General features: G+C 67.6%; 53 protein-coding genes and 1 tRNA gene (2 of these 54 cut by a window edge). 30 read left to right on the forward strand and 24 right to left on the reverse strand.

Features of this window, described 5'->3' with window-relative positions:
- From IEY58_RS02185 to IEY58_RS02215, 7 genes are all read left to right on the forward strand, one after another.
- A protein-coding gene (locus IEY58_RS02185; RefSeq protein WP_189041960.1) for an ABC transporter ATP-binding protein crosses the window boundary here: on the forward strand, positions 1–1,161 show its 3' portion. 678 nt of this gene lie to the left of the window's left edge; 1,161 of the gene's 1,839 nt are visible here — the last part of the coding sequence; its start codon lies beyond the left edge, outside the window; the stop codon is at positions 1,159–1,161.
- Between the two features lie 13 nt (positions 1,162–1,174).
- Positions 1,175–2,401 carry a glycosyltransferase family 2 protein gene (locus IEY58_RS02190; RefSeq protein ID WP_189041962.1) on the forward strand — a complete coding sequence of 409 codons (1,227 nt, stop codon included), beginning with the start codon at positions 1,175–1,177 and terminating at the stop codon, positions 2,399–2,401.
- A gap of 56 nt (positions 2,402–2,457) precedes the next feature.
- The gene (locus IEY58_RS02195) at positions 2,458–3,741 is read left to right on the forward strand and encodes a glycosyltransferase family 2 protein (protein ID WP_189041964.1); all 1,284 of its coding nucleotides are present in this window, start codon (positions 2,458–2,460) and stop codon (positions 3,739–3,741) included.
- Positions 3,734–4,492, forward strand: a complete 759-nt coding sequence (locus IEY58_RS02200; protein WP_229743430.1) for a class I SAM-dependent methyltransferase — start codon at positions 3,734–3,736, stop codon at positions 4,490–4,492. Before IEY58_RS02195 ends, IEY58_RS02200 begins: the two co-directional genes overlap by 8 nt.
- Positions 4,493–4,496: 4 nt before the next feature.
- Positions 4,497–5,891: a glycosyltransferase family 4 protein gene (locus tag IEY58_RS02205; RefSeq protein WP_189041966.1), complete on the forward strand. Its 1,395-nt coding sequence runs from the start codon at positions 4,497–4,499 to the stop codon at positions 5,889–5,891.
- A gap of 179 nt (positions 5,892–6,070) precedes the next feature.
- Positions 6,071–7,276: an acyltransferase family protein gene (locus tag IEY58_RS02210; protein WP_229743431.1), complete on the forward strand. Its 1,206-nt coding sequence runs from the start codon at positions 6,071–6,073 to the stop codon at positions 7,274–7,276.
- A 115-nt stretch (positions 7,277–7,391) separates the two neighbouring features.
- Entirely contained in the window at positions 7,392–8,936 is a 1,545-nt protein-coding gene (locus IEY58_RS02215; RefSeq protein ID WP_189041968.1) for an acetolactate synthase large subunit, read from the forward strand.
- Here IEY58_RS02215 and IEY58_RS02220 read toward each other — a convergent pair.
- Complete coding sequence (locus tag IEY58_RS02220; RefSeq protein ID WP_189041969.1) at positions 8,933–9,460, reverse strand: GNAT family N-acetyltransferase; 528 nt, start codon at positions 9,458–9,460, stop codon at positions 8,933–8,935. The two genes, IEY58_RS02215 and IEY58_RS02220, sit on opposite strands and share 4 nt — an antisense overlap.
- Before the next feature lie 171 nt (positions 9,461–9,631).
- On the opposite strand from IEY58_RS02220, the gene IEY58_RS02225 reads away from it, so the two are divergent.
- Positions 9,632–10,072: a nuclear transport factor 2 family protein gene (locus IEY58_RS02225; RefSeq protein ID WP_189041971.1), complete on the forward strand. Its 441-nt coding sequence runs from the start codon at positions 9,632–9,634 to the stop codon at positions 10,070–10,072.
- Between the two features lie 7 nt (positions 10,073–10,079).
- Here IEY58_RS02225 and IEY58_RS02230 read toward each other — a convergent pair whose 3' ends face one another.
- On the reverse strand, positions 10,080–10,970 hold the full coding sequence (locus tag IEY58_RS02230; RefSeq protein ID WP_189041973.1) for a hypothetical protein: 891 nt from the start codon (positions 10,968–10,970) through the stop codon (positions 10,080–10,082).
- A gap of 211 nt (positions 10,971–11,181) precedes the next feature.
- Here IEY58_RS02230 and IEY58_RS02235 point away from each other — a divergent pair, with 211 nt between their 5' ends.
- Entirely contained in the window at positions 11,182–12,354 is a 1,173-nt protein-coding gene (locus tag IEY58_RS02235) for a M20 aminoacylase family protein (RefSeq protein WP_189041975.1), read from the forward strand.
- A gap of 75 nt (positions 12,355–12,429) precedes the next feature.
- Positions 12,430–12,660, forward strand: a complete 231-nt coding sequence (locus IEY58_RS02240) for a hypothetical protein (RefSeq protein ID WP_189042551.1) — start codon at positions 12,430–12,432, stop codon at positions 12,658–12,660.
- On the opposite strand, the gene IEY58_RS02245 is transcribed toward IEY58_RS02240, so the two are convergent.
- From IEY58_RS02245 to IEY58_RS02255, 3 genes are all read right to left on the reverse strand, one after another.
- Positions 12,657–14,384, reverse strand: coding sequence for an ATP-binding protein (locus IEY58_RS02245; RefSeq protein WP_189041977.1), 1,728 nt, complete (start codon positions 14,382–14,384; stop codon positions 12,657–12,659). The genes IEY58_RS02240 and IEY58_RS02245 overlap by 4 nt on opposite strands.
- A complete protein-coding gene (locus IEY58_RS02250) occupies positions 14,377–14,631 on the reverse strand; it encodes a hypothetical protein (protein WP_189041979.1) in 255 nt (84 codons plus the stop codon). The genes IEY58_RS02245 and IEY58_RS02250 overlap by 8 nt, the downstream gene beginning before the upstream one ends.
- 121 nt (positions 14,632–14,752) lie before the next feature.
- Positions 14,753–16,045 (reverse strand): MFS transporter, encoded by a 1,293-nt coding sequence (locus IEY58_RS02255; protein WP_229743432.1) that lies wholly within the window; start codon positions 16,043–16,045, stop codon positions 14,753–14,755.
- Positions 16,046–16,199: 154 nt separating this feature from the next.
- Here IEY58_RS02255 and IEY58_RS02260 point away from each other — a divergent pair, with 154 nt between their 5' ends.
- Complete coding sequence (locus IEY58_RS02260; RefSeq protein ID WP_189041981.1) at positions 16,200–17,789, forward strand: peptide ABC transporter substrate-binding protein; 1,590 nt, start codon at positions 16,200–16,202, stop codon at positions 17,787–17,789.
- A gap of 873 nt (positions 17,790–18,662) precedes the next feature.
- The gene (locus IEY58_RS02265; RefSeq protein ID WP_189041983.1) at positions 18,663–20,168 is read left to right on the forward strand and encodes a Kelch repeat-containing protein; all 1,506 of its coding nucleotides are present in this window, start codon (positions 18,663–18,665) and stop codon (positions 20,166–20,168) included.
- A 270-nt stretch (positions 20,169–20,438) separates the two neighbouring features.
- Here IEY58_RS02265 and IEY58_RS02270 read toward each other — a convergent pair.
- A tRNA-Val gene (locus IEY58_RS02270) sits at positions 20,439–20,513 on the reverse strand.
- 213 nt (positions 20,514–20,726) lie between these two features.
- Here IEY58_RS02270 and IEY58_RS02275 point away from each other — a divergent pair.
- The 6 genes from IEY58_RS02275 to IEY58_RS02300 all read left to right on the forward strand — a co-directional run bounded on the left by IEY58_RS02275 (position 20,727) and on the right by IEY58_RS02300 (position 26,165).
- Positions 20,727–21,632 (forward strand): N-formylglutamate amidohydrolase, encoded by a 906-nt coding sequence (locus IEY58_RS02275; RefSeq protein ID WP_189041985.1) that lies wholly within the window; start codon positions 20,727–20,729, stop codon positions 21,630–21,632.
- Between the two features lie 81 nt (positions 21,633–21,713).
- Positions 21,714–22,556 (forward strand): phenylalanine 4-monooxygenase, encoded by an 843-nt coding sequence (gene phhA, locus IEY58_RS02280; RefSeq protein ID WP_189041987.1) that lies wholly within the window; start codon positions 21,714–21,716, stop codon positions 22,554–22,556.
- Between the two features lie 375 nt (positions 22,557–22,931).
- Entirely contained in the window at positions 22,932–24,182 is a 1,251-nt protein-coding gene (locus IEY58_RS02285) for an MFS transporter (protein WP_189041989.1), read from the forward strand.
- 1 nt (position 24,183) lies between these two features.
- Entirely contained in the window at positions 24,184–24,636 is a 453-nt protein-coding gene (locus IEY58_RS02290) for a YaiI/YqxD family protein (protein ID WP_189041990.1), read from the forward strand.
- A gap of 33 nt (positions 24,637–24,669) precedes the next feature.
- The gene (locus IEY58_RS02295) at positions 24,670–25,185 is read left to right on the forward strand and encodes a gluconokinase (RefSeq protein WP_189041992.1); all 516 of its coding nucleotides are present in this window, start codon (positions 24,670–24,672) and stop codon (positions 25,183–25,185) included.
- A gap of 86 nt (positions 25,186–25,271) precedes the next feature.
- Positions 25,272–26,165, forward strand: a complete 894-nt coding sequence (locus tag IEY58_RS02300) for a pepsin/retropepsin-like aspartic protease family protein (RefSeq protein WP_189041994.1) — start codon at positions 25,272–25,274, stop codon at positions 26,163–26,165.
- A gap of 126 nt (positions 26,166–26,291) precedes the next feature.
- Here IEY58_RS02300 and rpiA read toward each other — a convergent pair whose 3' ends face one another.
- The 4 genes from rpiA to IEY58_RS02320 form a co-directional block, all read right to left on the reverse strand.
- Positions 26,292–26,987 carry a ribose-5-phosphate isomerase RpiA gene (gene rpiA, locus IEY58_RS02305; RefSeq protein ID WP_189041996.1) on the reverse strand — a complete coding sequence of 232 codons (696 nt, stop codon included), beginning with the start codon at positions 26,985–26,987 and terminating at the stop codon, positions 26,292–26,294.
- Between the two features lie 26 nt (positions 26,988–27,013).
- Positions 27,014–27,709: a ribulose-phosphate 3-epimerase gene (rpe, locus tag IEY58_RS02310; protein WP_189041998.1), complete on the reverse strand. Its 696-nt coding sequence runs from the start codon at positions 27,707–27,709 to the stop codon at positions 27,014–27,016.
- A gap of 75 nt (positions 27,710–27,784) precedes the next feature.
- The gene (gene gnd, locus IEY58_RS02315) at positions 27,785–28,765 is read right to left on the reverse strand and encodes a phosphogluconate dehydrogenase (NAD(+)-dependent, decarboxylating) (RefSeq protein ID WP_189042000.1); all 981 of its coding nucleotides are present in this window, start codon (positions 28,763–28,765) and stop codon (positions 27,785–27,787) included.
- Positions 28,766–28,810: 45 nt separating this feature from the next.
- The gene (locus IEY58_RS02320) at positions 28,811–30,556 is read right to left on the reverse strand and encodes a bifunctional transaldolase/phosoglucose isomerase (RefSeq protein ID WP_189042001.1); all 1,746 of its coding nucleotides are present in this window, start codon (positions 30,554–30,556) and stop codon (positions 28,811–28,813) included.
- Between the two features lie 199 nt (positions 30,557–30,755).
- Here IEY58_RS02320 and IEY58_RS02325 point away from each other — a divergent pair, with 199 nt between their 5' ends.
- Positions 30,756–31,928, forward strand: coding sequence for a M20 aminoacylase family protein (locus IEY58_RS02325; protein WP_189042003.1), 1,173 nt, complete (start codon positions 30,756–30,758; stop codon positions 31,926–31,928).
- Between the two features lie 81 nt (positions 31,929–32,009).
- On the opposite strand, the gene IEY58_RS02330 is transcribed toward IEY58_RS02325, so the two are convergent.
- A complete protein-coding gene (locus IEY58_RS02330) occupies positions 32,010–33,224 on the reverse strand; it encodes a CaiB/BaiF CoA transferase family protein (protein ID WP_189042005.1) in 1,215 nt (404 codons plus the stop codon).
- A 196-nt stretch (positions 33,225–33,420) separates the two neighbouring features.
- Here IEY58_RS02330 and IEY58_RS02335 point away from each other — a divergent pair, with 196 nt between their 5' ends.
- A complete protein-coding gene (locus IEY58_RS02335; protein WP_189042007.1) occupies positions 33,421–34,305 on the forward strand; it encodes an outer membrane lipoprotein in 885 nt (294 codons plus the stop codon).
- A 56-nt stretch (positions 34,306–34,361) separates the two neighbouring features.
- Here IEY58_RS02335 and pepN read toward each other — a convergent pair whose 3' ends face one another.
- Positions 34,362–37,019 carry an aminopeptidase N gene (gene pepN / locus IEY58_RS02340; RefSeq protein ID WP_189042009.1) on the reverse strand — a complete coding sequence of 886 codons (2,658 nt, stop codon included), beginning with the start codon at positions 37,017–37,019 and terminating at the stop codon, positions 34,362–34,364.
- Positions 37,020–37,357: 338 nt separating this feature from the next.
- On the opposite strand from pepN, the gene IEY58_RS02345 reads away from it, so the two are divergent.
- From IEY58_RS02345 to IEY58_RS02365, 5 genes are all read left to right on the forward strand, one after another.
- The gene (locus IEY58_RS02345; protein WP_189042011.1) at positions 37,358–37,699 is read left to right on the forward strand and encodes a DUF190 domain-containing protein; all 342 of its coding nucleotides are present in this window, start codon (positions 37,358–37,360) and stop codon (positions 37,697–37,699) included.
- Between the two features lie 161 nt (positions 37,700–37,860).
- The gene (locus tag IEY58_RS02350) at positions 37,861–38,334 is read left to right on the forward strand and encodes a MarR family winged helix-turn-helix transcriptional regulator (protein WP_229743433.1); all 474 of its coding nucleotides are present in this window, start codon (positions 37,861–37,863) and stop codon (positions 38,332–38,334) included.
- Entirely contained in the window at positions 38,334–39,032 is a 699-nt protein-coding gene (locus IEY58_RS02355; protein ID WP_189042013.1) for a GNAT family N-acetyltransferase, read from the forward strand. The genes IEY58_RS02350 and IEY58_RS02355 overlap by 1 nt, the downstream gene beginning before the upstream one ends.
- Before the next feature lie 115 nt (positions 39,033–39,147).
- Entirely contained in the window at positions 39,148–39,531 is a 384-nt protein-coding gene (locus tag IEY58_RS02360; protein WP_189042015.1) for a VOC family protein, read from the forward strand.
- A gap of 257 nt (positions 39,532–39,788) precedes the next feature.
- On the forward strand, positions 39,789–40,223 hold the full coding sequence (locus IEY58_RS02365) for a DUF190 domain-containing protein (protein WP_189042017.1): 435 nt from the start codon (positions 39,789–39,791) through the stop codon (positions 40,221–40,223).
- On the opposite strand, the gene IEY58_RS02370 is transcribed toward IEY58_RS02365, so the two are convergent.
- From IEY58_RS02370 to IEY58_RS02395, 6 genes are all read right to left on the reverse strand, one after another.
- Positions 40,224–40,643: a phage holin family protein gene (locus tag IEY58_RS02370; protein ID WP_189042019.1), complete on the reverse strand. Its 420-nt coding sequence runs from the start codon at positions 40,641–40,643 to the stop codon at positions 40,224–40,226.
- Positions 40,643–40,957, reverse strand: coding sequence for a DUF883 family protein (locus tag IEY58_RS02375; RefSeq protein ID WP_189042021.1), 315 nt, complete (start codon positions 40,955–40,957; stop codon positions 40,643–40,645). Before IEY58_RS02375 ends, IEY58_RS02370 begins: the two co-directional genes overlap by 1 nt.
- Before the next feature lie 128 nt (positions 40,958–41,085).
- Positions 41,086–41,901, reverse strand: a complete 816-nt coding sequence (locus tag IEY58_RS02380) for a DODA-type extradiol aromatic ring-opening family dioxygenase (protein WP_189042023.1) — start codon at positions 41,899–41,901, stop codon at positions 41,086–41,088.
- 4 nt (positions 41,902–41,905) lie between these two features.
- A complete protein-coding gene (locus tag IEY58_RS02385) occupies positions 41,906–42,481 on the reverse strand; it encodes a YceI family protein (protein ID WP_189042025.1) in 576 nt (191 codons plus the stop codon).
- The gene (locus IEY58_RS02390; RefSeq protein ID WP_189042027.1) at positions 42,478–43,104 is read right to left on the reverse strand and encodes a cytochrome b; all 627 of its coding nucleotides are present in this window, start codon (positions 43,102–43,104) and stop codon (positions 42,478–42,480) included. The genes IEY58_RS02385 and IEY58_RS02390 overlap by 4 nt, the downstream gene beginning before the upstream one ends.
- 28 nt (positions 43,105–43,132) lie before the next feature.
- Complete coding sequence (locus tag IEY58_RS02395) at positions 43,133–43,753, reverse strand: YceI family protein (protein WP_189042029.1); 621 nt, start codon at positions 43,751–43,753, stop codon at positions 43,133–43,135.
- A 132-nt stretch (positions 43,754–43,885) separates the two neighbouring features.
- Here IEY58_RS02395 and IEY58_RS02400 point away from each other — a divergent pair, with 132 nt between their 5' ends.
- Positions 43,886–44,830, forward strand: coding sequence for a LysR family transcriptional regulator (locus IEY58_RS02400; protein WP_189042031.1), 945 nt, complete (start codon positions 43,886–43,888; stop codon positions 44,828–44,830).
- On the opposite strand, the gene IEY58_RS02405 is transcribed toward IEY58_RS02400, so the two are convergent.
- Positions 44,824–45,729, reverse strand: a complete 906-nt coding sequence (locus IEY58_RS02405; protein ID WP_189042032.1) for a LysR family transcriptional regulator — start codon at positions 45,727–45,729, stop codon at positions 44,824–44,826. The two genes, IEY58_RS02400 and IEY58_RS02405, sit on opposite strands and share 7 nt — an antisense overlap.
- A gap of 99 nt (positions 45,730–45,828) precedes the next feature.
- Here IEY58_RS02405 and IEY58_RS02410 point away from each other — a divergent pair, with 99 nt between their 5' ends.
- The 4 genes from IEY58_RS02410 (at position 45,829) to IEY58_RS02425 (ending at position 50,574) form a co-directional block, all read left to right on the forward strand.
- The gene (locus IEY58_RS02410; RefSeq protein WP_189042034.1) at positions 45,829–47,157 is read left to right on the forward strand and encodes a CitMHS family transporter; all 1,329 of its coding nucleotides are present in this window, start codon (positions 45,829–45,831) and stop codon (positions 47,155–47,157) included.
- 11 nt (positions 47,158–47,168) lie between these two features.
- Entirely contained in the window at positions 47,169–48,518 is a 1,350-nt protein-coding gene (locus IEY58_RS02415; protein WP_189042036.1) for an acyclic terpene utilization AtuA family protein, read from the forward strand.
- Positions 48,515–48,820 carry an AtuA-related protein gene (locus IEY58_RS02420; RefSeq protein ID WP_189042038.1) on the forward strand — a complete coding sequence of 102 codons (306 nt, stop codon included), beginning with the start codon at positions 48,515–48,517 and terminating at the stop codon, positions 48,818–48,820. Before IEY58_RS02415 ends, IEY58_RS02420 begins: the two co-directional genes overlap by 4 nt.
- 95 nt (positions 48,821–48,915) lie before the next feature.
- Complete coding sequence (locus tag IEY58_RS02425; RefSeq protein WP_189042040.1) at positions 48,916–50,574, forward strand: tannase/feruloyl esterase family alpha/beta hydrolase; 1,659 nt, start codon at positions 48,916–48,918, stop codon at positions 50,572–50,574.
- Between the two features lie 49 nt (positions 50,575–50,623).
- Here IEY58_RS02425 and msrA read toward each other — a convergent pair whose 3' ends face one another.
- From msrA to IEY58_RS02450, 5 genes are all read right to left on the reverse strand, one after another.
- Positions 50,624–51,133 carry a peptide-methionine (S)-S-oxide reductase MsrA gene (gene msrA / locus IEY58_RS02430; RefSeq protein ID WP_189042042.1) on the reverse strand — a complete coding sequence of 170 codons (510 nt, stop codon included), beginning with the start codon at positions 51,131–51,133 and terminating at the stop codon, positions 50,624–50,626.
- A gap of 111 nt (positions 51,134–51,244) precedes the next feature.
- Positions 51,245–52,525, reverse strand: coding sequence for a cytochrome P450 (locus IEY58_RS02435; RefSeq protein WP_229743434.1), 1,281 nt, complete (start codon positions 52,523–52,525; stop codon positions 51,245–51,247).
- 54 nt (positions 52,526–52,579) lie between these two features.
- Entirely contained in the window at positions 52,580–53,761 is a 1,182-nt protein-coding gene (locus IEY58_RS02440) for an acetyl-CoA C-acyltransferase (protein WP_189042044.1), read from the reverse strand.
- Between the two features lie 135 nt (positions 53,762–53,896).
- Positions 53,897–55,540, reverse strand: coding sequence for an AMP-binding protein (locus IEY58_RS02445; RefSeq protein WP_189042046.1), 1,644 nt, complete (start codon positions 55,538–55,540; stop codon positions 53,897–53,899).
- Between the two features lie 22 nt (positions 55,541–55,562).
- A protein-coding gene (locus IEY58_RS02450) for a 3-hydroxyacyl-CoA dehydrogenase NAD-binding domain-containing protein (protein WP_189042047.1) crosses the window boundary here: on the reverse strand, positions 55,563–55,657 show its end. Its footprint extends 1,999 nt past the window's final position; only the last 95 of its 2,094 coding nucleotides appear in the window; the start codon falls outside the window, past its right edge; it ends in the stop codon at positions 55,563–55,565.

Raw genomic sequence — 55,657 nt, forward strand, 5'->3', positions numbered from 1 at the left:
AACAAGGGACTTGCGACCCGGATGTGGGAGCTGTTCGGCGGCATGAAGGTCATCCGCGCGTTCGGGCGCGAGGCCTATGAGCGGGAGCGTTTCGAGGTGGCCTCGCGCCAGGTGCGCGACACGTTCTTCCGCCTGGATATGCTGTCGGCGATGACGCACCCGGTGCACGAGGTCCTGTCGGTCCTGGTCCTGCTCGGCATCATCCTGCACGCCGTCATGGCCGACCGCTCGTCGCTGCCGCTGCTCATCGCCTTCTCGATGATCCTGTTCCGGCTGCAGCCGCAGGCGCGTTACATCGGCTCCGCCTGGGTGGCGCTCTCGGCCGCGGCCGGCTCCGTGCGCGACGTGATGTGGCTGCTCGATACGGCGGACAAGAGCTACATTCGCTCCGGCCGCACCACGATCCGGCGGCTCGAGCGTGCGATCTCGTTCGAGAACGTGAGCTTCCGCTATCCCGGCAGCGATGCGCGGGCGCTCCACGGCGTCTCGCTCGAGATCGAGGCGGGCCGGACGACCGCGCTCGTCGGGCCGTCGGGTGCCGGCAAGACGACGCTCGTCAACCTGATCTGCCGGTTCTACGACGCGGATGCGGGCGAAATCCGCGTCGACGACCATCGGATCAGCGATCTCGATCTCGACGGCTGGCGCGGCCGGATCGGCATCGTCAGCCAGGACATCTACATGTTCGGCGCGACCGTGGCCGAGAACATCGCCTATGGCAGTCCGGAGGCCGATCGGGCCGCCATCGAGGCGGCGGCGCGGCTCGCCGATGCGGACGCCTTCATTCAGCGCCTGCCGGCCGGCTACGACACAAGGATAGGCGACGGCGGGATCAGCCTCTCGGGTGGCCAGCGACAGCGCCTGGCGCTCGCGCGCGCCATCATCCGCGATCCTGAGATCCTGATCCTCGACGAAGCGACCAACGCGCTCGACAGCCTGTCGGAGCACCTGATCCGCGACGCGCTCGACCATTTCGGCCGCGACCGCACCGTCGTCGTGATCGCGCACCGGCTGTCGACGATCGAGCGCGCCGACCGGATCGTCGTGCTCGACCACGGCCAGATCGCCGAGGAGGGCGATCTCGAGACGCTGGTCGCCAAGGCCGGGCTGTTCCACCGGATGTACCGCCTCCAGCACAGCCCATCCCTTTCCGTCCGTTAGCCCGAGCGCCCCCATGCCCTATGTCATGCACGATCTGGAAGTGACGGCGCCCCTGCCGCGGCTGGAGCTGCCGCCGGACGCGACCGGCTACGCGCTCGTCCTCAGGCGCCATGGGCGCGTCGTGGGCTTCCTGATGAAACCGGCCGCCGGCGGTGCGACGATCGAACCGGCGGCACTTGCCCCGATCATCACGGCCGAGATCGGCGAAAAGCTGATCGAGGTCGCCATCTCCGAGGAGCTGCACAGCGCCGATCGGCTCGCCGCGTCTCCGATGCCGTCGCTGACGGTCGCGATCTGCACCAAGGATCGGCCCGCCCGCCTCGGGCGCTGCCTCGCCTCGCTGCTGCCTCAGGTCGAGCAGGGCCGGGCGGACGGCCAGGCGATCGAGGTGCTGGTGGTCGACAACGCGCCGTCGGACGACCAGACCCGCAAAGTGATCGAGGCTTTACCGGGCGTCCGTTACGAGCTCGAGGTGCGGCCGGGCCTCGATTTCGCCCGCAACCGCGCCCTCGGGTCGGCCAGTGGCGACTGGATCGCCTATCTCGACGACGATGTCGTGGTCGACCGGGGCTGGCTCGCCGGGCTGCGCGAGGCCTGGGCCGAGAACCCGGATGCCGGCGCCTTCACCGGGCTCGTGCTGCCGTTCGAGCTCGCCATGCCGTCGCAGATCATCTTCGAGCAGCGCGGCGGCTTCCGGCGCGGCTTCGACAAGATCCGCTATGGCGCACGCTTTCCGGCGAACCCGCTCTATCCCTGCGCCTCGGGCATCTTCGGCGCGGGTTGCAACATGGCGTTCCGCCGGGATGCGATGCTGGCGCTCGGCGGCTTCGACGAGGCGCTCGATACCGGGGCCCCGCTGCCGGGCGGCGGCGATCTCGACGCGTTCTTCCGCATCGTCCGCGCCGGCCATGTCCTCGTCTACGAGCCGCAGCTGCTCGTCTATCACGAGCACCGGCGCGAGCTCGCGGCCCTCCGCCGGCAATATTGGAGCTGGGGCCTCGGCTGCATGGCGTTTCTCGCCAAGTGCTACCACGCCGACCCGGCGGTCCGGCCGATCATCTTCCGGTTCTTCGCCTGGTGGATCAAATATCAGATCAAGGAGGCGGTGCGCAGCCTCCGGCCGCACGGGCCGCCGCTCGTGATGGTGCTGGCCGAGGTGTGGGGCGGCATCGCCGGCATCGCGGGTGAATATTCCCGTTCGATGCGGCGGATCGAGCGTATCCGGCGGGCCTATCCATGAGGATCCAAGCGCCCTGTCGCATCCGCCATATCGACCTGGCAGAACGAATTCCGGCCTTGACCGCCGAGCCCGATGCCAAGAGCCTGCTGGTGTTCTTCTGGTCGGGCCGCGTGCCGCTCGGGCGGTTGAGCCTGTCGACCGACGAGCTGCCGCTGCCGGCGAGCGCCGTCGCCAATCTGGCGGCGCGCACCATCGCGCCAGCGGTCGGCGCGCGGACGCTCGACCATGGCTTCAAGGCGATGCTGCCGGTCTTCCGGCGTCGCATGCCCGACGATTCGCCGGCCGATCTCGCGGCCCTTCTCGCCGCGACGCAACCGCTGCAGGCGCTCGGCCAGGCGGCCACGACCGACGAGGCCAAGCCGGCTCGGCCTCGCGTGTCGCTGATCATCTGCACGCGGAGCCGGCCGCAGGCGCTGGCCCGCTGCCTGATCTCGGTCGCGAAGGCGCGGGGGCTCGACGAGATCCTTGTGGTCGACAATGCGCCCGGCGATCCCGCGACCCGGCGCATCGTCGACACGTTCCCCCACGTGGCCTATCTCGCCGAACCGCGCCCGGGTCTGAGCGTCGCGCGCAATGTCGGGCTGGCGGCGACGCGCGGCGACATCGTGCTGTTCACGGACGACGATGTGGTGATCGAGCCCGACTGGCCCCAGGCGATGGTGCGGGCATTCGCTGACCCGGGCGTTATGGCGGTCACTGGCCTGGTCCTGCCGGCCGAGCTCGAAACCGCAGCACAGGTCGCGTTCGAGCAGGACTTGGGCGGCTTCGGCCAGGGGTTCCGCGCCATGGATTTCGACGCGGAGTTCTTCGCCGCCATGAAGGGGCGGGGCGTGCCCGTCTGGCGCATCGGGTCCGGCGCCAACATGGGGTTCCGCCGTGCCGCTTTCGAGCGGGTCGGCCTGTTCGACGAGCGGCTCGGCGCCGGCGCCAGCGGCTGCAGCGAGGATTCGGAACTGTGGTACCGGCTGCTCGCCGTGGGCGCCCGTTGCCGCTACGAGCCGGCCGCGGTCGTCAGGCACTATCACCGCGCCGACTGGGCAGGACTCACCCGCCAGCTGCGCGACTACACGAAGGGCCATGTCGTAGCATTGTTCGTACAATATTGGCGCTGGCATTACGCGGGCGACATCCGCCGCGTCTTCGTCTCCTTGCCCTACTACTACCTCTGGCTCCTGAAGGAGGGCTGCCGACGCGGCTTCGGATCCCGCCAGCGCCTGCTGCCGGCGGAGATTGCCGGCTGGTGCGCCGGCCTCAGAGGCGCGTTCAACCTGTGGCGGGCCGACCGGCGCGGCAACGGGCCGGTGGCGCTCGGACGAACGAGGAGCGAGACCGGTGCTTGAGTTCGTGAGGCGCGCGTATAAAGCGCCGCGGGGCGTCTTCCTGCGCCGCAACCCGTTCCCGAAGCCGCTGCTCGACGGCTTCTTCTACCGCGAGAAGATGAGGGCGATCTATCACGTGGCGCCGGACGAGCCGGTGGCGCGGATCCTTGAGGTCGGCGGCGGGCGCAGCGGGCTCACGGCACTGCTCTATCCCCAGGCCCAGATCGTCAACATCGACCTCGACCGCACCTATGCCGACGCGCCCAGCAACCGGCAGCCGGGCACCAACTTCATCTGCGGCGACGCGACCCAGCTGCCGTTCCCCGACGGTGCCTTCGACCTCGTCACCATGTTCGACGTGATGGAGCATATCCCGGAGGATCGTGCCGCGATGGCGGAGGCCCTGCGCGTGTTGAGGCCGGGCGGCGCGCTGCTCGTCAGCACGCCGAACGAATATTGGCGCTTCCCCTATTACCGGGCGCTGCGGCCGATCTGCCCGAGCGAGCAATCGATCATGGCGGAATGGGGCCATGTCCGGCGCGGCTACCGGCTGGAGGAGCTCGAAGGGCTTGTCGGGCAGTCGGCCCAGAAGATCGCGAATTTCATCACGCCACTCACGGCACCCAGCCACGACGTCTCCTTCTCGGGTCTGCCGGCGCGGCTCCGCACGCTCGTCTGCGCGCTGCTGATGCCGCTGACCGGCCTCGGCTATGTCCTGCATCGGCCGGACGGCCGCGGCACGGAGACGGCGGCGCTCTGGCGCAAGGCATGATCTCATGACGAGCTCGGACGCGCCGTCGCGGAAGACGATCGCGCTGCTGCCCTGGGGCAACTTCATCGAGGATTTTCTCGAGCCGATCGGATTGACGCTCGAGACGTTCTGCCGGCAGATGACCGGCGGCTGGCTGTTCGGTTACGTCGACGCGCTCAAGCTCGCTGGCTGGCGCCCGGTCATTGTCTGCGTATCGCGCCGGGTGTCTGCGCCGCTGCGCCTGCGGCATGTGCCGTCAGGCACGCGCATTTGTGTGCTCCCCGCCTGGCCGGCCTATGACCGGCTCGCGCGCCATATGGTCAACCCCTACGGCTGGTCGCTCGACGATGCCTTCGGTCCGGGTGCCGGGCGGGGGCGGGGGCGGCGATGGGCGCGCCAGGTCGTGAAGGAGCTTGCGCCCTATCTCGCGACGCCGCTCGGGGCCCTCGCGCGGACCCTGCGCCACGAGGGCTGCACGGCGATCCTGACCCAGGAATATGAATATGCCCGGTTCGACGTCTGCGTGCTGCTGGGTCGACTGCTCAGGCTGCCGGTCTACGCGAGCTTCCAGGGCGGCGACGGCCATGCCGGGCAGCTCGAGGATCTGTTCCGGCGCCGCGCACTGCAGGCGGCACGCGGTCTCGCCGTCGGGGCCGAGGGTGAAGCGAGGCGCGTCGCGGAACGCTACGGCGTGCCTACGGCGCGGATCTGGCCGGTGCACAATCCGATCGACCTCGACCTCTGGTGGCCGATGGACCGCGCCGAGGCCCGCCGGGCGCTCGATTTGCCGCCCGAGGCGCGCATCGTGGTCTGCCACGGCCGGATCGACATGCATCGCAAGGGGCTCGACGTGCTGCTCGACGCGTGGCGCCTCGTCACGGCCGCGCGGCCCAAGCAGGATGTCCGGCTGATCCTGGTCGGCACCGGGCAGGATGACGAGGTGCTGCGCGCGGAGCTCGCGCGCCGGCAGCTGCCGGGTCTCACGTGGTTCGACCGCTATGAGCTCGATCGCGCGGTGATGCGGCGCACGCTGTCCGCGGCCGACCTCTACACGCTACCCTCGCGGATCGAGGGCTTCCCGGTGGCGCCGCTCGAAGCCATGGCGTGTGGGCTGCCGGTGGTCGCGAGCGACATTCCAGCCCTGAGGACCATCCTCGAGGCGGGCCGCGAGTCGGGCGGCCTGCTGGTGCGGCCGAACGATGCCGCGGTGCTCGCCCAGTCGCTGGGACTGCTGCTCGACGACCCGGACGTGAGCCAGGCGCTCGGCCGGATCGCCCGGCGCCGCGTCGAGGAGAATTTCTCGATCCCGGCGGTCGGCCGGCAGCTGCAGGCGATGCTCGAAGGGCGCGGCCCGGTTCCTTCCGGTCATCCGAGCGACGACGCACTGTCGCCGTTCCCTCGGCCCGGACCACGAACTTAAGGCTCCACGAACTTAAGGCTTCAAGGCCCGTCGGCGCTGAGCGCAATCGGCTGCCACCTTCAGGAGCCGGTCGCAATCGGTACGTGTCGCGCCGCGAGCGCTTCCCCGGGCCTGCCCCGGACGCTATGGTGCCGGAACAAGGGCGGACCCCACCGTCCGATCAGGGAGCCCACGCCTCATTGTCCGCCTTTGAGACGCTCGTAGAGCCCGGCCGCCCAGCCGAGGTCCCGCTCGATACTACCGTCGTCTCCGCCGGCATTCCCGCGGGCCACGGCCGGATCGCCGACATCGAGTTGCTGCGCGGCTTCGCCGTGCTGTTCACCATCCTCGAGCATGCGCGGGACAACCTGATCAGCTGGCACAGCCCGCTGGTCGACGGTTTCTACAGCTATTTCCGCTTCGGCTGCGGCGTCGATCTGTTCTTCGCGATTTCGGGCTTCGTGATCGCTCGGGGACTGGTGCCGAGCCTCGATGGATGCCGAGATTCGCTCGACTTCGTGCGGGTGACGCTCGCCTTCTGGGTGCGCCGGGCCTGGCGCCTGCTGCCATCGGCCTGGCTATGGCTCGCGTTGGTTCTCGCGTTGTCGCTTGCCTTCAACCGCTCGGGCCTGTTCGGCTCGTTCCGCACGAACGTCGAGGCGACGATCGCCGGGCTGCTCGATGTCGCGAATTTCCGCTTCATGGCGGCGTTCGGCCATTTCCCTTACGGCGCGAGCTTTTCTTATTGGAGCCTGTCGCTCGAGGAGCAGTTCTATCTGGTCTTCCCGGCCGTGATCTTCCTTTCGCGCCGCTGGCTGCCCCTGGTGCTGGGCGCGGGCGTGCTCCTGCAGCTGTTCGTCGTGCGGACTCCGTTCCTGATGGTCGTGCGCACCGACGCGCTGATGCTCGGCATCCTGATCGCGCTCTGGAGCCGGGGCCCGACCTACCGCCTGTTCGAGCCGCGGGGGCTCGCGCGGAACCGGCTCGCCCGCGGTGCGGTCCTGACGCTGCCCCTGGTGCTGCTGGCGGCGGTCGAGGCGGCGGGCAGCGCCGTCGTCTGGTTCCCGATCGGCCTCATCGCGCTCTTGTCGGCGGCATTGGTGCTGGTGGCCTCGTTCGACGGCGACTACCTGATGCGCGACGGCCGCGTGAAGCGCGCGCTGCTCTGGGTCGGCGGCCGGTCCTATGCGCTCTATCTGCTGCATGTCCCGGTCATGTTCGCCGTGCGTGAGCTGTGGCTGCGGCTCGCGATCGAGCCGGCTCACGGCCGTGGCTGGCTGCTCGTCCTGCTGGCGCTGGCGCTGATGGCCGTACTGGCTGAACTGAACTTCCGCCTGGTCGAGGCGCCGCTCCGCGCGCGGGGCGCCCGCATCGCGGGCGCGATCCTGGTCCGCGGCCGGGCCTAGCCGCGCTCACCCAGGAGCGCTCACCCAGGAGCGCTTACTGGCGACAATCGCTTGCGCTGGCCCCATTCTGCGGAAACCATGGGCGGCTGTGTTCGAAACTCGGGGAGGCGACGGAATGAACGGTGCGGAAAGCCTGGTGCGGACGCTGGTCGACGGCGGGGTCGAGGTCTGCTTCGCCAATCCCGGCACGTCGGAGATGCATTTCGTGGCCGCCCTCGACCGCGTCGAGGGCATGCGCTGCGTCCTGGGCCTGTTCGAGGGCATCGTGACCGGTGCGGCCGACGGCTATGCGCGCATGGCGGACAAGCCGGCGGCGACCCTGCTGCATCTCGGCCCCGGGCTCGCCAACGGCTTGGCCAACCTGCACAACGCGGTCAAGGCCTCGACGCCGATCGTCAACATCGTCGGCGATCATGCCACATACCACCGGGCTTACGACGCGCCGCTCACCTCCGACATCGAGACGGCGGCGAAGCCGTTTTCGGGCTGGGTCCGGACTTCGCCCGACGCCCGAAGCGTCGCGGCCGACGGGGCGGCGGCGATCGCGGCGGCGCGCACGCCGCCGGGCCGGGTCGCAACCTTGATCTTGCCGGCTGACACGGCCTGGAACGAGGGCGCCGGTCCCGCCTCGGTGCCGCCGGTGCCGGTGCGGGCCGCGGTCTCGGGCGAGGCGGTCGAGGCGGCCGCGCGCATTCTGCGCAGCGGCGAGCCGACCTTGCTGCTCCTGGCCGGGCCGGCGCTGCGCGAGCGCGGGCTCGAACTCGCCGGCCGGATCGCGGCCGCGACCGGCGTCAGGCTCATGGCGCAGACCTTCAACGCCCGGATCGAGCGCGGCGCCGGCCGGGTACCGGTCGAGCGCGTGCCTTATCCGGTCGATCTCGCCGTCAAAGCGCTTGCCGACTTCCGCCATGTCATCCTGGTCGGCTCGAAGCAGCCGGTCGCCTTCTTCGCCTACCCGGACAAGCCGAGCGTGCTGACCGCGCCCGGCTGCGAATGCCATGTGCTGGCCCGGCCGGAGGAAGATCTGGTGGGCGCTCTCGAGGCGCTTGCCGATGCGCTCGGCGCCGGCCGGCATGCGGCGCCCGTGGCAAGCCTCGACTTGCCGGTGCCGGCCACCGGCGCCGTGACACCCGAGGCGATCAGCCGGTCGCTGGCGGCCCTCCTGCCGGAGCAGGCGATCGTCATCGACGAGGCGGTGTCGAGCGGTCGCGCCTTCTTCCCGCCGACGCGCCAGGCGCGGCCGCATACCTGGCTGCAGAACATGGGTGGCTCGATCGGCCTCGGCCTGCCCATGGCGACGGGCGCTGCGCTCGCGGCACCCGACCGCAAGACCGTGTGCCTGCAGGCCGACGGCAGCGGCATGTACACGCTGCAGGCGCTCTGGACCATGGCGCGCGAGCAGCTTGACGTCACGATCGTGCTGTTCGCCAACCGCTCCTACGCCATCCTGCGCGGCGAGCTCGCCAACGTCGGTGCTGAGAACGTCGGCCGCAAGGCGCTCGACATGCTCGACATCGGCCGGCCCGATCTCGACTGGGTTTCGCTCGCCCGCGGCATGGGCGTCCCGGGCGTGCGCGTCACCGACATGGAGGAATTCAACCGCCGCTTCGCCGAAGGCCTGGCGACGCCGGGGCCCTATCTGGTCGAGGCGGTGCTTTAGGCGAGCCCGAGCCGGAATGCGCGGACGCCCGGGTCGAACGGCCGGTAGAGCGGGCAGCCGGTGAAGCCCAAGCGCCGGTAGAGCCGCACGGCGGCGGGCATGCGATCGGGTTCGGTGTCGAGATAGACCGCGGTCCCGCCCGTGGCGCGCGTCGCGGCCGCGACGGCCTCGACCAGCCGCTCGGCCAGGCCCCGGCCGCGGAAGGGCGCGCGCACCCAGAGGCGCTTCAGCTCCGTCGCCCGTTCCGGCAGCACCTCAGGCAAGGGCCGGAAGGTGACGCAGCCGGCGGGTGCGGCACCGGCCCAGGCGATCAGCAGGCCGCCGCCCTCGACGATATGGCTTGCCGGCAGGCCCGCGATCTCGGCCTCGAACTTTGCCATCTTGAAGCCGGGCCCGGCGACCGCCCGGGCATAATCGCGATATTCGCCCAGGAGCAGGCGCGCGGCCGCGACGATCTCCGGACCATCGTCCGCCGCGAGGCAAGCGATGTGGACAGGCGTGGGGTTCGTTTCGGCAATCATCATCAGGCCAGCATCCCATTCGCCGGCACGCCGGGAAAGATCCGATCTTGTGCCGGCACCTGAATGAGCATGCGCCGTCGTGATTGTTCTTAATGGCCTATTAGCCGTTTTTCGATCGAGATTTTCGCCCCCTATGGTAGGCTCATTATAATAATGAATGGAGGATTGGTCGATATGGCAAACAAAAGTCTGCCCTTCATCATGTATCCAATCTGTTTCGTAATGGGATTTTTGCTGCCTGATATTGCCAATGCCGGCGGCGCGCCGATCGAAACCGTGCAACACAAGTTTGACGCGTTCAATCGACACGACGCCGATGCGATCGAAGGCGCCTACGCCGTCGACGCGACGCTGCACTCGCCCGACGACCCGAACCTCAGCGGCAACAAGCCGATCGCGGACACGTACCGCAAGCTGTTTGCGGCGATCCCGGACGCCAAGGACAATATCACCCTGATCGAGAGCGTCGGCCCTCACGTCTATGTGCAGTTTTCGCTCACCGGCCATTGGGGTGGTGCTGAAGACAAGCCGATCGTCGCGCGTCTGATGTCTGTCTATACCGTGAAAAACGGCCATATCGCGGAAGACGACACCTACTACGACCGCAAAATCTAGGCCGGACTCATTCGGTCACGATCCAGCCGGCCGGCGACCAGCGGAAGATCTGCGGCGGGAACGGCCGGGTCTCATGCGCCGCGACCATGGCCGTATAGCGGCGCATGATGTCGAGCGCGTCCGGCCGCCGTGCGTCGAAGAAGATGACCGCGTCGGCCGCGGGTGCCGATGCCAGCAGCTGTCCGCCGGTCTTGGCCGCGATCGGCGCCCAGCTGTCGAACGCCAGGAGACGGCTCGAATCATAGGCGTTGTTCGATACGATGCCGACGCCGTCGTCCGGAAAGGCGCGCGCGGCCCGCTCGATCGGCTGGAACATCTCGACGTTGTTCTTTTTGGCGATGGCGAGCGCCTCGTCCTTGCTCAGGTTCATCTTGGCGAGGTCGCCCGGCGCCAGGTACTTGATGGCCTCGGGCATGTCGAATGCGCAGACGATCCAGAGATCGCCCACGAAGGGCTCGATCGGCGGCTCTTCCTTGCCCGCATAGATCTTGCGGATCTGCTCGACATAGACGGACGGACGCAGCACCGCGCGCAGCAGCTTCCGGTCCGGCGCCACGTTCAGCTGCAGGAAGGTCGCGGACATGCGGGCGACATGCTGTTCGACCGCCGCGTCGCAATCCGCCGGATTGCGCTGGCAGAAACTGTAGATCGTATCGAGCTGTGCGCGTTGCGAACCGCCGTCGGGCGGCCGCACTTCGAGCGCGAGCGGGCCCTCGACCTTGATCTTGGTGCCGGGCATCGCCTTGCGGAAGAGCTTGGCCACCGCCTTGGTGAAGCCGGGCTCGTCGAGCGGGATCGAAGCGGCGAGGGCCGCGGGCGCGGCAAGCAAGACCAGGAGCACGACGCAGAGGGCACCGGCGCGACAAGTGCGGGATAACGTACTGGAAAGGCGAACCATCTCGTCCTCTTGGCTATGAGCGAGCGGAGTTTGAGAATGGAACAAAAATAGAACTTGCGCAACCTATGCGGTGATCGAACGCGGATTTCTCGCGATATGTTGCGTATGCGGGATGCATAGACTGCGCGCCCGACGCGGCGCCTTGGCGCTTGCCGAAGGCACGCAAAGGGCGGCAGGCTGACCCACTGCTTCAACCGACCGGGTCGCCAACATGCCGATCAACAACCGCATCGCCCATTTCCACGACGACATGACGGCCTGGCGCCGTGACTTGCACGAGCATCCGGAGCTGGGTTTCGAGGAGCAGCGCACGTCGGATATCGTTGCGGCCAAGCTCGCGGAATGGGGCATCGCGGTGCATCGGGGGCTGGCCGGCACCGGCGTCGTCGGCACGCTCAAGGTCGGCAATTCCGACCGCGCGATCGGCATCCGCGCCGACATGGACGCGCTGCCGATGAGCGAGGCGAACGAGTTCGCCCATCGCTCCAAGACCGATGGCAAGATGCACGCCTGCGGTCATGACGGTCACACGACGATGCTGCTCGGCGCCGCCAAGTATCTGGCCGAGACGCGGAATTTCGACGGGACGGTGCATTTCATCTTCCAGCCGGCCGAGGAGGGCGGCGGCGGCGGCCGGGTCATGGTCGAAGAAGGCCTGTTCGACAAGTTCCCGGCCGACGCGGTCTACGGCCTGCATAACGACACGACGCTGCCCGTGGGCGAAGTCTCGGTCGTGGCCGGCCCGGTCCAGGCGGCGTCCGACTCGTTCCGCATCCATATCACCGGCAAGGGCGGCCACGCCGCGAAGCCGCATTTCTGCATCGATCCGGTGCTGGTGGGATCGCATATCGTCGTGGCGCTGCAGTCGATCGCGTCGCGCCGGGTCAACCCGCTCGACAGCGTCGTCATCTCGACCTGCCAGTTCCATGCCGGCTCCGCGACCAACGTCATCCCGCATACGGGCTGGCTCGACGGTACGGTCCGCACGCTGACGCCGGAGGTGCGCGACGACGCGCAGCGCCTCCTGACCCAGATCGCGGAGACCACGGCCGCCGCGTTCGGCGCCGAGGCCCGGGTCGAATACACGCGCAAATATCCGGTGACGCGCAACCATGCGGCCGAGACCGACCGCATCGCTGCCGCTGCGGCGCGTGTCCTTGGCGAGGACAGGGTGATCCGCGAGCGTGTGCCGTCCATGGGCGGCGAGGACTTCGCCTTCATGCTCGAGGCGCGGCCGGGCTGTTATATCAAGGTCGGCCAGGCCGGCGCCGACAAGGGCCAGATCCCGGTCCATCACCCGAGCTATGATTTCAACGACGATATCCTGCCGATCGGCGCCTCGATCTGGTCGGCACTCGTCGAACAGGAGCTGCCGCGCGGCTGATTGCTGAGGTAAACCGGCGGGCGGCATCCCGAGGGTAGGGCTTGCCGCCGCCGATCCGATCGACGATGAAGGGCCATGGAGCCAACCCGAGACGAACCGTCGGAACATGAGCCGCCCGAACATGAGCCGCCCGAACATGAGCTGTCGGGCAGCAACCGCGGGCCGGTGGCCGCCCTCGTCGTGGTGCTGCTGCTCGTCGTCGTGGGTTTCGTGCTGACCCAGGCGTTGCGCAAGAACGCGAACATCCAGGACTGCGTCGCGTCCGGCCGCACCAACTGTGCGCCGGTCGCGACCGGCAACAACTAGGGCTGCAATCGGCGGGAGCTGCGATCGGCCGGGGCACCCGGCCCCTCGAGCAGGTGACGGATCGCCCGGGTCAGATCGGCGATCTTGAACGGCTTGCGGAGCGTGATGGCCCCGCTGATGCTGTCGAGCGCCGCCGTCTCGGCATAGCCGCTGGCGAAGATGATCGGCAGGCCCGGGCGCAGCCGTTGCATGCCGCGTGCGACCTCGGCTCCGTTCAGGCCGGGCATGGCGAAATCGATCACGGCAAGCGCCACCGGCGCGCCGCGTTCGACCAGTGCCAGGCCGGTGCGGCCGTCCGCGGCCTCGATCACGGCGAAACCCTCAGCCTCCAGGCCCTGGACCAGGGTCTCGCGTACTGCCGGATCGTCGTCGATGACCAGGAGCGGCATGCGCTCTTCCCGGCCGGCCAGCTCGGCGCCGGCCCGCGCCGCCGTCGGAAGGTTGGCGGCCTGCCGCAGCGGCGGCTCGACGCGCGGCAGCACGATGCAGACGGTCGTGCCGTGACCGGTCTCGCTTTCGATGCGCACGTCACCGCCGCTCTGGCGTGCGATGCCATAGACCTGCGCCAGGCCGAGGCCCGTGCCCTTGCCCAGCCCTTTGGTCGTGTAGAACGGCTCGAACGCGTGGGCCAGGACCTCGGGCGACATGCCGGTGCCGGTATCGGCCACCGCGATCGTGACCGCCTCACCCGTCTCGATGGCGGGATCGTCGATCGCGATGCAGTCGGTCGTGATGGTCAGCATGCCGCCATTGTTCATGGCGTCGCGCGCGTTGATCGCGAGGTTGAGGATCGCGAGCTCCAGCTGGTTCGAGTCGGCCACGACCCAGGAGCCTTCGGCCCGGAGCACGAACCGCACTTCGACGCCGGAGCCGACGGCCCGGGTCACGAGCCTGTCCATGTTGCGTACCAGGGCGTTGACGTCAACCGGCCGGAGGTCGAGCCGCTGCTGGCGCGAGAAGGCGAGCAGCTGTGCCGTGAGCTTGGCGCCGCGCTCGGCGGCCTGGACCGCGATGTCGGCGTGATGGGCCGCGTGCGGATCATGTGCCACGCGTGCCTGCAACAGCTCGAGGCTGCCGACCATGGCGGTCAGCAGGTTGTTGAAATCATGGGCGATGCCGCCGGTCAGCCGGCCGACGGCTTCCATCTTCTGGGCGCGGGCGAGCGCCGCCTCGGTCAGCTTGCGCTGCTCCATGGCGCGTTCAAGCGAGCGGGTGCGCTCCGCCACCAGCTGTTCCAGCTGCTCCTGGCTCCGGGTCAGCTCCTCGGTCACCGCGGCCCGCTCGGCCATCTGGTCGCGCACCTGTCGCTGGCGCCGGCGCGCGCGGAGCGCCGTGCGCACGGCGCTGATGAGCGTCAGGGCGCTGAACGGCCGCTCCAGGAACATGACGTTGCCGAGTGCGTCCGGCAGCCGCAACTCGTCGAGCAGGCGGCGGGCGCCGCTGTCACTGCGGGTGAGCACGACGAACGGCAGGTCGGACCAGGGCGGCTGTGCCTCGAGCCGCGCGTGCAGCGCGGCCAGGTCCGCTTTCGCCAGCGCCTCGTCGGCGACCAGCACCGCGCCTATTGAATCGTCGATTGCGGTGCAAAGCTCGCGGCTGTGCTCCAGCACGCGGAACGGGATCGCCTCGCGTTCGAGCAGCTCGGCCGCAAGAATCGCGTCTTCCCCGGTCGGTGCCAGGACCAGAAGCGGGCCGATGTCTTGGACGCCGAAGGCTTCAGGCATTCCCGTAGATCCCGGCCCCTTTGATCCCGACCCCTTTGATCCCGACCCCTTTGATCCCGACCCCTTTGATCCCGGCCCCTTTGATCCCGACCCCTTTGATCCCGACCAAGACCATCGGCTTGCCAATGCGGATGCCCTGGCCGCCGGTGGCGAGCTCGTGGATCGGGGCCACGCCCTCGCCGCCTCGGATCCCGCTCGACACGCGCGGATCGAGGGCGGCCGTCTGGGTCTCATCGGATCCGGTCATGGAAACCTGTTCAATCCACCGCCGAGGAGAGGGCGGAGCCTCAATACTTGGCTACCGCATTCAACCTTAAGCGCCTCTTCTACCGATCCGCTAACGATACTGCGGTGTCACAGGTTCCCCATCAGGCGGCCGGCGCCGTCCGCTCGGGCCCGAGCCGGCGGCCGGCGATGAGCGCGGCCAGGCCGAGCACGGTCAGGCAGGCGGCCGGTACCAGCATCGGCAGGATCGTGCTCCTCGTCACATTGCCGACATAGGGCATGAGGTTCTGGCCCCAGAAGCCGCCGAGATTGCCGATCGAGTTGATCGCCGCGATGCTGGCCGCGGCGCGGGCGCCGGTGAAGAAGCGCGGTGGAATCGACCAGAAGCAGGGATAGAGCAGCTGGATGCACGGCGCGCCCAGGACGAGGGCGGCGAAACGCAGCGAGTTCGACGGCAGCTGCGTGCTGGCGACGAAACAGGCGATGCCGCAGATGGCGATGACCGCGACCGCGTGCAGCATGGTCCGATCGCGCCTCAAGCGGCGCGGCAGCCAGGCGAGCATCAGCGCCGAGAAGCCCCACGGGATCATGTTGAGGAGACCGTTCGTGGTGGCGCTCACGCCGAAGCCCTTGACCACGGTCGGCAGCCAGTAGCTGACGCCGTAGAGCGAGGTCGACATCAGCATGTAGACGAGGGCGAAGCCCAGCACGCGCCAATCCCAGAGGGCGGCGAGCGGCCGGTCGGCATGCACAGAGGGCGATTTCTCGGCGGCGATGCGCTGGGTGAGCCAGGTCCGCTCGGCCGGCGAGAGGAAGCTCGCTTCCATGGGCGTCGCCGGCAGGTACTTGAGGACGACGAATGTCAGCAGGATCGGCGGCGCGCCGGTCGCGAGGAATACCCATTGCCAGCCGGCGAAGCCGAAGAGGCCGTCGAGGTCGAGCAGCGGGCCGCCCAACATGGCGCCCAGCATGTTGCCAAGCGCGCTGCCGAGCGTGAACAGGCCCATGACGCGGGTCCGGTGCCGCTGCGGGAACCACAACGTCATGTAATAGAGAATGCCGGGATAGAGCCCGGCCTCGGCGATGCCGAGGAGCAGGCGCAGGATGTAGAACGCGGTCTGCGACGGCGCGAAGGCCAGGAGCACGGTGATGATGCCCCAGGTCAGCATGATGCGGGCGAGCCAGACCCGGGCACCGTATTTGTAGAGTGCCAGCGTGCTCGGGATCTCGAACACCAGATAGGCGATGAAGAACAGCGACGAGCCGAGCCCATAGGCGATTTCGGTCATGTGCAGGGCACCGACCATCTGCAGCTTGGCGAAGCCCACGTTCTGCCGGTCGACGAACGCGACCAGGAACAGGATGGTGAGCAGCGGCAAGAGCCGCCAGGTCACGCGCCCGATCAGGCGCTCTTCGTCGATCGTGTCCGGCTGCAAGGCGCTGCTCCCCAACAATGTCTTGTCGATGCGATGTGTCGTTGGCCGGTTTGCCGGCCGGCCTTTCCGGAATAAGGCCTCGATCCAGCCGTTGGCAACGAATTACCGCGCAGCTCATAGTGGTTTTGGCTTCGCGGGTTCGGAGATGGCCTCCATGGTTTCCAGGCGCTGGTTCGCGGCCGTCGTCTTGCTGCTGGGCCTTGCGCTGAGGGCAGGCGCCGAGGCCGAGACCGTGCTCCGCCGCCCGGTGGCGGCCGAGCCCGAGACGCTCGACCCGCACAAGACGACGACGGCCGACGATTTCGCGATCGACCTCGACCTGTTCGAGCCGCTGGTCGGGCGCGACGCCGACCAGCATCTGGTGCCCGGTGCCGCCGCGAGCTGGGAGGTTTCGGCGGACGGGCTCACCTATACGTTCCATCTCAGGCCCGAGGGACGCTGGTCGAACGGCGATCCGGTGGTGGCCGAGGACTTCGTCTATGCGCTGCGCCGGCTGGTCGCCCCCGCGACCGGTGCCGCCGACATCGGCCCGATCGCCAGCATCGTGAATGCAACCGCGATCAATGCCGGCCGCCTTGCCGATCACGCCGCGCTGGGCGTGGACGCCGTCGACAACGAGACCTTGCGGATCCGGCTCGAGCGGCGCCAAGTCACGCTGCCGCTCTACATGAGCACGATCTACGGCATGCCGCTTCATCGCCACTCGATCGAATCCAGCGGTGACGCCTGGACGCGGCCCGGCAACCTCATCAGCAACGGCCCCTATCGGCTGGAGAGCTGGGTCCCGAACAGCGAGCTGGTGCTGACGCGCAATCCGGCGTTCCACAGCGACCGTCCGGCGGAGGTCGATCGGGTGCGCTATCTCGTGACCGACAATCTCGAGACCGGCCTCAAGCGCTATCTCGCGGGCGAGATGGACTGGGCGACCGTGCCGCCGGCCAAGGTAGCCTGGGCGCGCGCCGGCCGCGCCGACCTCAGGCGAGGCCGGGCGCTGGGGGTCGGGTTTTTGTTCTTCAACCTGAAGAAAGGGCCGTTCGCCGATCACCCGAAGCTGCGCGAGGCGCTGTCGCTCGCGATCGACCGAGAGACGATCGTCGACAAGGTGAACCTGCGCGGCGAGCCGCCGGCCTACGGCTGGGTGGCGCCGGTGATCCCGGGCTACGCGTCCGCGTCCTACGATTGGCGCGACCTGCCGATGCCGGCGCGGATCGCGCGGGCGCGGGCGCTGCTCGCCGAGGAGGGCTACGGCCCCGATCATCCGCTGCGCTTCACCGTCCGCTATCCGACCCGCGACGAGACGCGCAAGATGCTGCTTGCCATCGCCGGCATGTGGAAGACGGCGCTCGGCGTCGAGGCGACGCTCGCCAACCAGGAATGGCGGGTCTATGTCGCCGCGGTCGAGCAGTGGGATTTCGAGATGGGCTCGCTCGGCCGGGTGAGCGAGATCAAGGACCCGGGCGTGCTGCTCGAGCCGTTCATCAGCAGCGCCGGCGCCAACAGCGACACGGGCTATGTCAACCCGGCGTTCGATGCGCTGGTCTCGGCGGGCGAGCAGGCACCGGACGCGGCCCAGCGCTTCGCACTGCTGCACAAGGCCGAGGCCATGATGCTGGCCGACTATCCGGTGATGCCGGTCTCGTTCTACGTGCTGAACCGCCTGGTGACGCCGCGCATCCGCGACTGGCGCGACAACGTCGACAATCCGCAGTCGCGAAACATCCACATTGCGCCGGCGCAGCCGTAGGCGCCCCGGACGATTGCAGCCGGTGCCCGTTTAGTTTTCCCGTCAGACCCCGGCTTCGCGTCCGCACCTCTACCGAAACCGGAATGCCAGCGAACGCATGTTCAACAGGCCCTTGGGCTTCCGCCGTATCGCCACCCGATAAGGCCGCCTTGCAATCGGTTTTCAGGCGGCAGTCTGCATCGCCGCTACGGTCAGCTATTGGCTGATCAGTCCCAGCCGCAAACTGGCGTGAGAGGCCTGAGATGGAGGATGCCCGTCTGGACAGTCTCCGGTCGTGACCATGCGTCCTTAACGTACCCTGGTATGCGGTGGCCGCGAACAAAGGCGAGTGCCTCCGCCCCTGCGGGCATAGCGAGAAGATGCTCGCACCGGCATACAAGCTATGTCGGGATATTAAGGCGGCCGGAAATCAGAATAAACGCGATGGATAATTCCATTCTAAGCGGAGCAAAGCATAACGACAAACTTATAATTATTTGGATTTCAGGCGATAAGGACAACGATATGTGATCGGCAATCCAATCTAAATTTGGTCAATGAAGTGCTCTTAAACGGCATTGCGCGGGATATGACAGCTCGGTTGAGGGGTTGTGATTGCGGGAAGAGTGAAATAGAAGTAAAAAATATTTGGACTTGGCTCTCTTCGGCGTGTAAAATTTTTCTAAATGAAATTGATGCTGTCTTTCGACCTTGTGTCGGAAACGGTTTTGTGCGCCCGTTTCCAAGCAAAGACGCGTATCAATCCACAGATGCCCCAGGAAAAGAGACGTGCGTCTAAATAATAGGCCGCGCTCCTTTGCGTTCATCAAGCATCTTCAGTCGGGCCAGTCAATTCTGACTGCCTAAATTTACTCCGATAAGGGAGGGTGCCAGATGCGAATCATGGCAATTGCGCTGCTCGGCGTGATCGCCGGGTTGGGCGCAGCCCGGGCGGACACCGTCACGTCAGGGACATGGCAACCGTTGAACCAGCAGCTTTGCGCTGCGGGGCAACCGTGCTTCGCGGCTTCCAGTCCGCTCCTGCTCACGGATGGCACCGTCATGGTGCAAGAGTACTGCAGCAGCCGTTGGTTCCGGCTGACCCCCGACATCGACGGCAGCTATGTCAACGGAACCTGGTCCGAGCTTGGTTCGCTGCCGGCCGGATACGCTCCGCTCTATTACGCATCCGCCGTGCTGCCCGACGGTCGGGTCATTATCAATGGCGGCGAATACAACGATACAGGGGCAGGCTGTAATCCGGTTTGGACGAACAAGGGCGCGCTTTACGATCCGACGACCGATAGCTGGGTCTCCGTGTTGCCTCCGGCGGGCTGGTCGACGATCGGAGATGCTCAAAGCGTCGTCCTCACCAGTGGGCTGTACATGCTGGCCAATTGCTGCACAACGCAGCAGGCGCTGCTCGATATCCCGACCATGACCTGGAGCGCGACGGGCAGCAACAAGGCCGACGTAAACGATGAGGAGGGGTGGACGCTGTTGCCGGATAGCAGCGTGCTGACGGTCGATACGAACAACTTGGGCGACGTCACTCACGCCGAAAGATACTTACCCGATTCCGGCGGGTGGATCAGTGCCGGCAGCACGATCGTCAAATTGGACGATACGAATGCCAATGGCAGCGGATCGCGCGAAATGGGGCCGCAGGTGCTGCGTCCCGATGGCACCGTCTTCGCCATTGGGGCCACTGGATTCAGCGCCATTTATCGTCCGCCGGGCAATCTGAGCCACACGGGACGCTGGGAGCCAGGCCCGACTTTCCCGAACATCGCCGGGCAAGGGCAATTTGACGTCGCTGACGGTCCGGCCGCTCTCTTGCCCGACGGCAACGTGCTCGTCGCCGCGAGCCCGGGTGTGTTCAACAGCCCGACCCATTTTTTTGAGTTCGACGGAACCAGCCTGACCCAGGTCTCGGAACCTCCAAGCGCACCCTTCGAGCCGTCCTTTGTCGGCCATCTACTCCTGCTGCCGACCGGGCAGGTGCTTTACACCGATTTCTCGGGTGACGTTGAGATCTACACCCCCTCCGGCAGTCCCAAAGTCCCATGGCGCCCAACCATCGAGGAGGGCCCGCTCACGGTTGCCCATGGCCAGTCCTATAGGATCTACGGCAAGCTGTTCAACGGGCGCTCCCAGGGCAGTGCCTACGGAGATGACTACCAGGGTCCAACAAACTATCCGTTGGTGCGGATTACCAACCTGACGACGGGGCATGTTTTCTATTGCCGGACGTTCAACCCCAGTTCCATCGGCGTTGGGAATGCCGGCCGCGTGTACACGAATTTCACGGTTCCCTCAAATATCGAGCTGGGCAGCAGCCGGATCGAAGTCGTCGCGAACGGCATCCCGTCGAGGCCCGTTGCTGCGACGGTTTTCTGACAACGATCAGAGGCTGTAGCGCGTCCAGTGCCTGGCCACAGCGGCCAGTCTACCAGTGATGGTTTCTGTCGAACCTTGCTGTCTCCGCGGGTCGGATTTGGCAGCAATCTGACCCGCGGATCAACGTGACTGAAACACCAAAAGCCGAGGTGTTCCGCGGCTCGCGAGCTTTGTTGCAGCGTCGCTGCAAGATGCTGAACACGCCAATGAGAAAGGGGCCGGCGATTGTTCGCCAGCCCCTTGGAAACTCTCGGCTTTCGCTCTTCGAGATGGTGGGCGGTGCTGGGATCGAACCAGCGACCTCCACGATGTCAACGTGATGCTCTACCGCTGAGCTAACCGCCCCATCTCGTGGCCCGGGCGCCGACGCCGCAAAGGCGCGTCACGTCCGAGGACGCGGTAGGTACTAGGTTTCCCCGGTCGATGCAAGAGGCTCTGCGCATGGGTACGCCGCATGGCCGGGGCGCATGGCGGACAGACCGCGCCGATGTCGCAGGATGGGCGCCGCCAGTGGGCGCCGATTGGCGCGGCGGCCGAATTTGCGCTACATCAGAAAGCATGCACGGAACCGCGCCCGCGCCCCCGGCCGTCGCCGCCGTCCCACCGGTGGCGGTGCAGCCCTACGAGATCCTGCCGCCGACCGCCCCGCGGCGGGCACTGGTCGTGGCCTCGCCGCACAGCGGCGATCATTATCCGGATGAGTTCCTCGCCGCCTCGCGCCTCGACGCGCTGACGCTCCGGAAGTCGGAGGACTGCTTCGTCGACGAGATCTGTGCGGCGGCACCGTCGCTGGGCGCGCCGCTGCTGTGCGCGCTGTTCCCGCGCGCCTTCGTCGATTGCAATCGCGAGCCGTGGGAACTCGACCCGCAGATGTTCGAGGACGCGCTGCCCGATTTCGTCAATTGCCAGTCGCCGCGCGTCGCGGTCGGGCTCGGCACGATCGCGCGCCTGGTCGCCGACGGCGAAGCGATCTATCGCCGCAAGCTGCGCTTCGCCGAGGCGGCGACGCGGATCGAGAGCTGTTATCACCCGTATCACGCAGCCCTCGCCGGGCTCGTTGACGAGACCGTGGCCGAATTCGGCTGCTGCATCCTGGTCGACGCCCATTCGATGCCGTCGATCGGTGTCGGGCCCGGCGCGACGCGGACCCGGCGCCGCGTCGACATGGTGCTGGGCGACCGCATGGGCAGCGCGTGCCATCCACTGGTGATCGAGATCGCGGAGCGGGTGCTGCGCGGCCGCGGCTACCAGGTGGTGCGCAACACGCCCTATGCCGGCGGCTTCACGACCCGCCACTACGGCCGGCCGGACGAGGGCCGCCACGCGCTCCAGATCGAGCTCAACCGCGCGCTCTACATGGACGAGCGCAGCCTGGCGCGGAAGCCGTTCCTGGCGACGCTGCGCGACGACATCGGCGCGGTATTTCAGGCGCTGGCCGCGATCGAGCCCGACGCGCTCACCTAGCGAACAGAGGCATAAGGGTTGGACATTCGCCCAATGTCGTCGGATAATGGTTTCAAATGAAACAATGATCGGAGGAGCGACATGACGAATGCCGTCGTCGCCCATCGCGAACCCTCGACCCGTGCGGACTTCACGATCGACCAGGGTTGGGAGAGCTACACGGGCGAGGAGCACGCGATCTGGCGCACCTTGTTCGAGCGGCAGGAAAAGATCCTCGTCGGCCGCGCATGCGACGAGTTCATGGCGGGCCTGATTGGCCTCGGCGTCGCGGCCCATGGCATTCCCGACTTCCGGCGTCTCAACGACGTGCTGATGAAGGCGACCGGCTGGCAGATCGTCGCCGTGCCCGGGCTGGTGCCGGACGACATCTTCTTCGAGCACCTGGCCAACCGGCGCTTTCCGTCGACCTGCTTCATTCGCACGCGGGCACAGCTCGACTATCTGCAGGAACCGGACATCTTTCACGACATCTACGGCCACGTGCCGTTGCTGATGAACCCGGTGTTCGCCGACTACATGGCGGCCTACGGCAGGGGTGGCGTGAAGGCGCTGCGGCTGGGCGCGCTGCACAATCTGGCGCGGCTCTACTGGTACACGGTCGAGTTCGGCCTGATCGCGACGCCGGCCGGCATGCGCATCTACGGATCCGGCATCCTGTCGTCCAAGGGCGAATCGATCTTCTCGCTCGACGATCCGGCGCCCAATCGGATCGCGTTCGACCTGCTGCGGGTGATGCAGACGAAGTACCGGATCGACGACTATCAGGAGACCTATTTCGTCATCGACAGTTTCGAGCAGCTGTTCGAGGCGACGCGGCCGGACTTCGCGCCCTATTACCGGGAGCTGGCCCAACGGACGGACCTCGTGCCGGGCACGGTGCTGCCAAGCGACCGGGTCTTGCACCGCGGCCAAGGGCGTCCCTAAGCTTGGTCAAAAAAAAGCGGGCCGCGATTGCTCACGGCCCGAGTTTAGGGAGGAAACGCCTAAGAAGACGTACGGCAGATCCGTCGAAGACGACTCATGCCGCACTGCAAAATATGCCCCCGGTCCTTTGCGAAATCAACAACGATTTTTGCATACGCGAAAACATCGTACGAATGGCCGGGCCGGGGATTTTCGCTAAAACTGGCGGAAACCCTGAAGATTCGGCGATATTTCCCGCGGATTGCGTTTTTTGCAACGCAATATGAAAGTGCCGGCGATGGCAGCGAGGCGTTGATTCCGCTGGTCAACCGGCCGGGCGGTGCCTTTTATAGGGGACGAGCCGTTCCTGCCCCGGGCACCTCCTTGCGAATCTTCATGAAACTGCCGGTCCGCGGTCGCATCCTGGCGCTGATGACGCTGGGCAGCCTGCTGGTCGGGCTCGACCGGGCGGCGCTCGTCCCGGCGGTCGAAGGGCTGCGCGACGCGCTGCACGTGCCGAGCCCGGCACTCGACATCGCGTTCAGCGCCTATGGTTTCGGCTTTTTCCTGGCGCTGGCATTCGCGGGCCTGGTGATCGAGCGGGCCGGTCCGTCGCGCGTCCTCATCGGCTGCGGTCTGCTGGCGGCGCTGGCCATGGTCGCGACCATGGCGACGTTTCATGTGATCAGTCTCGCCTTGAGCCGTCTCGCGCTCGGCATTGCGGCGGGCGGCCTGCTGCCGGCCGCGACCGTACTGCTCGCGCAATGGATCCCGCAGCATGACCGCGGTACGGCGCTGGGGCTGCTGCAGGGTGCCTATTGGCTGGGGCCGCTCATCGCCGGCGGATTGGTGGGTGCGGCCGAGGCGGCGGGATCCTGGCGCGCTGCCTTCGTCGTTCTGGCGGCGCTCGGCGGCGTCTGGTCGGTCGCCTGGCTGCAGATGGGCTCGGTGCGGCTGCCGCCACCCGAACGGCTGCCGATCTATTGGCCCGGGCACGCTCGGCGCTTCCTGCTGCCGTTTTTCCTCGCCTTCGCGCAATCCTGGGCGATCGCCCTCGTGCTGCAATGGGTGCCGGCCTATCAGCTCGAGACCTGGCATCTCGACGTCACGGGCTCGCCGCTCCTGGCGCTGGTCACTATCGTCGCGGCCGCGGGCGGCGTGCTCGGTGGCGGCTTCGCCTCAGACTGGGTGTTGCGCGACAGCGGCAATATCCGGCCGGCGCGCCAGCTCCTGCCCGGCATCGGCTTCCTCGGCGCCGCGGTCGGGCTCTTCGCCATGCCGGGGCACCACGAGCTCCAGACGATCGTGCTGTCGAGCGGCGTGACGCTCTTCTTCCTGGCGCTGGCGACCGCCTCGCTCTGGTCCTTGCCGCTCGATATCGGCACTGCCCATCCGGCGATCGGCACCATGTTCGTCGGCCTCGGCGCGGCACTGGCGCAGGCGCTGGGACCGCTGAGGCTCGTGCAGCTCTCGGGCGCCTGGTGGCTCGGGCCGACGCTCGGGCTGCCGCTGCTGGTGGCCGCGAGCGTCGCCGCCTTCCAGCTGCGTCCGGATCTCGGCATCCCCGATCCGCCACCGCCGCCGGCCGAGCCGGAGGAGGGGACGGCAGCAGTCGCGGCCGGGAAGAAGCCGGCGAAGAAGCATTAGCATGGTCGAGCTCTATCTCGATGCCGACGCCTGCCCGGTGCGCGAGGAGGCCTACAAGGTGGCGGACCGCCACGGGCTCGTCGTGCATGTGGTCACGGCCGGCAACGTCCGCGTGCCGTGGCACCCGTTGAAGCGGCTGGTGCTGGTCGAGGCCGGGCCGGATGCGGCCGACGACTGGATTGCCGAACGGATCCGGCCGGGGGACATCTGTGTTACGTCTGACGTGCCGCTGGCGGCACGCTGCCTCAAGGCGGGCGGGCAGGCGGTGGGGCCGACCGGCCGGCGCTTCACGCCCGACAATATCGGCGAGGCGCTGGCCGCGCGCGAGCTCGCCCGGCATCTGCGCGAGCTGGGCGAGCCCGGCGGCGGACAGCGGCCGCTCGCGGCCCGCGACCGGTCGCGTTTCCTGGACGCGCTCGAGCAACTGGTTCAGGCGGGCAAGCGTTCAGCCTGACGCATTCCATTTTTTCCAGAAAAGAGCAACGCAATGTCTTCCCCGAATAGCCCGCGCGTCGTCATCGTGATGGGCGTCTCCGGTTGCGGCAAATCCACCATCGCGGCCATGCTGGCCGGACGCATGCACTGGGAGTTCGAAGAGGGGGACGCGCTGCATCCGCCGGCGAATGTTGCCAAGATGGCGTCGGGCCAGCCGCTCAACGACGAGGACCGGGCACCCTGGCTCGAGGCTGTCGCGGCCCAGATCGACGCCTGGCGAACGACCGGCCGTTCCGGCGTCATCACCTGCTCGGCGCTGAAGCGTCGCTATCGCGACATCCTGATCGGCGACCGGCCGGATGTTCGGCTCGCCTTCCTCAAGGGCTCAAAGGAAGTGATCGCCAACCGCCTGGCCGCGCGCCAGGGCCATTTCATGCCGGCGGCCCTGCTCGACAGCCAGCTGGCGACGCTCGAGGCGCCGTCCGAGGACGAGCACCCGATCACGGTCGAGATCGGCCCCCGGCCCGAGGTCATCGTGGCGCGCATTGCGGAGCAGCTGGAGCAGTAACCGTTCGATCCTCCCGCCGACCTTGCAACCAAAGCGCGCGCCGGCTATGGCTATCAACCGATTTGTCGGTCGGCGGGGGATATTCTTTGTCCAAGTTCTTTTGCGCGATCCGCGTCGGCGTGATCGTAGCGGCACTTTGTGCTTTTTCGTACACGCCTTGGGCGCAGGCTCAGGATTGCAAGCTCGTTAGCCGGGGGGAAATCCCGCTGACGCGCTCCAGCGACGGGCATCTGCTGCTGTCGGTGGCGCTCAATGGCAAGCCCGTCCAGATGGCGCTCGATTTCGAAAGACCGTTTACGACAATTTCGCGAGCGAAGGTCAACGAGTTGGATGCGCCCGTCACCAACCAGGCCGGTGGGGAGTTCCGGCTTGGTGAGGATGCCCTTGGTGACGTTGCGATGCTTGGTTCCGTGCGCTTGGGCGCCGCCAGCGTCGACCGCCTGGAGGCGGTGGTGGATGACGGACGCAAGGCCTATAACGGCATCATCCTCGGCTACAACATGCTGCAGTATTTCTTGCCGGAATTCGATCTCGCGCATGACGTGATCCGTCTGTTCGACAAGCGGCATTGCCCCGACAAGGTCGTCTACTGGGCCCCGGACTACTTGACGTTCAAGTACGATGATCACATCGGCCGCATGTTACTCGACGCCAAGGTCGACGGGCGCGACGTTCACGCGATGCTGGCGCCGGAGCGGGTGCAAAGCACGATTTCTTATGATGTCGCGGACGCCTCGGGCATTTCCCATGACACTGGCGGGGCGCTGCAGACTCTGGAATTCGGTGGCATCACGCTTCGGCACGCGGCGGTCCAGGTTGCGGACCTGCGTTATGCACGGGGGCCCTCCGGACCGGACGCGCATATCCAGGCCAGGGCGCTCTTAACGCCGACCGATATCAAGATCGGCGCCGACGTGCTGAAGCATCTGCGCTTCATCATCGATTTCGAGGCGAAGACGGTCTATTTCACCGTCGGGTGACGCCTCCTCTCAACCGTCATGCCCGCGCAGGCGGGCATCCAGGGCGAGCGATGCGCTGTTAGGGGCCGAAGTCTTTGCGGCCACTCTGGATCCCCGCCTGCGCGGGGATGACGGGTTATGTGGTTGTCAACCCCTCCGCACGACCTCGATGCCGCCGGGGCGGGCGATGATCACGTCGGTCGCGAGCCCGATGAAGAGCCCGGTCTCGACCACGCCCGTGAGGCTTTTGAGCGCGGCGTGCAGCTTGGCGGCTTCGGTGATCGGGCCGAAGTCGCAGTCGAGGATGAAATTGCCGCCGTCGGTGACGAAGGGCTGCCCGTCCTTGCCGAGCCGGAGCTTGGGTTTGGCGCTGAGGCCCTTCAGCTGCCGCTCGGTCGATTGCCAGCCGAAGCGCACGGTCTCGACCGGCACCGGTGTGCGGCTGCCGATCGTCCCCTGCAGCTTGGTCTCGTCGATGATGACGGCCATGCGCTTGCTCGCGGCCGCGACGATCTTCTCGCGCAGCAGCGCGCCGCCCAGGCCCTTGATCAGGGTCAGGTCGGCGAGGTCGACCGCATCGGCGCCGTCAATCGTGAGGTCCACCGCGTTGTAATGGCCGAAATCGGTCAAGGGAATGCCGAGACGCTGCGACTGCGCCGCCGTCACTTCGGAGGTCGGGATGCCCACGACCTTGAGGCCGGCCGCGACCCTGGCGCCGATCGCGTCGACCGCGAGGGCGGCGGTCGAGCCGGTGCCGAGCCCCAGCACCATGCCGTCCTCAACCAGCTCGACCGCCTTTTCGGCGGCAAGGCGCTTCAGGCGCTGGACCTCGTCTTCGGCCATCGGGATTCTCCTTGGGGAAAGTTCGCTCAGACCGCGACGGTCGGGCGCAGCGCGCCGATCGCCCGGGCATAATCCTTGGAGCCATAGACAAAGGCGCCGGCGACGAGCGCGTCGGCGCCGGCGGCGATCACCTTGGGCGCCGTCTCGGCATTGATGCCGCCGTCGACCTCGATCCACGGCGCGAGGCCGCGGTCGTTCGCCATCTGCCGGAGCTTCGCGATCTTCGGCACCACGTCATGGATGAATTTCTGACCGCCGAAGCCGGGATTGACCGACATGACCAGGATCACGTCGCAGAGCGGCAGGACATAGTCGAGCGCGTCCGCCGGCGTCGCCGGGTTCAGCACGGCGCCGGCCTTCTTGCCGAGGTCGCGGATTTGGCCCAGCACGCGGTGCAGGTGCGTCGTCGCCGAGGTCTCGGCATGGACCAGGATATGATCGGCGCCGGCCTTGGCGAAGTCGGCGACGTATTTCTCGGGCTCGACGATCATCAGATGCACGTCGAGCGGCTTCTGCGTCGCGCGCCGGGCCGCCTCGACCACGAGCGGGCCGATCGTGATGTTCGGCACGAAGCGCCCGTCCATCACGTCGACATGGATCCAGTCGGCGCCGGCCGCGTCGACCGCGCGGATCTCGTCGCCGAGCCTGAGGAAGTCGGCCGACAGGATCGACGGGGCGACGACCACGGGCCGGTCCGGCCGGGCGGGGTTGGCGATGCTCATGGGCGGCCTCGATGGGTCATCGACGGAAGATGCCGGCGGGTGTGCGAGAAAACACCCGCCGGGTCAAGGGGTGCTTCAGCCCTTCGGCGTCTCGACATGGCCGCCGAACTGGTGGCGCATGGCCGACAGGAGCTTTTCGGCGAAGGTGTGGTCCTGGCGCGAGCGGAAGCGGACATAGAGCGCCGCCGACAGCACGTCGGCCGGCACGGCCTCCTCGATCGCGGCATTGATCGTCCAGCGGCCTTCGCCCGAGTCGGCGACCGAGCCCTGGTAATGGTCGAGCGCCGGATCCTCGGCGAGCGCCAGCGCCGTGAGGTCCAGCAGCCAGGACGAAACCACGCTCCCGCGCCGCCAGACCTCGGCGATGTCGGGCAGGTTCAGGCTGAATCGATGCTCCTCGGGCAGGAGCGGCGAATCGGCGTGGCGCATGATGTCGAAGCCCTCGGCGAAGGCCTGCATCAAGCCGTATTCGATGCCGTTGTGCACCATCTTGACGAAATGGCCCGAGCCCGAGGGGCCGCAATGCATGTAGCCCTGCTCGGGGCGCGGGTCGGCGTCGGCCGGCCGCTTCGTGCGCGCGATCGAACCCTGGCCCGGCGCCAGCGCCGCGAAGATCGGGTCGAGATGGTCGACCGCGGGTTTGTCGCCGCCGATCATCAGGCAATAGCCGCGCTCGCGGCCCCACACACCGCCGGACGTGCCGACGTCGATATAATAGATGCCCTTTTCGGCCAGTTCGCGAGCGCGGCGGACGTCGTCCTTCCAGAAGCTGTTGCCGCCGTCGATCAGGATGTCACCCGGATCGAGCAGGGCCGAAAGCTGCTGGATCGTCTCTTCGGTGGCGGCGCCCGCCGGCAGCATGACCCAAACGGCGCGGGGGGTGGAAAGCTCGCCGATCAGCGCTTCGAGCGACGAGGCGCCCGTCGCGCCGTGCTCGGCAAGCGCGCCCACCTGCGCCATGCTCTGGTCATAGACCACGCATTCGTGGCCCTTGCCCAGGAGCCGGCGGACGATGTTGCCACCCATCCGGCCGAGACCGATCATACCCAGCTGCATTCCATTCTCCGTCGATCGGTCTCTTCGGGCGCCGAGGCTAAAGCCTCAGGCCAACGCCCGACCGATCGCCGACGCCAGCCGCTCCAACCCTGCCACGGGATCGGGGCCCAGGTGAACCCTGAGCGCCCGGCGGCCCCGCTCGGCGAGCACGGCGAAATCACCGCGCGCCTGGGCCGCCTTCACAATGCCGAAGCCATAACGCTTTCCGGGCACCGGGAGTTCTTCCGCTTCGTCGCAGGTGATCTGCACAAACACGCCATTGTTGGCGCCGCCCTTGTAGACCTGCCCGGTCGAATGCAGGAAGCGGGGGCCGAAGCCGAGGCAGACCGCGGCATGGGTCGCGTCGCGGATGGCAAGCCGGAGCTCCTCCAGGATCTCCTCCGTGGCGGCGTTCATCGGCAGGAAGGCGAGCAGCGCCACATAGTCGCCGGTACCGGTGCGGCCCAGATGGGCCTTGAGCGTGTCGACTAGGGTTGCGCTGCGGGCCGTGGCCTTGAGCGCGGCCGCGTTGGCCTCGTCGGCGAAGAGCTTGATGCCCTCATCCTCGAGGAACGGCGTTTCCGCCGGCAGCGAGCCCTCTTGCTCGTAGGCATCAGTCAGTTTGCGGGCGGCGATCTTGGCGGATTCGACGTCCGGCTGGTCGAACGGGTGGATGCCCATGGCGGCACCGACCACGGCGGTCGCGATCTCCCAGCGGAAGAATTCCTGGGCGACGCCATAGGTGTCGACGACCTCGATGTGCACGACCGGATGGCCGGCGTCGGCCAGCGCCTGGATCGCGGCGGCGCGCGGGTCGGGCCGGCCGGCGAGGGTCAGATGGACGAACAGGCGGTCGGCGCCGTAGACGCTGGGCTCGCTCACCTGCTTCGCATCGATCGGCACGATGCCGCGGCCGATCTTGCCGGTCGATTCTGCCAGCAGCTGCTCGGCCCAGCCGCCGAACGCATCGAGCCCGGGGCCGGAATAGATCGTGAGCTTGTCCCGCCCTTGGGCGAGGCCGGTCGCGAGCACCGCGCCCAGGAGCAGGCCCGGATTTTCGCCGGCCGGCACCTCGGGCTTGCACGCGGCGGCCATCGCTTCAGCCGCGCCGACGAGGCGGCCGAGATCGAGGCCCATGGCCGCGGCGGGCACCAGGCCGAACGGCGAGAGCACGGAATAGCGCCCGCCGATTTCCGGGTCGCCCAGGAACAGGCGCTGAAAATTCTCGGTCTCGGCGAGGCGCTGCAGCGACGAGCCCGGATCGGTGATCGCGACCAGCCGGCGCGCTGCTTCCTCGGCGCCCAAGAGATCGACGAGCGCCTTGTGGAAATGCGCCTTGAGTGCGTTCGGCTCCAGCGTGCTGCCGGACTTGCTCGACAGGATGACGAGCGTCTGGGAGAGATCGAGCGACGCCTGGATGGCGCGGACCTGGGTCGGGTCGGTCGTGTCCGCGACATGGAACTCGGGCCAGCCGGGCTGCGTGCCGAAGGTGCGGGCGAGCACTTCGGGCCCAAGGCTCGAACCGCCCATGCCGAGCAGCAGGACATGGGCATAGCGCTGTGCATCCGTGCGGAAGCCAGCAAGGCTGCTCAGGTTCTGCTGCATCCGGCCGGGGATGTCGAGCCAGCCGAGCCAGCGGCCCTCGTCGCTGCCGGTCCACAGGCCAGCGTCGCGCGCCCAGAGCCGCGCCATCCGGCCTTCGGTCCGCCAGCGAGCGAGCTCCCGGGCGACCGCCTCGTCGAGCGCTGGGGGCAGCAGGGTCCGGGTGCTGTTCAGTTTCTGGCTCGGGTGCTGCGCCTCGGACGCAATCATTGCGATCTCTCCTCGTGGATCCCTGACGTCGAATTCTGCCCGCCGGCCGGGGCGGGCGACGAACATGAACGCTCCGGTGGGCCCAAGCATTCATTTTTTTCGTCGCTTTCCGGAAGATTTTCGTCGCTTTCGGATTGCTCCCGCCGCCCGGCGGCCTATCGTTGTGGGCACAAGCTTTTCGAGTGAAGGACCGCCTCAAATGCCGATCAAGAATCGTATTGCCGATTTCCATGCCGATCTCACGGCCTGGCGCCGGGACATCCACGCGCATCCGGAAATCGCCTTCGAGGAACATCGGACCTCGGCGCTCGTCGCGGCGAAGCTCGAGGAATTCGGCATCGAGGTGCATCGCGGTCTCGCCGGCACGGGCGTCGTCGGCACGCTCAAGGGCAACCGGCCGGGCGACCGGGCGATAGCACTCCGCGCCGACATGGACGCGCTGCCGATGCCGGAGGCGAACGGGTTCGAGCACGCCTCGAAGAACGAAGGCAAGATGCACGCCTGCGGCCATGACGGGCATACGGTTATGCTGCTGGGGGCGGCGCGCTACCTCGCCGAGACGCGCAATTTCGCCGGCACGGTGCATTTCGTGTTCCAGCCGGGCGAGGAGGGCGGCGGCGGCGGCCGGATCATGGTCGAGGAAGGCTTGTTCGAGAAGTTCCCGGTCGAGGAAGTCTATGGCATGCACAATTGGCCGGGCCTGCCGGTCGGCCAGTTCGCCGGCCGCGTGGGTCCCGTCATGGCGGCAACCGACCAGTTCGAGATCACGCTCGAAGGCCGCGGCGGCCATGCCGCCCAGCCGCACAAGACGGTCGACCCGATCGTGCTGGGCTCCCAGGTCGTGGGCGCCATCCAGACGATCGCCAGCCGCAACGCCGATCCGATCAAGAGCGTCGTCGTCTCGGTCACCCAGTTCCACGCCGGCTCCGCGTTCAACGTGATCCCGCAATCGGCCTGGCTGTGCGGCACGATCCGCACGTTCGACGCCGACGTGCGCCTCCAGGCGCGCGAGCGGATCGAGGAAATCGCCAAGGGCGTCGCGATAGCGCTCGGCGGCAGCGCCGAGGTGAAGTTCAAGTTCGGCTATCCGGCGACCGTCAACCATGCGGATCAGACCGAGACGGCGCTTTCCGTGGCCGAGCGCGTCGCCGGCGCCGGCAACGTCCAGCGGGACATCCCGCCCTCCATGGGCGGCGAGGACTTCGCCTATATGCTGCTCGAGAAGCCGGGCTCCTACATCTTCATCGGCAACGGCCCCGAGGTCGAAGGCCAGAAGCTGCATCAGGTCAACTACGACTTCAACGACGAGATCCTGCCGGTCGGCGCCAGCTATTGGTCGCAGCTGGTCGAGGACGTGCTGGCGCACGGCTGACCGCTACGACCATCTCTCCTCTCATCATGGCCGGGCATGATGAAGGAGGGAAAAGGGGCGGCTTGCGCACCGGCGTAAGCATCAGAGCCGGATGGCGCCCTCGGTTGCGAGGGCTTCGATCTCGGCTGTGCCGAAGCCGTGCTCGAGCAGCACCTCGCGGGTGTGCTGGCCGTAGAGCGGCGCCGGCCTCGTGCCGCCGCCGGGGCTGTCGGAGAACTTGACTGGCAGGCCCAGCGCCTTGACCGGCCCGGCCACCGGATGGTCGGTCTCGACGATCATGCCGCGGGCGAGTGCCTGCGGATCCTCATGCATCTGTCGGACGTCGAGCACCGGCCCGGCCGGCACGCCTGCCGCCTCGAGCAACGCCAGCCAATCGGCCGATGGCCGTCGGCGGAAATACCAGGTGAGCTCGGCCTCGAGCTCCGCCAGGTGCGCCATGCGCTCCGGATTGGTGCGGAAGCGTGGGTCCTCGGCGAGCGCCGGTGCCTCCAGCACCTCGACGAGCCGAAGCCAGTTCGGCTGATTGGCGGCGCCGACCGTGATCCAGCCGTCGGCGGTCTCGAACGCCTGGTAGGGCGCGTTCAACGGATGGGCCGAGCCCATCGGCCCGGGAGCGGCGCCGGTCGCGAACGCGATCGCCGACTGCCAATAGGTGTGGGTGATGCCGGCCTCGAACAGCGAGGTGTCGACCATCTGGCCGCGTCCGGTCACGTGGCGGTGATGGAGGGCGGCGAGGATGCCCATGCAGGCGAGGATGCCGGCGGTGATGTCGGTGACCGGAGCGCCGACCTTGACCGGCGGCCGACCGGGGCCCTCGCCGGTGATGCTCATGAGCCCGCTCATGCCCTGCGCCACCAGGTCGAAGCCGCCGCGGTCGGCATAAGGCCCCGTGCGGCCGAAGCCGGAGATCGAGCAATAGATGAGCCGCGGGTTGTCCGCTTTCAGCGCGTCGTAGCCGAAGCCCATCTTGGCCATCGTGTCGCGCCGGTAGTTCTCGGTCACGACGTCGGCCTGAGCCAAGAGGCGTTTCAGCACGCGCTTGCCGCCTGCGGTCTTGAGGTCGAGCGCCACCCCGCGCTTGTTGCGGTTCATCATGAGATAGGCCGCGGACTCGCCCGCGATCGCCGGCGGCACGGAGCGGCGCGTGTCGTCGCCGCCCGGGATCTTCTCGACCTTGATCACGTCGGCGCCCATGTCGGCAAGCATCAGCCCGCAGGTGGGTCCCGCCATGACGTGGCTGAGCTCGATCACCTTGACGCCTGCGAGCGGTCCGGTCGGCGGGGCTGGGTCGGTCATGGCGCTTCAGCTCCCATTCGTGGACAAGGCGGATAGTGAAGGCCTAACCCGCTGATCAATCAAGCAGGCAGGGCTGCCATCGAATGGATAGATGACGGCGGCCATAATCCTTCCGCATTTGTGTCGTCATATTGGCGGGTGACACCTCCGGCCGGATCGCTTATCAAGCCCCCGGCTTCTCGAGCGGATGATCCTCTTGTCGCATAGTCTCAGATACGGCCTCGCCCTGGTCGCGTTCGTGGCGCTTGCCGGCTGCTCGCCGGACTATTCGCCCGACACGTACAACGCCAATGCGGTGCAGCAGGCCAACAAGGCCGAGCCCGGCGTCATCGTGGGATTCCGCCAGGTGTCGATCAGTGCCTCCGGCACGGTGGGGGCCGTCACCGGTGGGGCCGCCGGCGGCATCCTCGGCGCCCAGGTCGGGCCGAACGGCACCGCCTCGGCCTTGGGTGCGGTCGGCGGCGGCGTGGTCGGCAGCCTGCTCGGCGCCGGCATCGAGCATGCGACCTCAGACACGATCGGCTGGGAATATATCGTGCAGAAGCCGAACGGCGACCTGCTGTCGGTGACCCAGCGCGAGCCGACGCCCCTGCCGCTCGGTCAGAAGGTTTTGGTCATCGCCGGCAACCAGGCGCGCGTCATTCCGGACTACCGGGCGATCACAGACCTGCCGAAGGATAAGGATAAGCCGGCCGACAAGGATAAGGCTGGGGACAAGGCCGCGGTCGCGGCGGCACCGCAGCCAGCCGCCGTCGTTCCGCCCTGGTCGGTCGTGCCGATGACGCCGCCCAGCACGACCCTGCCCAGCACGACGCCGGCCGACCCAGCCGCCGCTGCGGCCACCGCGTTGGCGCCGGTTGTTTCGTCGGTGGTGAAGACGCCGGTCACGGCGCCCGTGCCGACATCGCTTACCCCTGCGGTGGCTCCGGCGCCTGCCGAGGAGCCGTCGACACCCGCCGCCGAGCCCGCGCGGGCCCAGGCAACCGAACAGCCCGCAACCGAGCAGCCAGCACCCGAACCGCCGGTCGACAAGGCGTTGGCCGGCAAGGCGCCGGCGGACCAGGCGGCACCGACGCAGTAGCGCTGAAAAGAGGAAATCCCCTCTTCACTCTTGGGAGCGAAGAGGGGGGCTTCTTTCTAGGCCAGGCTCTTGGTCGCCATCTCGAACGTGCCCTTCGACAGGTTCGGGGTCGCGAGCACGCGTTCCAGCGCCTGCTTCATCAGCGTTTGGCGGCCCGTGTCCTGGCGGCGCCAGGTGCCGAGCGGGATCACCAGACGGGCCGCGATCTGGCCGTTGATCGCGTCGAGCGCGATTACCTCGTCGGCGAGGAAGGTGTAGCCGGCGCCAGATGCGTCGTGGAACTTCGCCGGGTTCGCCATGCTGAGGCCACCGATGAGGGCGCGCACCCGGTTCGGGTTCTTGAGGTCGAACGCCGGATGGCGGGTCAGCTGCCGGACATGCTCGATCGTGCCGGGCAGCGACGACATCGCCTGGATCTGGAACCAATTGTCGATGACGAGATCCTCGCTCGCCCAGCGCTCATAGAACTGGGCAAGCGCCGTCTCGCGCGCCGGTCCCTCGACGTCGGCCAGGATGCGCAGCGCGGCCAGCACGTCGGTCATGTTTCGCTGGGCGCGGAACTGCGCTTCCGCCCGCGCGATCGCAGTCGGCTCCCGCGTCGCCGCCAGATAGGCGAGTGCCGTGTTCTTGAGCGCGCGCCGGCCGATCGACAGGCCGTCGACCTGGAACGGCCCGGCATCGTCGAGCCGCTCATAGGTCTCGGTCAGCTTGGGTGTCAGGTGGCGACCGATCTCGCCGCGCACGAAGTCGCGGACGGCGTGGATCGCCTCGACGTCGACCGTCGCCATCTGGTCGGCGAGGAACGGCTCGCTCGGCAGGACCAACGCCTCGGCGATGAAGGCGGGATCGCTGTCGGCTTCGGCCAGCGTGCTGGCTTGTGCCGTGAGGAAATCCTCCGGCACGGCCAGCGCGTTGCCCCGGCGATAGGTCTCGACCAGGTCGAGCAGCAGCCGGGTTGCGACTTGCTGGCCGGATTCCCACCGGGTGAACGGGTCGGTGTCGTGCGCCGCCAGATGCTTCAACTGCTCGAGCGGCACGCCCGAGAGCTTGACCGGCGCCGAAAAGCCGCGCAGCAGCGACGGGATCGGCCGGGTCTTGAGGCCGGTGAAGCGGAAGGTCTGTTCCGTCTCCTCGAGCTTGAGGAGCCGCGTGCCCTTACGGCCTTTCGCCTCGCCGTCGAGCCGGATCGAGAGCTCGGCGCCCTTCTTGTCGAGCAGGCCGAGTGCGACCGGGATGACGAGCGGCTCCTTGTCCGCCTGGCCTGGCGTCGGCTTCGTTTCCTGGCGCAGCGTCAGCTCATAGGCGCCGGCCTTGGCATCCCATGCCTCGCGCACGGTCAGCTCCGGCGTGCCGGCCTGGCGGTACCAGCGCTTGAAGCGGCTGAGGTCGATGCCGCTCGCATCCTGCATGGCCGCGACGAAATCCTCGATCGTGACCGCGTCGTTGTCGTGGCGCTGGAAATAGAGATCCATGCCCCGGCGGAAGTTCTCGCGGCCCAAGAGCGTGTGGATCATGCGTACGACCTCGGCACCCTTCTGGTACACGGTCGCGGTATAGAAGTTGTTGATCTCGATATAGCTTTCCGGCCGCACCGGGTGGGCGAGGGGGCCTGCGTCCTCGGTGAACTGGCGGGCGCGGAGCGAGCGCACTTCGCCGATGCGCTTCACCGCACGGCTGCCCTGGTCGCAGGAGAATTCCTGGTCGCGGAAGACGGTCAGCCCCTCCTTCAGCGACAGCTGGAACCAGTCGCGGCAGGTGACGCGGTTGCCGGTCCAGTTGTGGAAATATTCGTGCGCCACGACCGTCTCGATGCCTTCGTAATCGATATCGGTCGCGGTCTCGGGCTTCGCCAGGATGTATTTCGTGTTGAAGATGTTGAGGCCCTTGTTCTCCATGGCGCCCATGTTGAAGTCGGACACGGCGACGATGTTGAACACGTCGAGGTCGTATTCGAGGCCGAACACCTCCTCGTCCCAGCGCATCGAGTCCTTGAGCGCCTTCATGGCGTGAGCGCACTTGTCCTCGTCGCCGCGCCGGACCCAGATGGCAAGGTCGATGCGCCGGCCGGACCGGGTCGTGAACTCGTCGCGCGTGCCGACCAGGTCGCCCGCGACCAGCGCGAAGAGGTAGCAGGGCTTCGGGTGCGGGTCCTGCCACTTCGACCAGTGGCGGCCGTGGGAGCTGACGCCGCTGTCGACCGGATTGCCGTTCGACAGCAACACCGGATAGCGCTGGGCGTCCGCGACGATGGTCGTGGTATAGCGCGCCATCACGTCGGGCCGGTCGAGGAAATAGGTGATGCGGCGGAAGCCCTCGGCCTCGCACTGGGTCGTGAAATTGCCGCCAGACTTGTAGAGGCCCGAGAGCTCCGTGTTGTTCTGCGGCTCGATGCGCGTCTCGATGTCGAGCGTGAACTCGCGCGGCGCGTCCGGGATCGTCAGCGACTGCTCGTCGACCTGGTAGCGGTTGGGCCCGAGCAGGTCGCCGTTGAGGGCGACCGAGACGAGCGTCAAGGCCTCGCCGTCGAGCCGGAGCGCCCGGGATGGGCCTTGGGCTGCCGGGTTGCGGCGCACGTCCAAACGCGCCTTGACGGTCGTGTGCGTCTCCTCCAGCTCGAACAGCAGGTCGACCGTGTCGATCAGGAAATCGGGAGCTTGATACTCGGCGAGGCGAATGGTCTTGGGCGGGATGGCGTCGCGCTGAGCGTCGAGCATGGTTTCTCCGGGAGGCGTCCTGAACGCAAGAAAGCGCGCACTCTAGCCGAGGGGACCCGGGAGGGAAACGTCGGAAAACGAGCGTTTTGTCTCAAGTGCCTCGCCGCCCCCCGGGCGGACGGCGGGACGGCGGGTTTGGGATATTTCCGACGGCGCGAGGGATAAAAGACGCGGCCCAGGCGTAGAAGAGGTATCCGCCTGCGAGGCGCTTCAGGATCCCCTCCAGAAGCCGGTAGACGGTATTCGCCCCGCGATCTCCCCCTCGCGGGGCGCTTTTTTGGCGTCGACGGCCCTGGGGCGGCGTATCATCGTGCTCTCATCACTCGGCGGGATGCATCATGACGCCGCGCGAAACGGCGGTTCTGCTGCGTGTCTTCGTCTCAGAGACGGACCGGCACGACGGGCGGCCGCTCCACAAGGTCGTGGTCGAGGCGGCACACAAGGCCGGCCTTGCCGGGGCCACCGTGCTGCATGGGGCCGCCGGTGGCCGCCAGGGTCTGCATACGGAGCTGCAGGTCGACGCCCGGCAGAACCTGCCGATGGTGATCGAGATCGTCGACAGCGAGGCGGCGATCCACGGCTTCCTGCCGACGCTTGACGGCCTCATCGAATCGGGCCTCGTCACGCTCGAGGCCGTGCGCATGATGCGGTGCGGCCGGCAGACCGTCCGGCCGGTCTAGCGGATAGATCTGACGGGGCTACCCGCCGAGCCATAGCCGCTCGACGCTCTCAGACCATGCGTCGCTTCGGACGATTCTTGCGCAATGGCGGTATATGCCCATATCGTCGTTAGCAATGCGGGTGTACGCCCATATTGCTGAAAGTGACTCAGCAAGCGCCGATGTCGACTTCCCGAAAGGCGAACATGCAGAAGGGTGAGTGTTTCGCGACCTCGGTACGCAAGGCGTCCCGGCGCCTCACGCAGCTCTATGACGATGCGCTGGCACCAAGCGGCCTGCGTTCGACGCAGTTCTCCATCCTGGCGGAGCTCGCCAAGCGATCGGCGCCGCCGACGCTGACGGAACTCGCCGAGGCGATGGTGTCGGACCGGTCGTCACTCGGCCACGCGCTTCGGCCGCTGGTCCGGGACGGCTATGTGGCGCTTCGCCGAGGAGAGACGGATCGGCGCACGCAGCAGATCGTCCTGACCGACCGCGGTCACAACAAGTTCCAGGAAGGCCTGACGCACTGGCGGACGGCACAAGCGTCCTTCGTGTCGCTCTATGGGAGCGAGTGGTCGGAGACCCTCCGGGCGGCGGTTCTGACGATTGCCCGCGACCACCGGCTCGGCAAGTTGACGGGAGACGCCGCGTGATGACCGATGCAGAGAAAACGACCCTGCTGGACGATCCCGTCCGGGCTGCCTTGACCACGGCAAACCGGGCCCTCGCCCAGGGCGGCCCGCTTGCCTGGCGATACCCGCCGGAGATCGCACCGTTCGCCGCCATCGCGGATAGAACGGCCCCGTCCTTCGCGGCCCTGGCGACCCTCGTGCCGCCCGAGGGCCGGGTTGCTCTGGCCACCGTCGATCCGCTTGTTCCGCCCGCCTCCCTTGCGATCGCCATGCAGGCGCCGGTCATTCAAATGGTCCTGAACGCCCCGATCGAGAGCGTGCGGTCGGAGCCTGAGCCCGTCGTGCTCGGCGCGGGCGACGTGGCCGACATGCTGAATCTCACCGGCCGGACGCATCCCGGCCCCTTCGGTCCCCGGACGATCGAGTTCGGCCATTACATCGGCCTTCGCGTCGAGGGTGCGCTCGCGGCAATGGCCGGCGAACGGATGCGGTTCGATCGCTTCGTCGAGATCAGCGCCGTCTGCGTCGATCCCGATCATCGCGGCAAGGGCTTCGCGGCCCTTCTCGTGACGCGGCTTGCCGAGCGGCTTCAGGCGCAAGGGGTAACGCCGTTCCTGCACGTCTTCGCAAGCAATGCGAGCGCGATAGCGCTTTACGAAAAGCTCGGCTTCGTCGCGCGCCGCACGCTTCACATGACTGTCCTCACACATCACACCTGACGCTGGTGACCGGGCCACGGATCGACACTGATCCGCCCCGTCCGGCTATCGCGGTTGAATGAGGCCGCCGACGTGCTTAGCTCACAGCAATCGCGCGTTCTCTGGAGCCCGCTTCATGCCTGCCGAACTCAATCACACCATCGTCTGGTGCTCGGACCAGAGCACCTCCGCCAAATTCCTGGCCGAGATGCTGGGCCGGCCGGCGCCGACCCACTTCGGCCACTTTGATGTTGTCGAACTCGACAACGGTGTCTCGCTCGACTTTGCTGATGCCGAGGGCCAAATCCGGCCGCAGCACTACGCCTTCCTGGTCAGCGAAGCGGACTTCGACGTCGTCTTCGGTCGCATCAAAGATCGCGGCCTCAACTATTGGGCCGATCCCAGGGGTGCCCGGCCTGGTGAGATCAACCACAACGACGGCGGACGCGGCGTCTATTTCCGCGATCCGAACGGCCATTACCTCGAAGTGATCACCCGGCCCTACGGCAGTGCCGGTTGAGCGAAGGCGCAGCGTCTTACCATGTTTCCAGGCCAGCGGCCCGGCGGGCTTCGTGTGGCCGCGCAAGGTGACGGGCGTTCTGGCGCTCACCACCAGCGGTCCTCCCTGCTTGGCTGATCCGGAAGGATATGGCGATCAATTGGGAACGCGTTGAATACGCCGGGGTCCAACGCGTCGGATTCTATCCGCCAGCACGTGCCTTCGGCGTCCGGTCGAGCCCGTGTTATGCTGATCCGAAAGTGCATGGGAGCGCCGTCATGGACATCCCGCACGAAGCGGTTCTGCTGCGGATCTTCACCAGCGCCGACGATCGCTGCGGCGAAGACCCGCTCTATCTCGCGATCGTCAACAAGGCGCGCGAGCGGCAGCTTGCCGGCGCCACCGTGCTGCGCGGGCCGCTGGGCTTCGGCGTCTCGCGCCGGATGCACCAGCCGCATCTCTTCCCGCTGACGCTCGACCTGCCGGTGGTGGTCGAGATCGTCGACGCCGAGGAGCGGATCGAGGCGTTCCTGCCGGTGCTGGACGAGATGATGGAGAGCGGGCTCGTCACGCTCGAAAAGGCGCGGGTGCTGCAATATGGCCGCAAGCGCTCGGGCTACCTGGAGCGCCTCAAGGAGAGGCTGTTCCACGCGCGTCCACCGGAAGAGCCACGCACGGCCGAGGAGGCGGCGGAACCATCCGACCAGCGTTGATTAAAGCTTCCGGCCCGCGACGAGGCCGGCGATGAGTGCTGCGAGGACCAGGGTCACCGTGTTGGGCAACTCGACGCCCGCGCCGAGTTTGCGGCCGGCTTCCATGGCGGCATCGCCGAGGTCGGACGCCGCACGCTCGACCGGCCGGGACGGGACCGGCGGCCGGCGCAGGGCCACCGCCATGATGATGGCGGCCAGCAGGATCATGGCGGCGCCGACCAGGACCGCCGCGCCGGCCGGTGTCAGGTAGGGTGTCAGTGCCAGCATGATCGCGTAGAGCACGAACAGAAGGCCGGCCAGGCCGATGAACAGGCCGGTGAGGGCGAGCGCCCCGAAGCCGGCTGCCCGCCGGACGCGATGGCCGGCCTCGCGTTCCACGAGGGCCAGCAGCACACGCGCCGCGACGAGCAGGCCGCTCATCAGTGGCGGCCCCGGCTCAGCAGACCGATGACCAAGCCGATGCCGAGAGCGGCCAGGACCGAGGTTGCCGGATTGCGCTCGATCGTGTGGTTGAGCTCCTCGCCCAGGCCCTTGGCGCGGGTGCCGGCTTGGCCGAGGGCGGCACGGCTTTCGTTATAAAGGTCGACGACCACATCCTCGACGCGATGGCGGGCATGGCCGGCCTCGTGCTTGACCAGGTCGGCGACGGCGTTCGACAACCGGGTGATGTCTTGCCTGAGGACGGCGATCTCTTCGGAAACCGAGGCGGCTTCCTTGGTTTTGACGTCGCTCATCAGCTTCTCCTTTCGTTTCGGGAAGGCGTTGCCCTCGGCGAAGGGCACAAGCCTCTAACGCGCAGGAGATGAAACGGTTCGCCAAAACGCACCTTGATCCAGGACAAGCGCTTCGGATTCCGTCGGTTTCAGCCGAAGCGATAGCTTGAGACCGCCTTGCCGAAGATGTGGTCGCGGTAGGTCAAGGTGCCGGCATCCTCGCCCGCGGCACCGGCCGCGACCATGAGCGGCAGCAGGTGCTCTTCGCGCGGATGGCTGGTCCGGGCGCCGGGTGCCATGGCCCAGGCGGTCAGCGCCGCCTCGCGCCGGGCCGGGTCGGGGTCGGTCACGGCTTGAGTCAGCCACTGGTCGAACGACTCGGCATCGGCCGCGATGCGCGGGTCCTCGGTGAAGAAGCCGCGCAGGTTGTGGAAGCTGAGGCCGCTGCCGACGATCAGCACGCCTTCGTCGCGCAACGGCTGCAGCGCGCGGCCGACCGCCAGATGGGCGGCGGGATCGAGCGAGGCCAGCAACGACAGCTGGACGATCGGGATGTTCGCGTCCGGATAGATCAGCAGGAACGGGATGAAGACGCCGTGGTCGAAGCCGCGAATGTCGTCGCCGGTGCTGGGGATGCCGGCCTGGTCGAGGCGCAGGCGGATCTCTGCCGCGAGCCGCGGCGCGCCGGGCGCCGGATAGCGCAGCTGATACGTGTGGGGCGGGAAGCCGTAATAGTCGTAAATGAGCGGCGGCGCCGCGGCGGCGGTAACGGTCGGCTGGCTCTCTTCCCAATGGCCGGAGACGACCAGCACCGCGCGCGGCTGCTGCCCGATGGTGGCGCCGATGCCGCGCAGGTGATCGCCCAAGGATTTCCAGGGGTCGGGCATGCCGCGCGGGGGTTCCATGAAGAAGCACGGTCCGCCGCCGTGCGGGATGAACAGGGTCGGCAGGCGTGCTTCGCTCATGGTGTCAGCTCCCACTCTTGGTCGCGACGAGATCGACGTCGACACCGACGTCGAGTGCGACCCACTCGCCCGTCGCCCAGACGCCCTGGCCGACGCCGAAGCCGGTGCGTACCAGGTTCAAATGGCCCTTGGCCTCGGCCTTGTCACCGGTGATCTCGAGCGTGAACGGCAGGACGACATCCTTGGCGATGCCGCGGATGGTGAGCTTGCCCGGCGCCTCGTAGGCATTGCCGCCCTTAGCGACGAAGCCCGTAGCCTCGAAGCGGGCTTCCGGGAATTGCTTCACGTTGAACCAGTCGGTCTGGGGCAGCGCGCCGTCGCGCTGCGGGTCGCCGGATCTGGCGCTTGCAAGGTCGATCGTCACCTGGGCATGGCCCGCCTCGGGATGGGCTGGATCGAACGCAATCTCGGCCGACCATTTGCCGAAGCCGCCCTGGAAGGGGGCCCCGGTCTGCACGCCGGAGAATCCCAGACGGCTCTTGGCGGTATCGACGGCCCAGTCCGCGGCGGTGGCCGGCGCGGCGGCCAGGAGCGGGGCGGCGGCCAGCGGCAGGGCCGCCAGCAGGTAGCGGAATTTCATGATCTCGGTTCCTCGGGTCTCGGTTCCTGGGCTTGGCGGCGGCCGAACGGCAGCATGCGGTGGAGCACGCCGTCGCGGAGCACGAAGTGATGGCGGAGCGCTGCGCCGGCGTGGAGCGTCACGAGGGCCGCCAGCACCCAGGCGAGCTTGCCGTGAATGAATTTCACCGCAGGCTCGACCGCGGCCTTGTTCGGCAGGTCGGCCAGGACCGGCAGATGCGGCCAGGGCACCATGCCGTAGAGCACGGTCGGCAGGTTGAACGGCGATACCGAGACCAGCGCCCAACCGGTGAGCGGGATTGCGAGCATGAGCGCATAGAGCAGCCCGTGCGCGCCTTCCGCCGCCCGACGCTCGAGCGGCGGCATGGCGGTGGGCAGGGATGGTGGGCGGTGGGTCAGCCGCCATGGCACGCGCAGCAGCACGGCAATGAGCACGGTGACGCCGATCGACTTGTGCAGCTGATAGAGCTGGAACTTCGTCATCGGCGCGAGCGCCAGATGGGTCATGGCGAGACCCATGGCGATCAGCGTCAGGATGCCGACGCCGATCACCCAGTGCAGCGCGATCGCGACCGGGTCGTAGCGATCCGGGTTGGAGCGATTGCGGGCGGTTCGTCGCGACATGGCGGCCGTTCCCCTGCCGATGCCGTGATCAGGCGTGCTCGAACGCGGCGCTGATGATCAGGTCGACGTCGTCGCCGACCATCGGCACGTAGGTCTTCACGCCGAAGTCGCTGCGCTTGATCTTGCCGCTCACCTCGAAGCCGGTCGTGAATTTCTTGTCGAGCGGGTTGACGCCGGCACCGTTCAGCTTGACGGCGAGCGTCACGGGCTTGGTGACGCCATGGAACGTCAGCTCACCGGTCACCTTGGCCGTGGTCTTGCCGGTCGGCGCGATCTTGTCGGCCTTGAACACGATCTCGGGGAACTGGGCGGCGTCGAACCACTTGTCGCCCTTGAGTTCGCCGTCGACCATCGTGTTGCTGGTCGAGAGCGAGGCGACCGGGATATGGATCTCGAGCGTGCTTTTCGCGACCGCCTTCGGGTCCAGGTTCAGGTTGCCAGACACGTTCGAGAACTCGCCGTACCAGGTCGTGAAGCCGAAGTGATTGACGCTGAACAGCACGCGCGTGTGATAGGGCTCGAGATTATAGGCGCCAGCTTCGACCGAGGCTGGATCCTGGCTCGCGGTCTGGGCCTGGGCCGGCAGGACGGCAGCGGACGCCGCCAGCACGGCAGCGGAAAGGGCATAGGGAAGCAGCGGACGGAACATGGATCGAAACTCTCCAACGGGAAGGCCGTGGAGCGCGGTACACGCGCCTTCGGGCCGGACGATCGGAGAGATAGGAGTGTCGCTCTGACAAAAAAACAGATAAAGTTTTGATCTTCTCTATCTGGAAATTCGATGATGTCGCAAGCGATACCCTCACTCGACCAGTTGCAGGTCATGCTGGCAGTGGTTGAGGCCGGTAGCTTCTCCGGTGCGGCGCGTCGGCTCAATCGGGCGCAGTCGGCCATCACTTATGCCGTGCAGCGGCTCGAGGAGCAACTGGGCACGCCACTGTTCGACCGGACGAGCTATCGCCCGTCCCTGACTGAGGCCGGCCGCATCCTGCTGCCGCGCGCCCGCCTCATCGCCGAGGAGATGCAGGCGCTCGCCGACCATGCGCGCGGCATCGCCGCCGGGCTCGAGCCGGAGCTGACGCTGGTGGTCGACGCCATGTTCCCGATGTGTGCGCTTCTCGAGGCGCTGCGCACCTTCGGCAACCGGTTCCCTTCGGTATCGCCGCGCCTCTATGTGGAATCGATGGGGGCGGCGACCGAGATGGTGCTGAGCGGCACCTGCACCATCGGTCTGCTCGTTGCGTTCAGCGCCGCCTTCGAGCCGCTGCACCGCCGGCCGCTTGCCGAGGTCACGCTGATCCCGGTCGCGGCTCCATCCCATCCATTGGGCCAGTTCGACGGGCCGGTGCCGCGTGACGAGCTGCGCCGGCATGTCCAGCTCGTGCTGTCGGACCGCTCGGGCCTGACCGGCAACCGCGACTATGGTGTCTGGTCGGCCCAGACCTGGCGTCTCGCCGATCTCGGCGCCAAGCACGCCATGCTGAAGGCCGGGCTCGGCTGGGGCAGCATGCCGGCCCATCTCGTCGCCGACGACCTGGCCGCAGGCCGGCTGCGCCGCGTCGTAATCGCGGCCGAGGGCGGCGACGAGGAGGTGAGCTTGCCGCTCTGTGCCGCCTATCGCCGTGACCGGCCGCCGGGGCCGGCCGGGCGCTGGCTGTTCGACCATGTAAGCGAGACGATGGAGATCAATCCGCCGGTCCACAGGCTTGAAGGGGCAGCTCAGTAAGGCAGCTGCAGGCTGCCGCTGCACAGGAGCTCGAAGAACCGCTCGGCCGCGGGCGACAGCGCGCGGCCGGTGCGCGTCAGCACGCCGATCGAGCGGCGCATCGTTGGTTCCGTCAGCCGCCGGGTCACGAGGCCGGCGGCATTGACCAGCGGCAGGGTCAGCTTGGGCAGCGCGGTCACGCCCAGCCCGGCCGCGACCAGGCTGACCGTCGTCGCGAGATGGCTGCATTCGTAGAGCGGCTTGGCCGACAGCCCCAATTGCAGGAAGGCGGCATCGGTCATGGCGCGCACGCTGCTGGTCGGCGCCATGGCGATGAACGGTCGGTCGGCGAAGGCGCGCCAGCCGATCTCGGCCTCGGCGGCGAACGGGTCGTCAGCGCGGCACACGAGGACGAAATCATCGCTGACGAGCGGGCGGTAGCTGAGCTTCTCCGACTGGGTCGGCCGGACCGTGAGGCCGAGGTCGGCCTGGCCGTCGGCGACGGCGCTCGCGACCACGTTCGCAAGATCGTCGCGGATCACCACCTCGACGCCGGGGTGGCCCATCTGGAAGCGCGCGATCGCCTGCGGCAGCAGGACCGCGGCGGCGGACGGCAGCGCCGCGATCGTTACCCGGCCGCGGCGCCCCTCGAAGAACTGGCCCAGCTCGCCAAACGCACTGTCGAACTCGAGCGCGATCCGCTGCGCCACGGGCTGCAGTGCCGCACCCGCGGGGCTGAGGCTCACGTTGCGCGTGTCGCGATCGAAGAGGCGGGTGCCGATCGCTTCCTCCATGAGCCGGATCGTGCGGCTCAGCGCCGGCTGCGAAATGCCCAAGGCCTTCGCCGCTTCGCTGAAGCTGCCGAGCTCCGCGACCTTGAGGAACGCCACCGTCTGATGCAGCGAGAAACTTATGCGCATGAGTTATGTATATATAAGTTCTTTATCTTTGAAAAATAAATAGACCGATCCGATCCTGGTCCCAGGCAAAAAGCCGAAGAACAAGATTTGGGGAGGGACATGCTCGCTCTTTTGGGGACGGCGACGGTGCTCGTGCTGCTGGCCGTCATCATGCTCAATCTCTGCTCGCCGCTCGTGGCGCTGATCGCGGTGCCGGTCGTCGCGGCGCTCATCGGCGGCTTCGGGCTTGCCACGGGCAAGTTCATCGTGACCGGCATCACCTCGATCGCGCCGGTCGCCGGCATGTTCGTCTTCGCCATCCTCTATTTCGGCATCATGACCGACGCCGGGATGCTCGACCCGATCATCCGGCGCATCCTGAAGACGGTCGGTGCCAAGCCCACGCGCATCGCGGTCGGATCGGCGCTCCTGGCGCTGCTCATCCATCTCGACGGCTCGGGCGCCGTCTGCTTCCTCATCACCATCCCGGCCATGTTGCCGCTCTACGAGAAGCTCGGCATGGACCGGCGCGTGCTCGCCTGCGTCGTCTCGCTCGCGGCCGGCGTCAATTTCCTGCCCTGGACCGGGCCGACGATCCGTTCGGCCGCAGTGCTGCACCTGTCGGCGACCGATATTTTCCGGCCGCTGGTGCCGCTGCAGGCGATCGGGCTCGTCTTCGTGTTCGCCTCCGCCTGGTGGCTCGGCCGGCGCGAGGAGCGGCGGCTGGGTCTTGCGGGCTCGACCGTCGGTGCTGCCGCCGTCGGCGGTGCGCCGATTGAGCTCACCGCAGCACCGGCCCCGCGCACGGCGGAGCAGGAGCGCTTGAGCCGCCCGCACCTGTTCTGGGTCAACCTCGCGCTCACCATCGCCATCATGGCCGTGATGATCTGGGGCATCGCCGACCCGGTCGTCATGTTCATGATCGGCACCGTGCTGGCGCTCGCGATCAATTACCCGAACGTCGCCGAGCAGCGCGCGCGCATCGACGCCCATGCCAAGGCGGCGCTCATGATGGCCGGCATCCTACTCGCGGCCGGCGCCTTCACCGGCATCATGACCGGCTCCGGCATGCTGAAGGCAATGGCGACGGCGGCGGTCGCCCATGTGCCGGCCGCGATGGCGCAGCATATTCCGGCACTGCTCGGCGTCGTCTCGATGCCGCTCAGCCTGCTGTTCGACCCGGACTCCTACTATTTCGGCGTCATGCCGGTCATCGCCGAGGTGGTGAAGGGCCTGGGCGGCGACCCGGTCCATGTGGCGCAGGCCTCGCTGTTGGGCCAGATGACGACCGGCTTCCCGGTGAGCCCGCTCACGCCCGCGACCTTCCTCGTCGTCGGCCTCGCCGGCATCGAGCTCGGCGAGCATCAGCGCTTCTCCATCCCCTGGCTGTTCGCCGCGTCGGTCGTCATGACGATCGCGGGCGTGCTGCTCGGCATCCTGCCGTGGTGAGGGGGCCTGTTATGAAGACGATCCGGATCGGCAGCGGCGCGGGCTATTCCGGCGATCGGATCGAGCCGGCAGTCGAATTGGCCGAGCGCGGCCGGCTCGACTATCTCTGCTTCGAGTGCCTGGCCGAGCGCACGATCGCGCTCGCCCAGCTGGCGCGGCTGCGCGATCCGGCCGGCGGCTACGACCCGCTGCTGGTCGACCGGATGCAGGCCGTGCTGCCGGCCGCCGTACGCAACAAGGTCCGCATCGTCACCAACATGGGCGCGGCCAACCCGTCCGGCGCTGCCGCTGCGATCGCCGAGACGGCGCGGCGGCTCGGCATCTCCGGCCTCAAGATCGCAGCGGTCGCCGGCGACGACGTGCTGGACCAGGTGCGGGACGCCGACCTGCCGCTGCTCGAGACCGGCGGACGGGTGGCCGATCTCGGCAACCGGCTCCTCTCGGCCAACGCCTATCTGGGCGCGGCGCCGATCGTGGACGCGCTGGCGCAGGGCGCCGACATCGTCGTGACCGGCCGGGTCGCCGACCCGTCGCTGTTCCTGGCGCCGCTCATCCATGAATTCGGCTGGGCGCCGGACGACTGGCCGTTGCTCGGCCAGGGCACGGTCGTGGGCCATCTGCTCGAATGCGCGGGCCAGGTGACCGGCGGCTATTTCGCCGACCCGGGCCTGAAGGACGTGTCGGATCTGGCACGCTTGGGCTTCCCGCTCGCCGAGGTCGCGGCCGACGGCACGGCAGTGGTGACCAAGGTCGAGGGCTCGGGCGGTCTGGTGACCCAGGCGACCTGCACGGAGCAGCTGATCTACGAGTTGCACGATCCGACCCGCTATCTGACACCCGATGTGACCGCGGATTTCTCCGGCGTGCGCTTCGCACCGGACGGCCGGGACCGGGTCCGGGTCGTGGGCGGCGGCGGCACGGCGCGGCCCGAGGGCTACAAGGTTTCGCTCGGCTATCGCGACGGCTTCATCGGCGAGGGGCAGATGACCTATGCCGGCCCGGGCTGCGTCGCGCGCGGCCGCCTGGCGCTCGCCATCGTCGCGGAGCGCCTCAAGCTGATCGGCGTCGCGGCCGACGAACTGCGGTTCGAGCTGATCGGCGTCGATTCCGTGGCGGGTGGTGCGGCACAGCTGCTCCAGGCCGAGCCGCCCGAGATCCGGATCCGTGTCGCCGGCCGGACCGGCACGCTGGCCGACGCCGTCCGCATCGGCAACGAGGTCGAGGCGCTCTACACCAACGGCCCGGCGGCCGGCGGCGGCGCCGTCAAATCGGCGCGCGAGGTCGTGGCCGTGCTCTCGACCATGCTGCCGCGCGAGCGCGTCCGGCCGCGCATCCAGATGCTGTCGGAGGTGCCGTCATGAAGTTGCGCGCGCTCGCCCACGCCCGGACCGGCGACAAGGGCAACACCTCCAACATCTCGGTGATCGCGTATGGCGCCGCGGACTATCCCCGGCTCGTGGCGGAAGTCACGGCCGAGCGGGTCAAGGCGCATTTCGGCCCGCTCATCCACGGGCCGGTCGTGCGCTACGAGCTGCCGCAGCTGGCGGCGCTCAATTTCGTGCTCGAAGGCGCGCTCGCCGGCGGCGTCACCCGCTCGCTGGCGCTCGACGCGCACGGCAAGTGCCTCGGCAGCCTGCTGCTCGATCTCGAACTCGATGACTGATCTTTCCGGTCCGGCGTTGCTGGGCCGGCGAACGGCGACCGCTCGCATCTTTCCAAACAAACGAAGCTCAGACGAACGAAACAAGGGAGGGAACGATGACAAGAGAGGGGAAACGACGGCGATCGTCCGGCCGGCACCTGTGGCTGCTGGGCGCCGTGCCGCTGGCGCTGGCCTTCGGCCATCGCGCCGAGGCGGCGAATTGCGAGGGCCTCACCGGGCTTAAGGTGCCGAACACCACCATCACCGCGGCCGTGAGCGTGCCGGCCGGCACCTATGTGGCGCCCGACGGGGCGAGCTATCCGGACATGCCGGCGTTCTGCCGGGTCGCGGCCACCGTCAGCACGGTGCCGACCGAGGCGGTCAAGATCGAGGTCTGGCTGCCGAGTGCGACCTGGAACGGCCGGTTCGAGGGGTTGGGCTCCGGCGGCTTCGGCGGCTCGATCCTCTATTATGAGCTGGCACCGGCCGTGCAGCGCGGCTTTGCCGCGGCCAATACCGACACGGGGCACGAGGGCGGTGCCAGCGGAGCCATCGGCCAGACGCTGCCCTGGGCGCAGAACCCGGTGTCTTTGCGCGACTGGGGCCATAGCTCGATCCATCTCATGTCCGAAAGCGCCAAGGCGATCGTGCAGGCGTTTTACGGCCACAAGGCGAGCTATGCCTATTACGACGGCTGCTCGACCGGCGGTGCCGAGGCGATGGAGGAGGCCGAGTACTACCCCGACGATTACGACGGCATCCACGCCGGCTCGCCGGGCATGGACTACAGCCACCTGATGATGAGCTTCCTCTGGGGGGCGTTGCCATCGGCGAAGGATCCGGGCGCCGCCCTCCCGGCCGCCAAGCTCGCGTTGCTGCATCAGGCGGTGCTGGGCGCCTGCCAGGCGAAGGACGGCAGCGTCGCCGGCGACACGTTCCTGAACGATCCACGCAAATGCGACTTCGACCCGGCCCAGCTGCAGTGCAAGCCCGGCCAGGACCCGAGCACCTGCCTCACCGCCGCGCAGACTGAGGCGGCGGAGCAGCTCTACCATCCGGTGACTGACCCAGAGAGCGGGCTGCGGCTCTATCCTGGCTTCGCGCGCGGCAGCGAGGACAATTGGTCGCTGATCCAGGGTGCGCTCGTGCCGTTCTATGCCCAGCCGCTGCTGGCCAACACCGTGTTCAATAACCCGAACTGGGATTGGACCAGCTTCAACTTCTCGAGCGACGCGCGGCAGGTCGATCGCGTGCTGAGCCCGGTCATCAACGCGACCCGGCCGAACCTGGAGCGGTTCGAGGCGCACGGCGGCAAGCTGATCATGACGCAGGGCTGGGACGATCCCTTGAACGCCCAGACCCTGCCGATCGAATATTTCAACAATGTCCTCATCGAAGGACGCAATCTCGAGCAGGTCCACCGCTTCTACCGGCTGTTTATGGCGCCGGGCATGGGTCATTGCGCCGGCGGCCCCGGCCCGAACAGCTTTGATTCGGTCGGCGCGCTTCAGGCCTGGGTCGAGCAAGGCCAAGCGCCGGAGCAGCTCATTGCGACCAAATTCGTGAACGACAATCCGGCGGACGGCGTCGCCATGACGCGGCCGCTCTGCGCCTATCCAGCGCGGGCTCAATACAAGGGCAAGGGCAGCACGAGCGAGGCCTCGAGCTTCACCTGCGTCACGGACCACCGCGAGTTCGCGAAGGACCTGCGGCAGGAGATCGACAATCTCGTCGCCACATACCGGTCGGGCGACCTCGAGAACCTGCCAAACTGACTTGAGGGCGAGTGCAGGCCCTCGACCTGCACTCGCTTCTTCCCTGGGCTCAGGCGACGTTCGCCCGGCGCGGCAGCTTCCAGTTCGGCCGCACGAAATGGCAGGTGTAGCCGTTCGGGATGCGCTCCAGGTAATCCTGGTGCTCGCTTTCGGCCTCCCAGAAGTCGCTGGCCGGCGTCACTTCCGTCACCACCTTGCCCGGCCACAGGCCCGAGGCATCGACGTCGGCGATCGTCTCGAGCGCCTCCTGCTTCTGCTCCTCGCTCGTGTAGAAGATCGCCGAGCGGTAGCTCGTGCCCCGGTCGTTGCCCTGGCGGTTGAGCGTCGTCGGGTCATGGATCTGGAAGAAGAATTCCAAGAGCGTCCGGTAGCTGGTCTTCGCCGGATCGAAGACGATCTCGATCGCCTCGGCATGGTTGCCATGGTTGCGATAGGTCGCGTTCCGCACCTCGCCGCCGGTATAGCCGACACGGGTCCCGATCACGCCGGGATAGCGACGGATCAGGTCCTGCATCCCCCAGAAGCAACCGCCGGCCAGGACGGCCCGTTCTTCGGTCATCGGATATCCTCCATTCAGGTCAAGACGGTTCGGCAGATCGCCGCTCAGGCAGAAGGTGGCGATCCGAGCGCGATCTGTCCAATCACACGATCTCGAACAGGCCGGCCTTCGTCAGTGCCGGGTTCTCACCTGGTCCGGCGGAATGCGCACGTTGAGGGTCGAATAGCCCTTCACGAAGGTCGAGAAGATGCGCTGCGGTTCGTCCATGACCTCGATGCGGCCGAAGCGCTCAAGGATCTCCTCCCACAGGATGCGCAGCTGCAGGTCGGCGAGCCGTTCGCCGAGGCATCGATGCAGCCCGAAGCCGAACGACAGGTGCCGGCGCGGCCGTTCGCGGTCGACGATGAGCCGCTCGGCGTCGGCGATCACGTCCTCGTCGTAATTGCCGGACACGTACCACATGACGACCTTGTCGCCGGCCTTGATGGCATGGCCCTCGAACGCATGGTCGCGCGTCGCCGTCCGGCGCATGTGGGCGAGCGGCGTCTGCCAGCGGATGATTTCCGGCACCATGTTCGGCACCAGGCCGGGGTTGGCGATAAGCTTCGTGTATTCGTCCGGAAACTTGTTCAAGGCATAGAGCCCGCCAGTGATCGAGTTCCGCGTCGTGTCGTTGCCGCCGACGATGAGCAGCAGCAGATTGCCGAGGAAGTCCATCGGGCTCTGGTGCCGGGTCGCCTCCGCGTGCGCCATCATCGACACGAGATCATTGCGCGGTGGCGCGTTCACCCGCTCGTTCCAGAGCTGGGTGAAATAGTGCAGGCACTCGAGCATCTCAGCCTTGCGCTGCTCGTCGCTGTCGACGATGCCATGGCCGGGCAGCGCCGTCGCCACGTCGGACCAGCGGGTGAGCTTGCGCCGGTCTTCCCAAGGGAAATCGAACAAGGTCGCAAGCAGTTGCGTCGTAAGCTCGATCGACACGCGCTCGACCCAGTTGAAGGTCTCGCCGATCGGCAATCCATCGAGCACGGCCTGGGCGCGCTCGCGCACGAGCCGTTCCAGGTGTGCCAGGCTCGGCGCGCCGACGATCGGCTGGACTGCCGCGCGCTGCTCGTCGTGCCGCGGCGGATCCATGGCGATGAACATGGGCAGCACGAAGTCGACCAACTGGTCGCGCATCGTGATGCCGCCGTATTTCACGTCGGAGGAGAACACCTCGGTGTTCGCCTCGATCTGCATGATGTGCCGGTACTTCGTGATCGACCAGAACGGCCCGAACTCGCTTGCGCCGCAGTAATGCACCGGCGCCTCGCGGCGCAGGCGCGCGAAATAGGGCCAGATCGCGTCCTCTTGGAACAGGATCGGCTGGCCGACATTGATCTCGTCGACCGGCACTGTGTCAGCCGCAGCGAGCAGCGCCTCGCGCGAGGGATGGTCCGGCATGTTCATCATGTCTGTTCCTGGGGGCCAGGCCCTCGCGCGAGTGGCGGGATCGGTTGGCGGAGCTTACACGATCTCGAACAGGCCGGCGGCACCCATGCCGCCGCCGATGCACATGGTGACGACGCCGAGCTTGGCGCCGCGCCGTTTGCCTTCGATCAGCAGGTGGCCGGTCATGCGCGCACCCGACATGCCATAGGGATGGCCGATCGAGATGGCGCCGCCGTCGACGTTCAGGCGGTCGGCCGGGATGCCGAGCCGGTCGCGGCAATAGAGCACCTGCACCGCGAAGGCCTCGTTCAGCTCCCAGATGTCGATGTCGGCGACGGTGAGGCCGTGGCGCTTCAAGAGGGTGGGCACCGCAAAGACCGGACCGATGCCCATCTCGTCCGGTTCGCAGCCGGCGACCGCCAGGCCCCGGAAGATGCCGAGCGGCTTGAGGCCGCGCCGTGCCGCCTCCCGGTCGGACATGACGACGGCCGCCGACGCGCCGTCCGACAGCTGGCTCGCGTTGCCGGCCGTGATGGTCTTGTCCGGCCCGCGCACCGGCTCGAGCTTGGCCAGGCCCTCGAGCGTCGTGTCGGCGCGGTTGCCCTCGTCCTTCGTCACGGTGACCGTCTCACGCCGGGTCTCGCCGGTCGCCTTGTCGATGACCGCCTTCACCGTCGTGATCGGCACGATCTCGGCATCGAACCTTCCGTCGCGCTGGCCGGCTGCGGTACGGCGCTGGCTTTCGAGCGCGAAGGCATCCTGCGCCGCGCGAGCGACGCCATAGCGCGCGGCCACGACCTCGGCCGTATCCAGCATGGGCATGTAGATGTCGGGCTTGTGCTCGGTGAGCCAGGGATCCGGCTCCTGCGGCAGGCCGCCCATACCCTGGACCAGACTGATCGATTCGAGCCCGCCGGCGATCGCGACCGGCACCTGGTCGACAATCACCCTCTGCGCCGCAATCGCGATCGCCTGCAGGCCCGAGCTGCAATAGCGGTTGACGGTCATGGCCGCGACCGAGGCGGGCAGGCCGGCCCGGATCGCCGCCTGGCGCGCGATGTTGCCGCCGGTCGCGCCCTGCGGCAGCGCGCAACCCAGGATCACGTCCTCGACCTCGCCGCCGTCGAGCTTCGCCCGCTCGGCCGCCGCGCGGATGACGTGCCCGCCCATTTCGGCGCCGTGCGTCAGGTTCAAGCCACCCCGGAACGCCTTGCCGATCGGCGTGCGCGCCGTCGAGACGATGACCGCGTCGACCATGTGATTCTCCTTCCAATCAAAAACGGCCGTCGTCCCCGCGCAGGCGGGGACCCAGGGCAAGCGATGGCTCTCTCAAACAGCCTTTGCGGCAACCCTGGATTCCCACCTGCGCGGGAATGACGGAGACAAAAGCTCCTACCTTACCTTCGCTTGCGCCCGGGCCTCGTCGACGAGCGGCTTCTTCCATAGTTTGCCGACCGCGGTCTTGGGCAGGCTGTCGCGGATCTCGAGCGCGGCCGGCAGCTCGTGCTTGCCGACCTTGTCGGCGAGGAAGGCGCGGAGATCGTCCAGGCTCGGCGCCGCGGCACCGTCGCGCAGCGTGACGAAGGCCTTGGCGCTTTCGCCGCGATAGGCGTCGGGAACGCCGATGACGATCACTTCGGCGACCGCGGGGTGCTCGTAGATCGCCTCCTCGATCAGCCGCGGATAGACGTTGAAGCCGCCCGACAGGATCATGTCCTTCTTGCGGTCGACGATGAACAGGAAGCCGTCGTCGTCGAGATAGCCGATGTCGCCGGTGCGGAAGAAGCCGTCGACGAACGCGTTCGCCGTCTCCTCCGGCTGCTTGTAATAGCCCTTCGTCACGTTCTTGCCGCGGATGCAGATCTCGCCCTTTTCATTCGGGGCGAGCTTGCGCTCAGGTTCGTCCAGGTCGCGGATCTCGATCGTGACGCCGGGCAGCGGCAGGCCGGCCGATCCCAGCTTGCGGTTCTGCGGCGGCGTCACCGTGCCGGCGGGCGAGGTCTCGCTCATGCCCCAGCCTTCCAGGAGCAGCCGGTCGGCCACGCCCTCGAACTCGTCGCGCAACTCCATCGGCAAGGGCGCGCCGCCGGTGTTGCAGAAATGGAAGCAGGAGAAATCGACCTGGCGAGCACGCGGATGGGACGCGATCGCCCGGAACATGGTCGGCACGCCCGAGAACATCGTCGGGCGGTCGCGCGCGATCGTGTCGAGGATGTCGTCCGTGTCCCAGCGCGCCTTCAGCAGCAGCGTATAGCCGTTGCGCATGCCCCGAAGCAGCAGCGTGTTGAGCGCGTAGATGTGGAACAGCGGCAGGACGACCAGCACCTTCTCGGCGCCGGGCGTAAGACCGATCGAGGGCGCCGAACCCCAGGCGTCATAGCTCGAGACCGACGCGGTCAGATTGGCATGGCTCAGCATCGCCGCCTTGGGCAGGCCGGTGGTGCCGCCGGTGAACTGCAGCACGGCCAGATCATCGACCGCCGGCGTGGGCCAGGGGCCGGGGGAGGGGCGGGTCGGGTCGAGCAGCACGCGGAATGGGATGCGTTCCGCGGGATCCGTCGGGATGGCCGGCGGCGGCACCGGCGCCATGTCCTCCGGCGTCGCGACCATGATGCGCAAGTTGGGGCCGGGCGGCGGCAGCTTCTGGTCGAGGCCGGCGAAGCTCACGACCAGGCTGACGTCGGCCAGCGCGATCTTGTGCGCAAGCTCGCGCTCGGCGTCGAGCGGCGACAGGTTCGCGACCACGCCGCCGGCCCTGAGCACGCCGTAGAACGCGAGCGGATAATGCGGCGTGTTCGGCAGATGCAGCGCCACATGCACGCCGGGCTTGACGCCCAAGGCCGCGAAGCCGCGTGCCGCCCGCTCGACCAGCGCGTCGAACGTCACGAAATCGAGCGTGATCGGCCCGAACTCGATGAAGCTCTTGGTGCCCCAGCGCCGGGCGGCCTCGCGCTGCTCGTCGGTCAGGAGCGCCGTCTTGATCTCCGCATGCCAGTCGAAGCCGGGCGGGTAGGATTTCTCCCAGAGTTCGGCCATGGTGCCTCCCCTTGTTCTTCTTTTACGCCTTCGGGCCGAGGAACCCGCGGCCTTCGGCGGCGAGCCGTGCCAGGAGCGGGGCGGGCTTGAGCCGCGCGTCGCTGAGCCGGTCCGTCA

The sequence above is a fragment of the Aliidongia dinghuensis genome (assembly GCF_014643535.1).
GTDB classification, from domain to species: Bacteria; Pseudomonadota; Alphaproteobacteria; order ATCC43930; family CGMCC-115725; genus Aliidongia; species Aliidongia dinghuensis.

What these genes read in the sequence shown, in the direction of transcription:
- IEY58_RS02190 (WP_189041962.1), top strand. Translation starts at nt 1,175, where the DNA reads ATGCCCTATGTCATGCACGATCTGGAAGTGACGGCGCCCCTGCCGCGG.
- IEY58_RS02205 (WP_189041966.1), top strand. Translation starts at nt 4,497, where the DNA reads ATGACGAGCTCGGACGCGCCGTCGCGGAAGACGATCGCGCTGCTGCCC.
- IEY58_RS02215 (WP_189041968.1), top strand. Translation starts at nt 7,392, where the DNA reads ATGAACGGTGCGGAAAGCCTGGTGCGGACGCTGGTCGACGGCGGGGTC.
- IEY58_RS02220 (WP_189041969.1), bottom strand. Translation starts at nt 9,460, where the DNA reads ATGATGATTGCCGAAACGAACCCCACGCCTGTCCACATCGCTTGCCTC.
- IEY58_RS02225 (WP_189041971.1), top strand. Translation starts at nt 9,632, where the DNA reads ATGGCAAACAAAAGTCTGCCCTTCATCATGTATCCAATCTGTTTCGTA.
- IEY58_RS02230 (WP_189041973.1), bottom strand. Translation starts at nt 10,970, where the DNA reads ATGGTTCGCCTTTCCAGTACGTTATCCCGCACTTGTCGCGCCGGTGCC.
- IEY58_RS02235 (WP_189041975.1), top strand. Translation starts at nt 11,182, where the DNA reads ATGCCGATCAACAACCGCATCGCCCATTTCCACGACGACATGACGGCC.
- IEY58_RS02240 (WP_189042551.1), top strand. Translation starts at nt 12,430, where the DNA reads ATGGAGCCAACCCGAGACGAACCGTCGGAACATGAGCCGCCCGAACAT.
- IEY58_RS02245 (WP_189041977.1), bottom strand. Translation starts at nt 14,384, where the DNA reads ATGCCTGAAGCCTTCGGCGTCCAAGACATCGGCCCGCTTCTGGTCCTG.
- IEY58_RS02250 (WP_189041979.1), bottom strand. Translation starts at nt 14,631, where the DNA reads ATGACCGGATCCGATGAGACCCAGACGGCCGCCCTCGATCCGCGCGTG.
- IEY58_RS02260 (WP_189041981.1), top strand. Translation starts at nt 16,200, where the DNA reads ATGGTTTCCAGGCGCTGGTTCGCGGCCGTCGTCTTGCTGCTGGGCCTT.
- IEY58_RS02265 (WP_189041983.1), top strand. Translation starts at nt 18,663, where the DNA reads ATGCGAATCATGGCAATTGCGCTGCTCGGCGTGATCGCCGGGTTGGGC.
- IEY58_RS02275 (WP_189041985.1), top strand. Translation starts at nt 20,727, where the DNA reads ATGCACGGAACCGCGCCCGCGCCCCCGGCCGTCGCCGCCGTCCCACCG.
- phhA (WP_189041987.1), top strand. Translation starts at nt 21,714, where the DNA reads ATGACGAATGCCGTCGTCGCCCATCGCGAACCCTCGACCCGTGCGGAC.
- IEY58_RS02285 (WP_189041989.1), top strand. Translation starts at nt 22,932, where the DNA reads ATGAAACTGCCGGTCCGCGGTCGCATCCTGGCGCTGATGACGCTGGGC.
- IEY58_RS02290 (WP_189041990.1), top strand. Translation starts at nt 24,184, where the DNA reads ATGGTCGAGCTCTATCTCGATGCCGACGCCTGCCCGGTGCGCGAGGAG.
- IEY58_RS02295 (WP_189041992.1), top strand. Translation starts at nt 24,670, where the DNA reads ATGTCTTCCCCGAATAGCCCGCGCGTCGTCATCGTGATGGGCGTCTCC.
- rpiA (WP_189041996.1), bottom strand. Translation starts at nt 26,987, where the DNA reads ATGGCCGAAGACGAGGTCCAGCGCCTGAAGCGCCTTGCCGCCGAAAAG.
- rpe (WP_189041998.1), bottom strand. Translation starts at nt 27,709, where the DNA reads ATGAGCATCGCCAACCCCGCCCGGCCGGACCGGCCCGTGGTCGTCGCC.
- gnd (WP_189042000.1), bottom strand. Translation starts at nt 28,765, where the DNA reads ATGCAGCTGGGTATGATCGGTCTCGGCCGGATGGGTGGCAACATCGTC.
- IEY58_RS02320 (WP_189042001.1), bottom strand. Translation starts at nt 30,556, where the DNA reads ATGATTGCGTCCGAGGCGCAGCACCCGAGCCAGAAACTGAACAGCACC.
- IEY58_RS02325 (WP_189042003.1), top strand. Translation starts at nt 30,756, where the DNA reads ATGCCGATCAAGAATCGTATTGCCGATTTCCATGCCGATCTCACGGCC.
- IEY58_RS02330 (WP_189042005.1), bottom strand. Translation starts at nt 33,224, where the DNA reads ATGACCGACCCAGCCCCGCCGACCGGACCGCTCGCAGGCGTCAAGGTG.
- pepN (WP_189042009.1), bottom strand. Translation starts at nt 37,019, where the DNA reads ATGCTCGACGCTCAGCGCGACGCCATCCCGCCCAAGACCATTCGCCTC.
- IEY58_RS02345 (WP_189042011.1), top strand. Translation starts at nt 37,358, where the DNA reads ATGACGCCGCGCGAAACGGCGGTTCTGCTGCGTGTCTTCGTCTCAGAG.
- IEY58_RS02350 (WP_229743433.1), top strand. Translation starts at nt 37,861, where the DNA reads ATGTCGACTTCCCGAAAGGCGAACATGCAGAAGGGTGAGTGTTTCGCG.
- IEY58_RS02355 (WP_189042013.1), top strand. Translation starts at nt 38,334, where the DNA reads ATGACCGATGCAGAGAAAACGACCCTGCTGGACGATCCCGTCCGGGCT.
- IEY58_RS02360 (WP_189042015.1), top strand. Translation starts at nt 39,148, where the DNA reads ATGCCTGCCGAACTCAATCACACCATCGTCTGGTGCTCGGACCAGAGC.
- IEY58_RS02365 (WP_189042017.1), top strand. Translation starts at nt 39,789, where the DNA reads ATGGACATCCCGCACGAAGCGGTTCTGCTGCGGATCTTCACCAGCGCC.
- IEY58_RS02370 (WP_189042019.1), bottom strand. Translation starts at nt 40,643, where the DNA reads ATGAGCGGCCTGCTCGTCGCGGCGCGTGTGCTGCTGGCCCTCGTGGAA.
- IEY58_RS02375 (WP_189042021.1), bottom strand. Translation starts at nt 40,957, where the DNA reads ATGAGCGACGTCAAAACCAAGGAAGCCGCCTCGGTTTCCGAAGAGATC.
- IEY58_RS02380 (WP_189042023.1), bottom strand. Translation starts at nt 41,901, where the DNA reads ATGAGCGAAGCACGCCTGCCGACCCTGTTCATCCCGCACGGCGGCGGA.
- IEY58_RS02385 (WP_189042025.1), bottom strand. Translation starts at nt 42,481, where the DNA reads ATGAAATTCCGCTACCTGCTGGCGGCCCTGCCGCTGGCCGCCGCCCCG.
- IEY58_RS02390 (WP_189042027.1), bottom strand. Translation starts at nt 43,104, where the DNA reads ATGTCGCGACGAACCGCCCGCAATCGCTCCAACCCGGATCGCTACGAC.
- IEY58_RS02395 (WP_189042029.1), bottom strand. Translation starts at nt 43,753, where the DNA reads ATGTTCCGTCCGCTGCTTCCCTATGCCCTTTCCGCTGCCGTGCTGGCG.
- IEY58_RS02400 (WP_189042031.1), top strand. Translation starts at nt 43,886, where the DNA reads ATGATGTCGCAAGCGATACCCTCACTCGACCAGTTGCAGGTCATGCTG.
- IEY58_RS02405 (WP_189042032.1), bottom strand. Translation starts at nt 45,729, where the DNA reads ATGCGCATAAGTTTCTCGCTGCATCAGACGGTGGCGTTCCTCAAGGTC.
- IEY58_RS02410 (WP_189042034.1), top strand. Translation starts at nt 45,829, where the DNA reads ATGCTCGCTCTTTTGGGGACGGCGACGGTGCTCGTGCTGCTGGCCGTC.
- IEY58_RS02415 (WP_189042036.1), top strand. Translation starts at nt 47,169, where the DNA reads ATGAAGACGATCCGGATCGGCAGCGGCGCGGGCTATTCCGGCGATCGG.
- IEY58_RS02420 (WP_189042038.1), top strand. Translation starts at nt 48,515, where the DNA reads ATGAAGTTGCGCGCGCTCGCCCACGCCCGGACCGGCGACAAGGGCAAC.
- IEY58_RS02425 (WP_189042040.1), top strand. Translation starts at nt 48,916, where the DNA reads ATGACAAGAGAGGGGAAACGACGGCGATCGTCCGGCCGGCACCTGTGG.
- msrA (WP_189042042.1), bottom strand. Translation starts at nt 51,133, where the DNA reads ATGACCGAAGAACGGGCCGTCCTGGCCGGCGGTTGCTTCTGGGGGATG.
- IEY58_RS02435 (WP_229743434.1), bottom strand. Translation starts at nt 52,525, where the DNA reads ATGATGAACATGCCGGACCATCCCTCGCGCGAGGCGCTGCTCGCTGCG.
- IEY58_RS02440 (WP_189042044.1), bottom strand. Translation starts at nt 53,761, where the DNA reads ATGGTCGACGCGGTCATCGTCTCGACGGCGCGCACGCCGATCGGCAAG.
- IEY58_RS02445 (WP_189042046.1), bottom strand. Translation starts at nt 55,540, where the DNA reads ATGGCCGAACTCTGGGAGAAATCCTACCCGCCCGGCTTCGACTGGCAT.